At 59.5% G+C, this 56,725-nt stretch carries 54 protein-coding genes, 1 tRNA gene and 1 other RNA gene (1 of these 56 only partly in view); 30 read left to right on the forward strand and 26 right to left on the reverse strand.

Annotation, left to right across the window (positions count from 1 at the left end):
- The first annotated feature begins 821 nt into the window (after nt 1-821).
- Complete coding sequence (locus GSQ93_RS14220) at nt 822-1,700, forward strand: helix-turn-helix domain-containing protein (protein ID WP_158936326.1); 879 nt, start codon at nt 822-824, stop codon at nt 1,698-1,700.
- 63 nt (nt 1,701-1,763) lie between these two features.
- Here the strand turns inward: GSQ93_RS14220 and GSQ93_RS14225 are convergent, their stop codons facing one another.
- Nucleotides 1,764-2,966 (reverse strand): pyridoxal phosphate-dependent aminotransferase, encoded by a 1,203-nt coding sequence (locus GSQ93_RS14225; protein ID WP_158936327.1) that lies wholly within the window; start codon nt 2,964-2,966, stop codon nt 1,764-1,766.
- A 361-nt stretch (nt 2,967-3,327) separates the two neighbouring features.
- On the opposite strand from GSQ93_RS14225, the gene GSQ93_RS14230 reads away from it, so the two are divergent.
- The 7 genes from GSQ93_RS14230 to GSQ93_RS14260 all read left to right on the forward strand — a co-directional run bounded on the left by GSQ93_RS14230 (nt 3,328) and on the right by GSQ93_RS14260 (nt 11,285).
- Nucleotides 3,328-5,013 (forward strand): thiamine pyrophosphate-binding protein, encoded by a 1,686-nt coding sequence (locus GSQ93_RS14230; RefSeq protein ID WP_158936328.1) that lies wholly within the window; start codon nt 3,328-3,330, stop codon nt 5,011-5,013.
- Nucleotides 5,010-5,408, forward strand: a complete 399-nt coding sequence (locus GSQ93_RS14235; RefSeq protein WP_254073876.1) for an NIPSNAP family protein — start codon at nt 5,010-5,012, stop codon at nt 5,406-5,408. Before GSQ93_RS14230 ends, GSQ93_RS14235 begins: the two co-directional genes overlap by 4 nt.
- A gap of 35 nt (nt 5,409-5,443) precedes the next feature.
- Nucleotides 5,444-6,589, forward strand: coding sequence for a branched-chain amino acid ABC transporter substrate-binding protein (locus tag GSQ93_RS14240; RefSeq protein WP_158936329.1), 1,146 nt, complete (start codon nt 5,444-5,446; stop codon nt 6,587-6,589).
- A 1,009-nt stretch (nt 6,590-7,598) separates the two neighbouring features.
- On the forward strand, nt 7,599-8,549 hold the full coding sequence (locus GSQ93_RS14245; protein ID WP_158936330.1) for a branched-chain amino acid ABC transporter permease: 951 nt from the start codon (nt 7,599-7,601) through the stop codon (nt 8,547-8,549).
- Nucleotides 8,550-8,564: 15 nt separating this feature from the next.
- Nucleotides 8,565-9,734 (forward strand): ABC transporter ATP-binding protein, encoded by a 1,170-nt coding sequence (locus GSQ93_RS14250; protein WP_158936331.1) that lies wholly within the window; start codon nt 8,565-8,567, stop codon nt 9,732-9,734.
- A gap of 25 nt (nt 9,735-9,759) precedes the next feature.
- The gene (locus GSQ93_RS14255) at nt 9,760-10,536 is read left to right on the forward strand and encodes an ABC transporter ATP-binding protein (RefSeq protein WP_158936332.1); all 777 of its coding nucleotides are present in this window, start codon (nt 9,760-9,762) and stop codon (nt 10,534-10,536) included.
- A gap of 44 nt (nt 10,537-10,580) precedes the next feature.
- The gene (locus tag GSQ93_RS14260; protein ID WP_158936828.1) at nt 10,581-11,285 is read left to right on the forward strand and encodes an ABC transporter ATP-binding protein; all 705 of its coding nucleotides are present in this window, start codon (nt 10,581-10,583) and stop codon (nt 11,283-11,285) included.
- An 81-nt stretch (nt 11,286-11,366) separates the two neighbouring features.
- Here the strand turns inward: GSQ93_RS14260 and GSQ93_RS14265 are convergent, their stop codons facing one another.
- From GSQ93_RS14265 to GSQ93_RS14275, 3 genes are all read right to left on the reverse strand, one after another.
- The gene (locus tag GSQ93_RS14265; RefSeq protein ID WP_158936333.1) at nt 11,367-11,789 is read right to left on the reverse strand and encodes a GNAT family acetyltransferase; all 423 of its coding nucleotides are present in this window, start codon (nt 11,787-11,789) and stop codon (nt 11,367-11,369) included.
- The gene (locus tag GSQ93_RS14270) at nt 11,786-12,970 is read right to left on the reverse strand and encodes an acetylornithine transaminase (protein ID WP_158936334.1); all 1,185 of its coding nucleotides are present in this window, start codon (nt 12,968-12,970) and stop codon (nt 11,786-11,788) included. The genes GSQ93_RS14265 and GSQ93_RS14270 overlap by 4 nt, the downstream gene beginning before the upstream one ends.
- A 310-nt stretch (nt 12,971-13,280) precedes the next feature.
- Nucleotides 13,281-14,312, reverse strand: a complete 1,032-nt coding sequence (locus tag GSQ93_RS14275) for a CDP-6-deoxy-delta-3,4-glucoseen reductase (protein ID WP_158936335.1) — start codon at nt 14,310-14,312, stop codon at nt 13,281-13,283.
- Between the two features lie 59 nt (nt 14,313-14,371).
- Here GSQ93_RS14275 and GSQ93_RS14280 point away from each other — a divergent pair, with 59 nt between their 5' ends.
- Nucleotides 14,372-15,508, forward strand: a complete 1,137-nt coding sequence (locus GSQ93_RS14280; RefSeq protein ID WP_158936336.1) for an NAD-dependent epimerase/dehydratase family protein — start codon at nt 14,372-14,374, stop codon at nt 15,506-15,508.
- On the opposite strand, the gene GSQ93_RS37615 is transcribed toward GSQ93_RS14280, so the two are convergent.
- The 3 genes from GSQ93_RS37615 to GSQ93_RS14290 form a co-directional block, all read right to left on the reverse strand.
- Nucleotides 15,474-15,650 carry a hypothetical protein gene (locus GSQ93_RS37615; RefSeq protein ID WP_031359874.1) on the reverse strand — a complete coding sequence of 59 codons (177 nt, stop codon included), beginning with the start codon at nt 15,648-15,650 and terminating at the stop codon, nt 15,474-15,476. The genes GSQ93_RS14280 and GSQ93_RS37615 overlap by 35 nt on opposite strands.
- Before the next feature lie 121 nt (nt 15,651-15,771).
- On the reverse strand, nt 15,772-16,653 hold the full coding sequence (locus GSQ93_RS14285) for an alpha/beta hydrolase (RefSeq protein ID WP_158936337.1): 882 nt from the start codon (nt 16,651-16,653) through the stop codon (nt 15,772-15,774).
- 143 nt (nt 16,654-16,796) lie between these two features.
- Nucleotides 16,797-17,510, reverse strand: a complete 714-nt coding sequence (locus tag GSQ93_RS14290) for a pseudouridine synthase (protein ID WP_158936338.1) — start codon at nt 17,508-17,510, stop codon at nt 16,797-16,799.
- Nucleotides 17,511-17,853: 343 nt separating this feature from the next.
- Between GSQ93_RS14290 and poxB the strand changes: the two genes are divergently transcribed.
- Together poxB and GSQ93_RS14300 are read left to right on the forward strand one after the other, a co-directional pair.
- Nucleotides 17,854-19,575, forward strand: coding sequence for a ubiquinone-dependent pyruvate dehydrogenase (poxB, locus tag GSQ93_RS14295; protein ID WP_158936339.1), 1,722 nt, complete (start codon nt 17,854-17,856; stop codon nt 19,573-19,575).
- A gap of 86 nt (nt 19,576-19,661) precedes the next feature.
- Complete coding sequence (locus GSQ93_RS14300; RefSeq protein WP_158936340.1) at nt 19,662-19,949, forward strand: hypothetical protein; 288 nt, start codon at nt 19,662-19,664, stop codon at nt 19,947-19,949.
- Between the two features lie 215 nt (nt 19,950-20,164).
- Here the strand turns inward: GSQ93_RS14300 and GSQ93_RS14305 are convergent, their stop codons facing one another.
- A complete protein-coding gene (locus tag GSQ93_RS14305) occupies nt 20,165-21,064 on the reverse strand; it encodes a LysR family transcriptional regulator (RefSeq protein ID WP_158936341.1) in 900 nt (299 codons plus the stop codon).
- Nucleotides 21,065-21,187: 123 nt separating this feature from the next.
- Here GSQ93_RS14305 and GSQ93_RS14310 point away from each other — a divergent pair, with 123 nt between their 5' ends.
- From GSQ93_RS14310 to GSQ93_RS14320, 3 genes are read left to right on the forward strand one after another with little or no spacing between them, the layout of a single operon-like run.
- Nucleotides 21,188-22,504, forward strand: coding sequence for a CitMHS family transporter (locus GSQ93_RS14310; protein ID WP_158936342.1), 1,317 nt, complete (start codon nt 21,188-21,190; stop codon nt 22,502-22,504).
- Between the two features lie 27 nt (nt 22,505-22,531).
- Nucleotides 22,532-23,902: an acyclic terpene utilization AtuA family protein gene (locus GSQ93_RS14315; RefSeq protein ID WP_158936343.1), complete on the forward strand. Its 1,371-nt coding sequence runs from the start codon at nt 22,532-22,534 to the stop codon at nt 23,900-23,902.
- Between the two features lies 1 nt (nt 23,903).
- Nucleotides 23,904-24,212 carry a hypothetical protein gene (locus tag GSQ93_RS14320; RefSeq protein WP_158936344.1) on the forward strand — a complete coding sequence of 103 codons (309 nt, stop codon included), beginning with the start codon at nt 23,904-23,906 and terminating at the stop codon, nt 24,210-24,212.
- Nucleotides 24,213-24,511: 299 nt separating this feature from the next.
- Here GSQ93_RS14320 and GSQ93_RS14325 read toward each other — a convergent pair whose 3' ends face one another.
- From GSQ93_RS14325 to GSQ93_RS14340, 4 genes are all read right to left on the reverse strand, one after another.
- A complete protein-coding gene (locus tag GSQ93_RS14325) occupies nt 24,512-26,107 on the reverse strand; it encodes an NYN domain-containing protein (protein ID WP_174254626.1) in 1,596 nt (531 codons plus the stop codon).
- Nucleotides 26,108-26,433: 326 nt separating this feature from the next.
- Nucleotides 26,434-26,518: transfer RNA gene (locus tag GSQ93_RS14330), tRNA-Leu, on the reverse strand.
- 147 nt (nt 26,519-26,665) lie between these two features.
- Nucleotides 26,666-27,826, reverse strand: coding sequence for an ABC transporter substrate-binding protein (locus GSQ93_RS14335; protein WP_158936346.1), 1,161 nt, complete (start codon nt 27,824-27,826; stop codon nt 26,666-26,668).
- 123 nt (nt 27,827-27,949) lie between these two features.
- Nucleotides 27,950-28,891 (reverse strand): CysB family HTH-type transcriptional regulator, encoded by a 942-nt coding sequence (locus GSQ93_RS14340; protein ID WP_031359892.1) that lies wholly within the window; start codon nt 28,889-28,891, stop codon nt 27,950-27,952.
- A 220-nt stretch (nt 28,892-29,111) separates the two neighbouring features.
- On the opposite strand from GSQ93_RS14340, the gene GSQ93_RS14345 reads away from it, so the two are divergent.
- The 6 genes from GSQ93_RS14345 to cobA all read left to right on the forward strand — a co-directional run bounded on the left by GSQ93_RS14345 (nt 29,112) and on the right by cobA (nt 35,247).
- Nucleotides 29,112-30,791, forward strand: a complete 1,680-nt coding sequence (locus GSQ93_RS14345; RefSeq protein WP_158936347.1) for a nitrite/sulfite reductase — start codon at nt 29,112-29,114, stop codon at nt 30,789-30,791.
- Nucleotides 30,792-30,824: 33 nt separating this feature from the next.
- On the forward strand, nt 30,825-31,364 hold the full coding sequence (locus tag GSQ93_RS14350; protein WP_158936348.1) for a DUF934 domain-containing protein: 540 nt from the start codon (nt 30,825-30,827) through the stop codon (nt 31,362-31,364).
- The gene (locus GSQ93_RS14355) at nt 31,361-32,092 is read left to right on the forward strand and encodes a phosphoadenylyl-sulfate reductase (protein ID WP_158936349.1); all 732 of its coding nucleotides are present in this window, start codon (nt 31,361-31,363) and stop codon (nt 32,090-32,092) included. The genes GSQ93_RS14350 and GSQ93_RS14355 overlap by 4 nt, the downstream gene beginning before the upstream one ends.
- 67 nt (nt 32,093-32,159) lie before the next feature.
- Nucleotides 32,160-33,122 (forward strand): sulfate adenylyltransferase subunit CysD, encoded by a 963-nt coding sequence (gene cysD / locus GSQ93_RS14360; protein WP_158936350.1) that lies wholly within the window; start codon nt 32,160-32,162, stop codon nt 33,120-33,122.
- A gap of 31 nt (nt 33,123-33,153) precedes the next feature.
- Nucleotides 33,154-34,479: a sulfate adenylyltransferase subunit 1 gene (locus tag GSQ93_RS14365; RefSeq protein ID WP_174254627.1), complete on the forward strand. Its 1,326-nt coding sequence runs from the start codon at nt 33,154-33,156 to the stop codon at nt 34,477-34,479.
- 9 nt (nt 34,480-34,488) lie between these two features.
- The gene (gene cobA / locus GSQ93_RS14370) at nt 34,489-35,247 is read left to right on the forward strand and encodes a uroporphyrinogen-III C-methyltransferase (protein WP_158936352.1); all 759 of its coding nucleotides are present in this window, start codon (nt 34,489-34,491) and stop codon (nt 35,245-35,247) included.
- A gap of 187 nt (nt 35,248-35,434) precedes the next feature.
- Here the strand turns inward: cobA and GSQ93_RS14375 are convergent, their stop codons facing one another.
- The 5 genes from GSQ93_RS14375 to lptF all read right to left on the reverse strand — a co-directional run bounded on the left by GSQ93_RS14375 (nt 35,435) and on the right by lptF (nt 40,099).
- The gene (locus tag GSQ93_RS14375; protein ID WP_158936353.1) at nt 35,435-36,751 is read right to left on the reverse strand and encodes a type II toxin-antitoxin system HipA family toxin; all 1,317 of its coding nucleotides are present in this window, start codon (nt 36,749-36,751) and stop codon (nt 35,435-35,437) included.
- Complete coding sequence (locus GSQ93_RS14380; RefSeq protein WP_158936354.1) at nt 36,741-37,082, reverse strand: helix-turn-helix transcriptional regulator; 342 nt, start codon at nt 37,080-37,082, stop codon at nt 36,741-36,743. The genes GSQ93_RS14375 and GSQ93_RS14380 overlap by 11 nt, the downstream gene beginning before the upstream one ends.
- Before the next feature lie 340 nt (nt 37,083-37,422).
- Entirely contained in the window at nt 37,423-37,794 is a 372-nt protein-coding gene (locus GSQ93_RS14385; protein ID WP_158936355.1) for a sirohydrochlorin chelatase, read from the reverse strand.
- A 54-nt stretch (nt 37,795-37,848) separates the two neighbouring features.
- Nucleotides 37,849-38,997, reverse strand: coding sequence for an LPS export ABC transporter permease LptG (gene lptG / locus GSQ93_RS14390; protein ID WP_158936356.1), 1,149 nt, complete (start codon nt 38,995-38,997; stop codon nt 37,849-37,851).
- Between the two features lie 4 nt (nt 38,998-39,001).
- Entirely contained in the window at nt 39,002-40,099 is a 1,098-nt protein-coding gene (gene lptF / locus GSQ93_RS14395; RefSeq protein WP_158936357.1) for an LPS export ABC transporter permease LptF, read from the reverse strand.
- A gap of 230 nt (nt 40,100-40,329) precedes the next feature.
- Here lptF and GSQ93_RS14400 point away from each other — a divergent pair, with 230 nt between their 5' ends.
- The 3 genes from GSQ93_RS14400 (at nt 40,330) to GSQ93_RS38510 (ending at nt 42,854) form a co-directional block, all read left to right on the forward strand.
- Nucleotides 40,330-41,841 (forward strand): leucyl aminopeptidase, encoded by a 1,512-nt coding sequence (locus GSQ93_RS14400; protein WP_158936358.1) that lies wholly within the window; start codon nt 40,330-40,332, stop codon nt 41,839-41,841.
- Between the two features lie 37 nt (nt 41,842-41,878).
- Complete coding sequence (locus GSQ93_RS14405; protein WP_158936359.1) at nt 41,879-42,304, forward strand: DNA polymerase III subunit chi; 426 nt, start codon at nt 41,879-41,881, stop codon at nt 42,302-42,304.
- A 136-nt stretch (nt 42,305-42,440) separates the two neighbouring features.
- Nucleotides 42,441-42,854, forward strand: coding sequence for a DUF2486 family protein (locus tag GSQ93_RS38510; protein ID WP_301952058.1), 414 nt, complete (start codon nt 42,441-42,443; stop codon nt 42,852-42,854).
- A gap of 134 nt (nt 42,855-42,988) precedes the next feature.
- On the opposite strand, the gene ilvD is transcribed toward GSQ93_RS38510, so the two are convergent.
- On the reverse strand, nt 42,989-44,662 hold the full coding sequence (gene ilvD / locus GSQ93_RS14415) for a dihydroxy-acid dehydratase (RefSeq protein WP_158936360.1): 1,674 nt from the start codon (nt 44,660-44,662) through the stop codon (nt 42,989-42,991).
- A gap of 106 nt (nt 44,663-44,768) precedes the next feature.
- Here ilvD and GSQ93_RS14420 point away from each other — a divergent pair, with 106 nt between their 5' ends.
- Nucleotides 44,769-45,716, forward strand: a complete 948-nt coding sequence (locus tag GSQ93_RS14420; RefSeq protein WP_301952059.1) for a LysR family transcriptional regulator — start codon at nt 44,769-44,771, stop codon at nt 45,714-45,716.
- A gap of 21 nt (nt 45,717-45,737) precedes the next feature.
- Nucleotides 45,738-46,643: a prolipoprotein diacylglyceryl transferase gene (lgt, locus tag GSQ93_RS14425; RefSeq protein ID WP_158936362.1), complete on the forward strand. Its 906-nt coding sequence runs from the start codon at nt 45,738-45,740 to the stop codon at nt 46,641-46,643.
- 83 nt (nt 46,644-46,726) lie between these two features.
- On the opposite strand, the gene GSQ93_RS14430 is transcribed toward lgt, so the two are convergent.
- The 5 genes from GSQ93_RS14430 to GSQ93_RS14450 all read right to left on the reverse strand — a co-directional run bounded on the left by GSQ93_RS14430 (nt 46,727) and on the right by GSQ93_RS14450 (nt 49,266).
- Nucleotides 46,727-47,392 (reverse strand): SIMPL domain-containing protein, encoded by a 666-nt coding sequence (locus tag GSQ93_RS14430; protein ID WP_254073904.1) that lies wholly within the window; start codon nt 47,390-47,392, stop codon nt 46,727-46,729.
- Between the two features lie 156 nt (nt 47,393-47,548).
- Nucleotides 47,549-48,007, reverse strand: a complete 459-nt coding sequence (locus tag GSQ93_RS14435) for an EVE domain-containing protein (RefSeq protein ID WP_158936364.1) — start codon at nt 48,005-48,007, stop codon at nt 47,549-47,551.
- Between the two features lie 163 nt (nt 48,008-48,170).
- Nucleotides 48,171-48,352, reverse strand: a non-coding RNA gene (gene ssrS, locus GSQ93_RS14440) — 6S RNA.
- 219 nt (nt 48,353-48,571) lie between these two features.
- Complete coding sequence (locus GSQ93_RS14445; RefSeq protein ID WP_158936365.1) at nt 48,572-48,886, reverse strand: cell division protein ZapA; 315 nt, start codon at nt 48,884-48,886, stop codon at nt 48,572-48,574.
- Nucleotides 48,883-49,266: an ATPase gene (locus tag GSQ93_RS14450; protein ID WP_158936830.1), complete on the reverse strand. Its 384-nt coding sequence runs from the start codon at nt 49,264-49,266 to the stop codon at nt 48,883-48,885. Before GSQ93_RS14450 ends, GSQ93_RS14445 begins: the two co-directional genes overlap by 4 nt.
- Before the next feature lie 711 nt (nt 49,267-49,977).
- Between GSQ93_RS14450 and GSQ93_RS14455 the strand changes: the two genes are divergently transcribed.
- Genes GSQ93_RS14455 through cobC form a run of 5 tightly spaced genes read left to right on the forward strand, consistent with a single transcriptional unit; the run spans nt 49,978 to nt 54,136 of the window.
- Nucleotides 49,978-50,970, forward strand: coding sequence for an iron ABC transporter permease (locus GSQ93_RS14455; RefSeq protein ID WP_158936366.1), 993 nt, complete (start codon nt 49,978-49,980; stop codon nt 50,968-50,970).
- A complete protein-coding gene (locus GSQ93_RS14460; protein WP_158936367.1) occupies nt 50,967-51,752 on the forward strand; it encodes an ABC transporter ATP-binding protein in 786 nt (261 codons plus the stop codon). The genes GSQ93_RS14455 and GSQ93_RS14460 overlap by 4 nt, the downstream gene beginning before the upstream one ends.
- 8 nt (nt 51,753-51,760) lie before the next feature.
- The gene (gene cobT, locus GSQ93_RS14465) at nt 51,761-52,810 is read left to right on the forward strand and encodes a nicotinate-nucleotide--dimethylbenzimidazole phosphoribosyltransferase (protein ID WP_158936368.1); all 1,050 of its coding nucleotides are present in this window, start codon (nt 51,761-51,763) and stop codon (nt 52,808-52,810) included.
- 7 nt (nt 52,811-52,817) lie between these two features.
- Entirely contained in the window at nt 52,818-53,579 is a 762-nt protein-coding gene (locus GSQ93_RS14470; RefSeq protein WP_158936369.1) for an adenosylcobinamide-GDP ribazoletransferase, read from the forward strand.
- The gene (cobC, locus tag GSQ93_RS14475) at nt 53,564-54,136 is read left to right on the forward strand and encodes an alpha-ribazole phosphatase (protein ID WP_158936370.1); all 573 of its coding nucleotides are present in this window, start codon (nt 53,564-53,566) and stop codon (nt 54,134-54,136) included. The genes GSQ93_RS14470 and cobC overlap by 16 nt, the downstream gene beginning before the upstream one ends.
- 4 nt (nt 54,137-54,140) lie before the next feature.
- Here cobC and GSQ93_RS14480 read toward each other — a convergent pair whose 3' ends face one another.
- The 3 genes from GSQ93_RS14480 to cbiB form a co-directional block, all read right to left on the reverse strand.
- Nucleotides 54,141-55,052, reverse strand: coding sequence for a cobalamin-binding protein (locus GSQ93_RS14480; protein ID WP_158936371.1), 912 nt, complete (start codon nt 55,050-55,052; stop codon nt 54,141-54,143).
- Nucleotides 55,053-55,142: 90 nt separating this feature from the next.
- Nucleotides 55,143-56,150: a threonine-phosphate decarboxylase CobD gene (gene cobD / locus GSQ93_RS14485; RefSeq protein WP_158936372.1), complete on the reverse strand. Its 1,008-nt coding sequence runs from the start codon at nt 56,148-56,150 to the stop codon at nt 55,143-55,145.
- A protein-coding gene (gene cbiB, locus GSQ93_RS14490) for an adenosylcobinamide-phosphate synthase CbiB (protein WP_158936373.1) crosses the window boundary here: on the reverse strand, nt 56,143-56,725 show its 3' portion. Its footprint extends 359 nt past the window's final position; 583 of the gene's 942 nt are visible here — the last part of the coding sequence; its start codon lies beyond the right edge, outside the window; it ends in the stop codon at nt 56,143-56,145. Before cbiB ends, cobD begins: the two co-directional genes overlap by 8 nt.

Below are 56,725 nucleotides of genomic sequence, written 5' to 3' on the forward strand. Positions count from 1 at the left end.
GATGTGAATCGTCGATAAACCTCGTGAGTGTCAACGGGCCAAAGCGGCTGATAGGCCCGGCCAAAAAGGTATGCAGCTGGATGCTCTTTTATACAGTGGGGGCACGCCGTCACAACGCTGCCGGGGAATAGACGGGCGCTAAACGGATAGTCCCGATGCGATAGAAGTGAAGGTCGCATCTGGGGCGACAGGAGCGGGAACGTGGTAAGTCCAATTGTCCGCCCATGCCAGATATTTGGCTACGGCAGGTGAGCCGCGAGGCAAGCTGTTGGGCAAGTGGATATGAGAACGCGGAGAAAGCGAATGGCGGGCGGTAATAGCCCGCACAGGGGTTCAAGATTTGCCTCGACCTGAAAGGGTGCAGACTTCCGCGTGGTGCAGTTGTCGCAGGTCCACTTTTGAGATTCATCGAAGGGAAGCTTGTGAGAGACCGGTATGTCTACGGTTCAGCACCCTTCGTCTCAGCGATGAGGCGAATCAACAATGTGATATTTGCGAAGGGCTTGCGCGGTCTGGCAAGACCGGCGTCTATTCGACGTTTAATACTGTGCTCGAGCCGTATGCGGGGAAAGCTCGCACGTACGGTTCTTCGGGGGCCTCGTTGCCGAGAGGCAATGGGGCTACCCACTAACGAGATGAATTTAACCAGCTACTGTTGGTATCCGAAATCCGAGCCCAACCTCATACGTCGTGCGCAATCGCGCAGTGAACGCGCATACGAGGGAGGACAATGAGTCGAGAAATCCGTACACTAACCCCGAATCTAGTTCCGCTTCTGCAGCGACTTTTATCGCGGCTCAATATTCAACTTCGCTCCTGCCATGCTCAACTCCGACTTCCCAGTGTTTGCTAGTTCACGCTTCAGCGGTGACACAGGTAGCCCTGATTTTGATCTGGTCAGGCTAGAGAATCAACCAGACATTCCGCGTGAATTTCTGCACCGTCACGACTACTACCATTTGCTTTGGATGAGCGAGGTAGCGGGAACGCATCGGGTTGATTTCGAGATCTTCGAGGCACGCTCGAATTCGGTGTTCTTTATCTCTCCGGGCCAGTTACACTCGTGGACCTCAAGCGTCAAACCGCAAGGTTTTATCATTAATTTCAGCGTCGAATTTTTTGTGAAGATGTTCCCGCGCGCAGACGAGATAGCGAAATTCCCGTTTTTCCATATGACTTCCAATGCCCCCGTGCTGTATCTGGATCAGACACAGCATGACACGTTGCTATCTCTCGTGTTTGAAATGGAGCAGGAAATGCTTAGACAGGACGAAGCGCGCCTAGATATTGTTCGTTCGTATCTGCTGATTTTGCTAACGCGCCTGCGCCGCTGTTACCCCGAGCGTTCAACCGATCGCGCATCATCGCAAAACTACACCTTGGTAAGACGCTTCAACCTGCTAATTGAGCAGCAGTATCTCCATTATGGTCATTTGCGCAACTATGCACAGGAGTTGCATGTGACCGAGCGGACGTTAAACGACGCGGTAAAAAGAACGTTGGGCAAGACAGCGAGCGACCTAATTTACGAGCGTCTGGTTCTCGAAGCAAAGAGGCTGTTAAGCAATACAGATATGGCGATCTCTGAAATTGCCTATCAGCTTCATTTTGACGACCACGCCTATTTCAGCCGGTTCTTCAAAAAACGAACCCAGTTCACGCCGGTCGAGTTCAAGAAACGATACGGCCAACCGCGCTAACCGGGGATAGCCAGTGATAATTCTGCTCCGTAAGCAGAGTTGGCGCAACATGCCTTTGCGGAGTCAAGACAGCGAGGCGCAAAACCTGACGATCCGGTCACACCCTTCCTGAAGCGATTCAGTGCTGGCGGCGTAAGACAGTCTGAAATGACCATCGGTGCCGAACGCCGACCCTGGCACAACCGCGACCCCGGTATCCTCGAGTAGCGCGGAGACAAAATCCTTGTCGGTAGCGATCTGCTTGCCGTCGCGCGTGTTTTTGCCCAAGGCGTCATTGCATGAGGGAAAAACATAAAAAGCGCCTGAAGGAACCTGACACATCAGGCCACGTGCCTGGGAAAGGGCCTCTACGACTAGGTCGCGCCTTTTCTGGTAGATTTCACGCCGTGCGGTCAGACCGTCCTGATTTCCGTTCAATGCTTCCACCGCGGCCCATTGTGCGATGGAGCAGGCACCTGATGTCAAATGGCCCTGTACGATATCCATGGCTTTGATCAGTGCCTTGGGGCCCGCTGCGAATCCAATTCGCCAGCCGGTCATTGCGTAAGCCTTAGATACGCCGTTCATCGTCAATGTACGCTCGTAAAGCGCCGGTTCTACTTGGGCCATGGTCGAAAACGCTAGACCGTCGTAGACCAGATGTTCGTAAATGTCGTCGGCCAGAATTAAAACTTGCGGATGTCGCAAAAGCACGGCGGCCAGCGCTCGCAATTCGCTTCGGCTATAGGTGGCCCCGGTAGGATTAGTCGGCGAGTTGAATATTAGCCATTTCGTATTCGGTGTGATTGACGCGTCTAGTACCTCCGGCGTCATTTTGAATCCATTTTCGACTGTAGTGGGCGCAAAGACAGGCTGCGCGCCGCAGAAAGCCACAAGCTCCGGGTAGGAAACCCAGTAAGGCGTGGGGATGATAACTTCGTCACCAGGATTAAGGGTGGCCAATAACGCACTGGAAATGACCTGCTTGCCGCCACTCGACACAATGACCTGCGCCACCTCGTAATTTAATGCATTGTCCCGTTTGAATTTAGCAGCCACTGCCTCTCGTAGAGCGGGAATACCGCTCACTGGAGGGTACTTAGTTTTGCCATCTGCAATAGCTATTGCAGCGGCTCCCTTGATGTTGTCAGGTGTTTCAAAGTCCGGCTCGCCGTCACCCAAAGCGATCACGTCGAGACCAGCCGCGGCGAGTTCCCGAGCTTTTTGAGTGACTGCAATCGTACCAGAAGGTTTGACCCGCGAAAGGGCATGAGAAATAAAATTCACATTTTTCCTTGCAGTTTAAATCAGCGTTGTAGAGAGCCGACCCGGCGGCCTAGAGATGGGCAACCGCCACGCCAGCTTATTGAAGCTTAGTTGATCGGGCAATTCAAGCGGTAGTACGATTGTGAGACAGTCTGGTACTTTTCCGCATCTCAGCGGCTATCCTCCGCATTCCCGTATCTAAACGCGGCCTTGGCGCTGTTCCGCCATTCGTCACTGCGGTACCAGCTTGAACTTAAGGCGTGTCCCTTCCAAAAAGTACCAGCGTCCTTCGCAATCGTCCTACCGTCAGCGATCTTCCGTGAATTACAGTTTCACGATGCACTTCTCTAAGTGATCCTAACGCTGACCAAAAAACCCGCAAATGACCGATTCTCTAAAATTACACACCGGCGGCCAATTAGTCGTCGACGCCTTGCTCAGGCAGGGTACTGACACGATATTTTGCGTCCCCGGCGAAAGCTATCTCGATGTGCTGGATGCCCTCGGCGCCCAGCAAGACCGGGTACGCGTGGTGGCGTGCCGTCACGAAGGTGCTGCGGCATTCATGGCGGAAGCTCACGGCAAATTGACCGGAGAACCTGGGGTATGCATGGTGACCCGGGGACCCGGTGCGACTAACGCGAGCATCGGCGTGCATACCGCATTCCAGGACTCTACACCGATGATCTTATTGATCGGACAGGTAGCGCGCGACATGCTCGAGCGTGACGCATTTCAGGAAATTGACTACAGGCGCATGTTTGGACCGTTCGTCAAATGGGTGGCGCAGATCGACGACGTAGCGCGGATTCCCGAATTCATTGCGCGTGCTTTCTCCGTCGCAATGTCCGGACGGCCGGGGCCGGTGGTGCTCGCCTTACCCGAGGACATGCTGATCGATTCTGCTTTCCCGACACCCGTGCCGCGCGTGGAGGTCCCGGTATCACACCCGGCGCCGGTTGCGCTGGCGCGTCTCCGCGCACTTCTTGTCGCCGCACAACGGCCGCTGTTGTTGCTCGGCGGACCGGGGTGGGGTACCGCGGGCTACAACGCTATCAGGGAGTTTGCTGAAAGAAACGGCTTGCCAGTCGCTTCCGCGTTTCGGCGCCAGGATCTCTTCGACAATCGCCACGCCCAGTATGTCGGTGAAATAGGCATTGGCGTTAATCCTGAGTTGGCCTTAGCTTTACAGGAGGCCGATCTGGTAATCGCGGTAGGTACGCGACTCGGCGAGATCGTCAGCAGTGGCTACACGCTGCTCCAAGTACCGGTGCCGAATCAGCCGTTAATTCACGTTCTGTCCAGCCCTGAGGAACTCGGACGCGTGTACCAGCCGACACTCAAGGTGCTAAGCGGTCTTGATTCATTCGCCGTGGCTGCAGCGGCGCTAACGCCGGTCGATCCCATGCCCTGGTTCTCATGGACCGCCAAATTGCGCGGCAACTACCTTCGCTACATTGCGCCGTCGACGCCCCGTGGTGAGCTCGACCCGGCTCACGTCATTCAAACGTTAAGCGCCGCGCTCGCACCCGATGCGATCCTAACAAACGGTGCCGGTAACTACAGTGCATGGGCCCATCGCTACTATCAGTTTTCCCGCCTTCACACTCAACTCGCACCGACCAGCGGTGCAATGGGTTACGGGGTGCCGGCAGCAATCGCGGCCAAATTGAAACATCCATCACGACAAGTGGTCTGTCTCGCCGGTGACGGCTGTTTTTTGATGACATCACAGGAACTCGCTACAGTTCGGCGTCACGGACTCGCCATTGTGTTTATCGTCTTCAATAATGGCATGTACGGAACAATTCGGATGCACCAGGAAAGTAACTACCCTGGCCGGCCGATCGGAACCGATCTATTCAATCCCGATTTCGTGCTGTATGCCCAATCCTTTGGTCTTCACGCTGAGCGTGTGGAGAAAACCTCGGATTTCCCGCAAGCCTTACAGCGCGCACTTGCTTGGGACGGCTCAGCGCTTATCGAGTTGAAAATTGACCCCGAGATATTGACGCCGCGTACCACGTTGAGTGAAATTCGTGAAAAGGCGGTGCGGAGCTTAGCGTGAATCAGATCTCATCACCTTTTCCATCTCTCCTATTTAGATTTCGAGGTATTCGTACAGTGATCTACGACGTTCGTACTTACACATGTCGCCCCGGCACCCTGAAACGCCATCTGGCGCTTTACGCCGAACATGGCTTCGACACTCAGCGCCGTTATCTGGGCGAACCGCTCGCTTATTTGCAAACTGAAACGGGCAACGTCAATAGCTACACGCATATCTGGGTTTATGCCGACGTTGCTGACCGGGCGGCGAAACGCATGGCGTTACAGCGCGATCCCGCGTGGGTCGAGTATCTTGATAAAAGCTCGAGCGCTGCCTATTTGGTTTCACAGGACACGCGCTTGATGGTGCCTACGCCCTTTTTTAAATCGCCATTGTCTGCAGACATGGTTTGATGGCAATATTTTTTAAAATTGAATTGGAGATTTTAATGAAAATAAAAGCTCGCAGGCTTCTTGCGATCGTCGGTGCTTGCATGCTTGGAGTTGGCTTGACGTCACAGGCTTCGGCTCAGGTCATTGTAAAGATTGGTCACGCAGCGCCGCTGACCGGTGGCGTTGCTAATCTCGGAAAAGATAACGAAAACGGCGCGCGTCTCGCAATCGAGGAAATCAATGCAAAAGGTCTAGTGATCGGCGGCCAGAAAATCACGCTTGAATTGGATGCGGAAGACGACGCGGGCGACCCCCGCCAAGCCACGCAGGTCGCACAGAAATTGGTCGACGACCAAGTCGTGGCAGTCGTCGGGCACCTGAATTCGGGGACGTCCATTCCTGCTTCACAGATCTATAACGGCGCGGGTATCGTTCAAATTTCGCCTTCCGCAACTAATCCAATTTATACACTGCAAGGTTTCAAAACCGCCTACCGTTTGGTCGCGACCGATGCTCAACAAGGTCCGGCGCTGGCCAACTACGCGTCTAAAGCGCTGAAGTCAAGATCGGTAGCGATTGTTGACGACGCAACCGCATACGGTCAGGGTCTAGCAAATGAATTCGAAAAGCAGGCTAAGTCTAATGGCATGATCGTCCTGTCCCATGATGCAACGAACGACAAGGCAGTCGATTTCCGTTCCATTCTGACCAAGATCAAAGGTGAGCGGCCGGATATCATCATGTATGGTGGCGAGGACGCGACAGGTGGTCCTTTTGCTAAGCAGGCTCGGCAATTGGCAATAACGTCGAAGATATTGGGCGGCGACGGCATATGTCGGGACGGGCTGAAGGATCTAGCAGGCGACGCCACCAATCAGATCGTCTGCTCGGTGCCCGGAATGCCACTCGCGATGATGCAGGGCGGCCAAGCATTCGAGACCCGATATGAAAAGCGCTTCGGTCAGCCGACTCGGCTTTATGCCCCTTTTACCTACGATGCCGTAAATATCATCGTAGATGCCATGAAGCGAGCCAACTCGATAAAGCCCGCGATGATCTTGGAAAAAATGCCTACGACGGACTATGCGGGGGTGGTGGGTAGAACAATATTCGATGCACATGGCGACTTAAAGCACGGAGTGATTTCGTTGTATCACTTTGAAGGCGGCAAGAAAATGTTGTCGGAAGTTGAGAATATGTGATCGTCATAAATAGATTGTTGTTGTGCCACAGATAAATTTAACCACGCAATCTTTTAGTCGGCGAGGAAATTTATCTATCGCTTACCTCAGCATTCATAGCGGTCAAATTGAATGGAAGTCTGCTGCTCCGCTACGCCACTTGCGCGGGACACATGGAGCGGCATGTCTAATTAATCCTTCGAACGGCGATTTGATTGAGTCTTATTTGACGGCGCAAGGCTGAATCGCCGTAGCAAGCATCAGGACTTTCATGGCACACAGTCGACTCACTCGGCCGCCACCTTTTCGAACCGCATGCTGCATTTCCCGATATTAGTGCCAGGCAGGCTGGCTTGATAAGCGAAATGCTCGCAGGCTTTCCGATCGTGGATACCAAATTTCCGTGCGCTCGCATGCAAGAGAGCCTTCGTGAGCCATCCGTTGATCGAAAAATAACTACTACAAATGTCATATGGTCGATGGCGAGCGGCCAATGACAATGCACCGCAAGCAGTTGTTTTTCCGCAGGCGTCCCTTGCGAATTGTAGGACGTGCCCCTATTAAAATGTTTTTGGGGAAGATGCGTGCAATTGCTAAAACATGCAGACTACTTAGCAGCGCGCGGTGTATCGGATTCGACAGGTAAGCTTTATGCGAGCCAAGCAGTCACCGGGACCGATTTACGATTTACCAATCGTGCGCCAGCCGCAGCAGTGCGCGACTTGCAATAGACAATTTGCATACTAGAAATCCTCCTTTATTGCCCACAGCCCGGTCAAACTTTAAATACGTTTTATACAATGAGCATTACGTTTGGCTGGCGGCGATGACGTGTGAACGATAGACAAATTTTCTCGTGAAACTATCCAGGCTATCGGCAATCCTAACGACGGTTAAAGAAACGCAAACTAAATGGATATGAATTGCGCGCCGAAAACGATCAGCGCCTTAGCGGATTGTTCCGACAAACGGGACAGTCGATATAACGACGGATGCGGCTGCATTGTGCGGCCAGTTGGGGGACATGAGCATGGACATTTTCATTCAACAGTTTCTAAATGGGCTGGTGCTTGGCAGCGTCTACGCCATCATCGCGTTGGGTTACACGATGGTGTACGGGATTCTCGGCATCATCAACTTCGCTCACGGGGACGTGCTGATGGTCGGCGCCATGGTTGCGTTGTCTGCCATCGGCGTCATGCAGAACCATTTCCCGGGCATGCCGTTATCGTTGGTACTGGTCATCGCGCTACTGGTGGCCGCTGTCGTCTGCGCGTTGGTCGGCTATACCATCGAACGCGTGGCTTACCGGCCCTTGCGTAAGGCGCCGCGTCTGGCTCCGCTGATTACGGCTATCGGCGTATCCATTCTTCTGCAGACGCTGGCCATGATGATCTGGGGCCGCAATCCGCTGGCCTTCCCGCAACTGCTGCCGACCGATCCGATCAACGTGATCACCGCAACCGCCGATCGTCCGGGCGCCGTTATTTCGATGACGGAAATCGTGATCATCGTGGTGGCGTTCCTCGTGATGGGTGGCCTGCTGCTGCTCGTGCACAAGACGAAACTCGGCCGCGCCATGCGCGCCATTGCCGAGAATCCGGGCGTCGCGAGCCTGATGGGGGTCAACCCTAACTTCGTGATCTCCGCGACCTTCATGATCGGCTCCGCGCTCGCGGCGCTCGCCGGTGTGATGATCGCCTCCGAATACGGCAACGCGCACTTCTACATGGGCTTTATCCCCGGGTTGAAGGCGTTCACGGCGGCGGTGCTGGGAGGGATCGGCAACCTGGGCGGTGCGATGGTGGGCGGCGTGCTGCTCGGCCTGATCGAACAGCTCGGTGCCGGGTATATCGGCAATTTGACCGGCGGTGTGTTTGGCAGTAACTACCAGGACGTGTTCGCTTTCATCGTGCTGATCATCGTGCTGGTGTTCCGTCCGTCCGGCCTGCTCGGCGAACGTGTCGCAGATCGCGCTTAAAAGGGAGAGACAAGAATGACTTCAATTCAACCGATCGAGCCGTCGACCACGCTCATCCCTGAAAGAAAAACGGCGAAGAACTACGCTGTCACGGTGCTCGTTACCGTACTCGTGGTGCTCGCACCGATGATAATCGGCGCGGCCGGCGGCAACTACTGGGTCCGCGTGCTCGACTTCGCGATGCTGTACGTGATGCTGGCACTCGGTCTTAACGTGGTGGTGGGTTTTGCCGGCCTGCTGGACTTGGGCTATATCGCGTTCTATGCGGTGGGCGCGTATGTGGCGGCCTTGCTCTCTTCGCCGCAACTGACCACGCAGTTCGAGTGGATAGCGCACTTGTTCCCTGGCGGGCTGCATGCGCCGTTCTGGGTCATCGTGCCGTGCGCGATGGCGCTGGCGGCCACCTTCGGCGTGTTGCTCGGCGCACCGACGCTGCGTCTGCGCGGCGACTACCTCGCTATCGTGACCTTGGGCTTCGGGGAAATCGTCCGGATCTTCATGAACAACCTGGATCGTCCGATCAACATCACGAACGGGCCGAAGGGGATTACGGGCGTTGATCCGGTGTCGCTGTTTGGTTTCGATTTATCGAAGTCCCATTCGTTGTTCGGGTTCAACTTTCCCTCGGTCTACAACTATTACTACCTGTTCGTGCTGTGTTCGCTGTTCGTGATCTTCGTGTGCGTACGCTTGCAGCATTCGCGTATTGGCCGCGCGTGGGCCGCGATCCGCGAAGACGAAATCGCCGCCAAGGCGATGGGCATCAACACCCGTAACGTGAAACTGCTGGCCTTCGCGATGGGCGCGTCGTTCGGCGGTTTGTCGGGTGCGATGTTCGGTACGTTCCAGGGCTTCGTGTCGCCGGAATCGTTCACGTTCTGGGAGTCCATCGTCGTGCTGGCCTGCGTGGTGCTCGGCGGGATGGGCCACATTCCGGGCGTGATCCTGGGCGCGGTGCTGCTCGCCGTGTTCCCCGAATTCCTGCGCTCGACCATGGGTCCGCTGCAGAACTTCGTCTTCGGTCATCAGATCGTGGACACCGAAGTTATCCGCCAGTTGCTCTACGGTCTCGCGATGGTGCTGATCATGCTGTATCGCTCGGAAGGCCTGTGGCCGTCGCCGAAACACGAAGACAAGATCGCGAAGATTGCGAAGCGCGCTGGCAAGAAGCCGGTACGCGCCTGAGCCCCGAGAGAGCGGAGAAAAAACAATGAGCGATAAACCCATTCGACTGTCCGTGAAGGGCGTGAACAAGCGCTTCGGCGGCTTGCAGGCATTGAACGAAGTTGGCCTGGAAATCAGGGAGGGCGAGATCTATGGTTTGATCGGCCCGAATGGCGCAGGCAAGACCACGTTCTTCAACGTGATCACGGGCCTGTACACGCCGGATTCGGGCTCGTTCGTGCTCGACGGTACGCCGTACACGCCGACCGCCGTGCATCAGGTGGCCAAGGCAGGCATCGCGCGTACCTTCCAGAACATTCGTCTGTTCGGCGGCATGACGGCGCTCGAGAACGTGATGGTCGGACGCCACGTGCGCACGAAGCATGGCTTGATCGGCGCGGTGTTGCAGACGCCGTCCGAGCGCCGTGAAGAGAAGGAAATCAAGGAGCGCGCGCTGGAGTTGCTGGAGTATGTGGGCGTGCTGCAATACGCGGACTACACGTCGCGCAACCTGTCGTACGGGCACCAGCGCCGCCTGGAAATTGCACGTGCGCTCGCCACTGATCCGAAGCTGCTCGCACTCGATGAACCCGCCGCCGGCATGAACGCGACGGAGAAGGTCGAACTCACGCGCCTGCTCGACAAGATTCGGGGCGACGGCCGCACGATCCTCTTGATCGAACACGATGTGAAACTGGTGATGGGATTGTGCAACCGGATGACGGTGCTCGATTACGGCAAGGTGATCGCCGAGGGTCTGCCGCAGGACGTGCAGAAGGATCCGAAGGTGATCGAGGCTTATCTCGGGGCAGGGGTTCACTGATGGCTACGATGAATGGTGCGAACGCGAATGGTGCGAACGGCGCAATGCTGAAGATCAAGGGCCTGCAGGTCAGCTATGGCGGCATTCACGCCGTCAAGGGCGTGGACCTGGAAGTTGGCCAAGGCGAACTCGTGACGCTGATCGGTGCGAACGGCGCGGGCAAGACGACTACGATGAAAGCCATCACCGGTCTGAAGGCGTATTCGGCGGGCGAGATTGAATACATGGGCCAGTCGATCAAGGGCGTGCCCTCGCATGAATTGCTCAAGCGCGGCCTCGCGATGGTGCCGGAAGGGCGGGGCATTTTTGCGCGCATGTCGATTCTTGAAAACATGCAGATGGGCGCGTACTTGCGTAACGACAAGGACGAAATCGATAAAGACACCGACCGCATGTTCGGCTTCTTTCCGCGGCTGAAAGAGCGGGCGGCGCAGTATGCGGGCACGTTGTCGGGTGGTGAACAGCAGATGCTGGCGATGGCGCGTGCGCTGTTGTCGAGGCCGAAGCTGTTGCTGCTCGACGAACCGTCGATGGGTCTCTCGCCGATCATGGTCGAGAAGATCTTTGAGGTCGTGCGCGAGATTTCTTCTGAAGGCCTGACCGTGTTGCTGGTCGAGCAGAACGCACGGCTCGCGTTGCAGGCGGCGAATCGTGGCTACGTGATGGATTCGGGTCTGGTCACCATGTCGGGTGACGCGAAGACCATGCTGGATGATCCGAAGGTCCGGGCAGCTTATCTGGGCGAATGAGTGGACGAGTGATCGGAGTTCGATGAAAGAAAAAGCCGCATGCCTTTGAAGGGCGTGCGGCTTTTTCAATTTATTGCTCGTTTAAAGCCGCTTGCCGAAACTGACGACCTCATCCATCTGATAACCGAGCTTTGCGTAAAACGCCTGCGTCTCAGGCTTGTTCGCCATGATCTGCAAATTCAGCTTCGGACATCCGATAGCGGCTAGCGCGCGCTCTGCGTGCTGAACCAGCGCGCGGGCGTAACCATTCCCGCGTTGATCCTCGGCTACCGCGAGCGAATACATCCATCCGCGATGCCCGTCGTAGCCCACCATCACCGTTCCGATCAGACGCTCTGCCAGCAAGCCGACGAAGAAAAACTCCGGCTGCATGGCGAGCTTGTTTCGAATCGATAAACGCGGATCGCGCTGCGGTTTGCCCGGCGTAGCGTATTCCGGAAACGCCTGCGCCCAGAGCGCGAGCACGTCCTGCGTGTCGCGCTCATCGAAGATCCGGATGATCACAGCGCGTCCAGGATGGACCGCAGCATTGACATCATCTGGTCGATCTCGTCCTTCGTCACGTTCAGCGCCGGCATGAAGCGCAGCAGGTTCGGCCGCGCTGCATTGAGCAGCAAACCATCCGGTCCCATGTCGCGTGCCATTTCGACAATCTTCGGACCGTTGTCGTTGTTGAGCAGCAACGCGCGCAGCAAACCTTCGCCACGTTCGCCGTTAAAGCCGCGTTCTTCCGACAGATGCAACAACTGCGCCTTCAGATACTCGCCGCGCTCACGCACGCCTTCGAGGAAACCCGGCGCCGTCAGTTGCGAAATCACCGAAAAGCCCGCGGCCGTCATCAGCGGATTGCCGTTGTACGTGCCACCCTGGTCACCAGGTTCGAAGCACGCCACTTCCTTGGTCGAGAGCAGCGCGGCCAGCGGCACACCGCCGCCAATGCCTTTGCCCAGGGTCATGATGTCCGGCTCCACGCCCGACAATTCATACGCGAACAAGGTGCCGGCCCGGCCGCAACCACTTTGCACTTCATCGACGATCATCAGCAATCCATGTTTCTTCGTCAGCGCGCGCAGAGCCTGCATGAACTCGCGCGTGGCCGGGATCACACCGCCTTCGCCCTGGATAGGTTCAAGCATGACGCCGACGGTTTTATCAGTGATGAGTTTTTCCACCGACGCGATGTCGTTCAGGTCAGCCTTCGGAAAGCCCGGCACTTGCGGTGCATAAATGGTGTCCCAGCCCGGCTTGCCGCTCGCCGACATGGTTGCCAAGGTCCGGCCGTGGAAGCTGTGATCGAAGGTGATGATCTCGTACGCGCCGCCCTTGAACTTCTTGCCCCACTTGCGCGCGAGCTTGATCGCGCCTTCGTTGGCTTCGGCGCCGCTGTTGGCGAAGAACACTTTGTCGAAGCAGCTATTTGCGGTCAGCAAGCCGGCGAGCTGGGCCATCGGCGCGTTGTAGAACGCTGGCGACGGGTTGATGAGCGTGCGAGCCTGTTTGTCCATGGCTTCGATCATGCCGTCGTTGCAATGACCCAGACTATTCACCGCCCAGCCCTGGATGAAGTCGAGGTATCGCTTCTCGTTGTTGTCGTAGAGCCAGGAACCCTTGCCGTGCGTGAACACGATCTCAGGACGGTTCGTGATGAACATCAGCGATTCGACGGGATACTCTTGGAAATTCATGACGGCGGGCTCCACGAAAACATCAGGTAAAAGGTGGCGAGATAAAAAACCGAACCAACAATGCAAAAAGCCACGGAATTCCGTGGCTTCATAGTGGCGAAGTGTGCGCTGGTTCGAAAACTCAAGCGCCAATCCGTGACGAGCCAGCGGCATCCCTATGGGAGCGGCGAGCGGCGACGTCGAAGAGTGGCGTAAATTTTGAGCATTCGCGAAGAATACGATACGAAGTTCCTGCGTGTAAACCATGGCGGCCCGATTTTTTTGTCGAGCCGCCACACTCGCACGCAGTAGTGCGCCTAAACCGGCGTTCTTAAACCGGATTGGCGAGATCCGCCGCGCTGGTGAACGAGTCGGCGTAGAACTCGTCCTCCGGCAAGCGGTGGTGACTCGTGAAATCGCGTTGCGCGGATTCCACCATCACCGGCGCGCCACAGGCGTACACCTGATACGCGCTCAAGTCTGGCAGATCTTCAATGACAGCACGATGAACAAAACCCGTGCGGCCGGTCCAGGCGTCGCTTGCATCGGGTTCCGACAGCACCGGCACGAACGAGAAGTTCGGCACGTCCTTCGCCCATTGTTCCGCCATGTCCATCATGTAAAGGTCTTGCTTGCGGCGGCCGCCCCAATAAAGTGTCATGGGCCGGTTCAGGTTCTTGAACACCGCATGTTCGATAATCGCCTTGATCGGCGCGAAGCCCGTGCCGGAAGCGAGCAGCACGATGGGCTTCTCGGAATCTTCACGCAGGAAGAACGTCCCAAGCGGGCCTTCGAAGCGCAAGATGTCGCGCTCTTTCATGGGTCCGAACACGTGGTCCGTGAACGTGCCGCCCGGCATGTGGCGAACGTGCAGTTCGATCGGGCCTTCGTGGTGCGGCGGGCTCGCCATCGAATAGCTGCGACGCTTGCCGTCTTTCAGGATGAATTCGATGTATTGGCCGGCGAGGTACTGCAGCCGTTCGTTGGCCGGCAATTGCAGCTTGAGTTCAATGACGTCGGTCGCCTTGCGTTCCAGCGCGTTCACGCGGCAAGGCAGCTTCTTGACCTGGATGTCGCCTACACCGGCCACTTCGCGTACGTCGACCGTCAGGTCGCCCTTGGCGGTCGCGCAACAGAGCAGGGCCATGCCGCGGGTTTTTTCGTCGTTGGACAACGCTGACGACGAATGCGGCGCCTGCTCGACCTCACCGGAGACGATCGTGCCTTTACATGAGCCGCAGGCTCCGTTCTTGCAGCCGTAGGGAAGACCGATGCCCTGACGCAGGGCGGCGAGCAGCACCGCTTCGTCGGGTTCTACCTGAAACTGCCGGCCGCTTTGCCGGAGCGTAACGTTGAAAGCCATAGATCCTGGATGCGTTGGATGGAACAAATGCAAAAGCTGTCGCGGCTACAATCGACAGCATGATCGCCACTCGAAAACTACGCCGCGCGCGTGTGCTAATTGCCGGTTGCGGCGATGTCGGCCTGCGTTGCGTGCCGCTTCTTGCTCACCGAGCCGCCGCGCCTCGCGTGATCGCACTCTCAAGTCAACCCGCTCGCACGGCAGAATTGCGTGCCGCCGGCACAACACCACTCATTGCCAACCTGGACGAGCGCCGCAGTCTGCGGCGGCTGGCCGGTCTCGCATCCACGGTGCTGCATCTTGCGCCGCCCCAGAAAACCGGCGACGACGACAGCAGGACCCGTGCGCTGATTGCTGCGTTGACTGCGCCGCGGCGTTCCGTTGCGCGCATGGCGATCAGCGCTGTGGCCCGTCAGCGAGCGTGGCGCGGATGGTTTCGCGCGTCCTTCAAGAACAGCGTGCCAGCGGCCGTCAGATTGGGCGTCGGGATCAGCGTCAAAACACACGCCAAAGCCATAAAACGAGCATCTATTGTACCCGACCGGGTTTCGAGCGCCGCCGCGCGACGGCCGCCAATCCGCCTGATCTATGCGAGCACGTCGGGCGTTTATGGCGACTGTGGCGGGGCGTGGATTGATGAGACGCGCCCGGTCAGGCCGGACAACGCGCGTGCGAAACGACGGGTATCGGCGGAAACGCAATTGCGGCGCGCTACGCGGCGGGGCGCGCTGAGTGCATCGATTGTGCGGATTCCCGGTATCTACGCCGGCAACCGCCTGCCGCTGGCTCGCCTGCATAAGGGAACGCCGGCGCTCGCGCCGGCCGACGATGTGTACACCAACCATATCCACGCCGATGACCTCGCCGCTATTCTCGTGCTCGCGATCCGGCGGGCGCGGCCGCAGCGCGTCGTGCATGCATCGGATGACAGCGACTTGCGCATGGGGGATTATTTCGACCTGATTGCCGATGCGTTCGGCTTGCCGCGCGCGCCCCGTGTTTCGCGCGAGCAGGCCGAGGCGCAACTCGAGCCGATGATGCTCTCGTTCATGCGCGAATCGCGACGTCTGCAGAACACCCGGCTGCGAGACGAAATGCGTTACGCGCTGCGTTACCCGAGCATCGACGACTTTCTGCGCCAGGCTAACGTTCATCCAGCCGTCACATCAGAACCGGTAGCGTCTCCAGCAGGATGAAGCACAGCAAGGCCCCGATCAGCGCGCCAATCAGGTTGGGTTGATAGCGATGGCGCAGATGCATCGTCACCAGCAATCCGACGATAAACAACACGCTGATCGCCACGAACGCAATCATTGCAATGGTCATGTGAGCGGCCATGGTGGCCCTCCTGCTTCTTTTAATAGTCGTGTAAGAAGTATAGATTTACGTCGTAAGAAAGGCATGCTGCAGTGCGGCGTCAGCGTGCTGTGTTAACACCTATTGAATTGCCTCGGCGCCGTTACGCTCCGCTTAAATGCGAGTCGATGAACGCCGATACATCGGCAAGCACCGTTGAGCGTCCGCGCAACGGCAACGCCAGCGCCGAAACAATGCGGATATGGCTGAAGCCGTCGTAATGCTTTACCTCCACCGAGTCGCCGTGTTTGCGCAGCATGGCCGCCAGACGGTCGGTGTTGCCGGGATCGACGACGGTGTCGTCCGTGCCGGCCGCGAGGAACATGGGCGGCTCGTGGCCGGTGACGTAGTTGATCGGCTGGCTCTCGGCACGCGTGCCTGCCGGAAAGACGTCGAGTAGCGTGCGGTCCTTGATTGGCAGGAAATCGTAAGGTCCGGCCAGACCGATCACCCCGCGCAAGTCGGCCTTCGACATCGATTGCGAAGCGAGATAACGCGGATCGGTCGCGATCAGCGCGGCAAGATGAGCGCCCGCTGAATGGCCCATTACAAAAAGCCGCGACGGATCGCCGCCGAATTCATGCGCATGATCGCGGGTCCAGCGAGCGGCGGCCGCCGCATCATTCACAAAGCCCGGGAACGCCGTTTCCGGATACGTGCGGTAGTCCGGCAGCACGGCCACATAACCGCGCGACGTTAACGCCTGTGCGACAAACAAATAATTGCCACGATCGCCGTTCTGCCAGCTTCCGCCGTAGAAAAAGACGACAACCGGGCGCGGCCCGATACTCGCCGCGGCGGCGGGCACGTAGACATCGAGTACCTGGCGCGGATCGCTTCCATACGCGATATCTGACGTTTTCCGGTAACCACCCGACGGGATGGTGGCGTTCAAAAGTTTGACGGGACTACAGGCGGCGAGCGCCGCAGCGCCAAGACTGGCAAGACCGAATGTCACGATGCGGCGTTTTTGTTGTGCGGGCATAAATGTCCAAAAGCAGGGGATGCCACTTCTACGCTCGGAGCGCCCGGATGGATGCAGCGCGCCGCGTTGGCCTGATGGAGACGTTAAACCCGCCGTGACCGCGACTTAGCGCGCTGTCGCACGAATAGGGCGCAAGAGGCGCGTCAGCAATGCCTGAGCAGGGCGAGGTCTGCTACATCCAGCCAGCGCCATTGGCCTTCGGCTAGCTCATCGGGCAGAGCAAACCCGCCAATACGCTCCCGATGCAATTTCTCGACGCGGTTTCCCGCTGCTGCGACCATCCGCTTCACCTGGTGATACTTGCCTTCGAGCACCGAAAGCTCGAGTTGCCTTTCGTCGCGTTGTTCAGCGCTAACGGCCGCGATTGGCTGCGACTCGCCATGCAGCAAGACGCCGTCACGCAATGCCGAGAGTTGCGCATCGTCCAGTGGATGGCGGGTGGTCGCGAGATATACCTTCGGTACCTTGCGTTTCGGTGAGGTGAACGCATGCACGAACGCGCCGTCATCGGAGAGGAGCAGAAGACCGGTCGTGTCCTGATCCAGACGTCCTACGCATTGCACGCCGCGCTCCGTCAACTGCGGCGGCAATAGGTGAAAGACGCTCAGGTGATGCTGCGGATCGCGTGAGCATTCGTAGCCCGGTGGCTTGTTCAACGCCAGATACGCTTTTTCCCGATACCGCCATGTCGCGCCATCGACTTGAAACTCGAACGAGGCAAGCGCGTCGGACGCGATGTCGAGCGCGGCATCGGCACACGGCGAGCCCGCGATGGACACGCGGCCATCGGCTATAAGCGCGCGGCATTGGCGGCGCGAGCCGAAACCCTGCGTGAAGAGAATGCGTTCGAGATCCATCAGGGCGGTTCTTGGCTCAGGCAGAAAGAAGGGACGCACATTCTAGCAACCGGCGTGCTTCGATCCCTCGCGACGATTGCCAGAACGAGGGCGGTGCGGATTCCCATGGGTTCGTGCCGCTTCGCGCAGTTTCCTTGTACGCTCACGCAATCACCGTCTGCATACATCGCCGGCCATTCGTAAAACGCGCCGATTAAGGTTTTTTCATAATTGATCCCCTGCATGACGTTTATGCTTTCGCTTTGAGCCGTTTCGACCTGTCGCACGCGTATGACGATTGCATGCCGACGACTCGGCATGCAATCGACCACTCCGATCTCTCTTTTCACCCAAGGAGCAGGACATGGCAAGAAACACGGTTGCGGAATTTTTGGCGAGGACGCTGGCGGCAGCAGGCGTCGAACGTATCTGGGGCGTGACGGGTGACAGCCTGAACGGGCTCGCCTATAGCCTGGAGCAGCTCGGCTCCATTCGATGGATGCACACTCGGCACGAAGAGGTAGCCGCGTTCGCAGCAGGCGCCGACGCCGCATCCACAGGCAAGCTTGCCGTGTGCGCCGGCAGTTGCGGCCCGGGCAACCTGCACCTGATCAATGGCTTGTATGACTGCCACCGTAATCAGCAGCCGGTGCTGGCGATTGCCGCGCATATTCCATCGACGGAAATCGGATTGGGCTACTTCCAGGAAACGCATCCGACCGCGCTGTTCAAGGAATGCAGCCATTACGTGGAGCTTGTGTCGAGCGCCGCCCAGTTCCCCCGGGTGCTCGCCCGCGCGATGCGCACGGCGATCGAAGAGCGGGGCGTCGCGGTGATCGTGCTGCCCGGCGATGTCGCGTTGAGCGACGCGCCCGCGGAAAAGCCGGGCTGGTCCGCAACGGGGCCGTCGACCATCCTGCCGTCGGACATCGATATCGACCGGCTCGCGGCCATGCTGAACGACTCGGAAGCGGTGACGCTAATGTGCGGCAGCGGCACCGCGGGCGCGCACGACGAAGTGGTCGCGCTCGCGGACATGCTGGGCGCACCGGTCGTCCACGCAATGCGCGGCAAGCAGTTCATCGAATGGGACAACCCGTATGACGTCGGCATGACGGGGCTGATCGGCTTCAGCTCCGGCTATCACGCGATGATGTCGTGCGACACGCTGCTCCTGCTCGGCTGCGATTTCCCCTACCGGCCGTTCTATCCCACCGACGCCAAGATCATCCAGGTCGATTGGCGCGGCTCGAAGCTCGGCGCGCGCGCACCGCTCGCGCTTGGGCTGGTAGGCACGGTCAAGGAGACGGTCGCGGCGGTCCTGCCGAAGCTCACGCGCAAGTCCGACCGCAAGTTCATCGATACCGCCCGCAAGCATTATGCGGAGGCGCGCAAAGGGCTCGACGAACTCGCCACGCCGTCTGGCCCCGGCAAGGCGATCCACCCGCAATACCTGACGAAGCTCATTGACGAAGCCGCCGCCGAGGACGCCATCTTCACCGCCGATGTCGGCACGCCGACCGTCTGGGCTGCGCGTTACCTCACGATGAACGGCAAACGTCAGCTTCACGGCTCGTTCAACCACGGCTCCATGGCAAACGCGATGCCCCAGGCGCTCGGCGCACAGGGCGCGAATCCGGGGCGTCAGGTGATTTCGCTCTCAGGCGACGGCGGGTTATCGATGCTCCTGGGCGACTTGCTCAGCGCCCGCCAACTCAACCTGCCGATCAAAGTGGTGGTTTATAACAACAGTTTGCTCGGCTTCGTTTCAATGGAGCTCAAGGCCGCCGGATACCTCGATACCAACGTCGATCTGGCCAAAACGGACTTCGCGGCTATCGCCCAGGGTGCAGGCATTTTCAGCATCCGGGTGGAGGAGTCCGAGGACATCGCAGAGGCGCTGCAGAAGGCTTTCGCTTATCCGGGGCCGGCGCTCGTGGACGTGGTGACGTCAAAGCATGAGCTGGCGATGCCGCCGAAAGTGGAGCTGGCGCAGGCGAAAGGCTTCAGCCTCTACATGCTGCGAGCGATCCTGAACGGTCGCGGCGACGAGATCGTGGAACTTGCCAAGACCAATTTTCGATAGGAATATTCTGAATTCGTTGAAATTCCATGCATTTCGAACAACAATGCGGTGCTGCAATCGATTCATAACTCCAGGGAGATTTAGCAATGACGAAGTTCTCGCAAATTGCAATGGTTGGTGCGCTCGCATTCGCGTTCGCAGGCACGGCAATGGCACAATCGGGTGGTGGCGGTTCGAAGACGGACGAAAGCAAGCCTGCTGTCAGTCCCAAAGAACCCAAACCGCACCTGCCGCACTTCAAGCATAAGAAAGCAGCATCGGGCGTAGGCGGTACGACGTTGCATCAGCAAGACAAGGCATCGCACCTGAAGGGCGCATCGGCTGCCGCAGCTGCTTCGGCCATGGGTACCAACGACAAGGGCCAACCGCAGTAAGCGGCAAGGCCTGGAAGCGAGCGCTTGGGACGGCATGTTTCAAAGCGCACCATACGGCGGCACGCGTGAGCGTGCCGCCGTGTTGTTTTTGTTTTTGGGTGAAGCAAATCACCCCGGCATTTTCATACCATTTGCTCGCGCCCGCATTGCAATGCTCAGTTGACCCGGCCACGAGTCGCTTATTTGCGTTGAATCGATAGCGGCGCCTTTTAGTTTTACTCGCCGCGTTGGCCGAGCCCCTTGACGATCACGCCAACAAACGCCTCCGTCACCGGCGGCAGGGTACGTCCGCGTTTCTTGACGAGCGCGATAGGACGCACGAAACCCGGTTCATCGATAACCCGCGCCACCAGCATCGGTTCCGCTCGCACCTCGCGCGCCGAGCGGGGCAGGATGGTCACGCCGAGCCCTGCCCGGACCATCGCCACCGCCGTCATCATGTAGGTCGGCTCGCAGGTGGGTACGGGTGCGCAGCCGGCGTGCTCGAACGCCGCATCCACCACTGCCCGCACGCTCGTACCCGCTGCCGTCAACACCAGCGGATATCGCACGATCTCCTCCAGCCCGAGCCGCTTCCCAGCCGTCAACGGATGCCCGTCCGGGCACACGACGCACAGCCGGTCCTCACCCGCGTGCAGCACTTCCAGCGAGGCGTCGGTGACCTCGCCGCCGGTCAGGCCCACGTCCACATCCTCGTTACGCACCAACGTATTGACGACGCTCGCCACAACGTCGCGGATTTGAAACGACACGTGCGGCAACTCGCGTCTCAAATCCTGGATCAGGTCGGGCAGCAAACTCGCGGCGAACGACGGCAGGCACGCGAGCCGCACTGTACCGGCGGAACCGTCGCTGAGCGCGCGGGCGTCGTGGAGAACCTGCTCCATGTCGCCGAGCGACTTTTGCAGGACGGGCAGCAAATCCCGACCGACCGGTGTCAACGCGACGCTGCGGCTATTGCGGTCGAACAGCCGCGCGCCGAGCGTTTCTTCGAGGCGGCGAATCTGCACGGTCAACGCGGGCTGCGACAGATGCAGCCGCCCCGCGGCGCGCGTGAAACTGCCCGCCTGCGCCACGGCAATGAATGCACGGATATCGCGGAGATTCAGGTCCATGACTTTCGATCATTACAAAACGTGATTGCTGTCATCAAATCATTTCAATTGTTTTATCGACGCTCCGAAATTACGCTTGGTTGATTCGTAAAACAATCGATTAAAAAAGATCGGAGACAAACCTTGCTGCCCTTACTTGGCCTGGCCACTATCGTCGTCCTGCTCGGGGCGATCCTTTCAAAACGGATGTCGCCGCTGGTGGCGCTGATCATCGTGCCGATAGCGGCGTCGCTGATCGGCGGCTTCGGCTTGCAGACGAGCAAGTTTGTCATCGACGGGCTGAAGAGCCTTGCGCCCGTCGTCGGCATGTTCGTCTTCGCGATCCTGTACTTCGGCACCATTACCGACGCGGGCACGCTCGATCCGATCATCGACCGGATTTTGCGCACGGTCGGCACGCGGCCGACGCGCATTGTGATGGGCACGACGCTGCTCGCGCTGTTGATCCACCTCGACGGTTCGGGCGCCGTTTGCTTTCTCGTCACCATCCCCGCAATGCTGCCGCTTTACGACCGTCTCAAGATGGATCGGCGCGTGTTGGCCGCGGCGGCGTCGATGGCGGCGGGGATCAATTTCCTGCCCTGGACCGGGCCGATGATCCGCGCGTCGGCGTCGCTGCATCTGCCTATATCGGCGTTATTCAATCCGTTGATTCCGGTGCAGATCGTGGGCCTTATATTTGTATTCGGCATGGCGTGGTGGCTTGGCCGGCGCGAAGAGAAGCGCTTGGGATACACAGGCGCTGACGGCGCAATCTCAATGCCTGGACACGTGCGAGCGCGCGAGCTCACCGACGAACAGAAAGCGCTGCGCCGACCGAAAAATTTCTGGTTCAACATCGTGCTGACGCTGGTCGTACTTGGCACGATGGTGGTGATGGGCGAGAAGATTCCACCGGCGATCATGTTCATGGTCGGGCTATGCGTCGCGTTGCTCGTCAACTATCCGAACGTGGATATGCAGCGCCAGCGCATTGATGCCCACGCACGCGCCGCGCTGATGATGGCCGGCATCCTGCTCGCAGCCGGCGTGTTCACCGGCGTGATGCAAGGCAGCGGCATGCTCAAGGCGATGGCGCAAGCCGCCGTTGGGTTTGTGCCGCCATCGATGGCAACGCACATTCCCGTTGCGCTCGGTTTCTTATCGATGCCGCTCAGCATGCTCTTCGATCCCGACTCGTTCTACTTCGGTGTGCTGCCTGTGATCGCGGAAGTGGCGGGGCAGCTCGGCGTGCCAGCCGTGCATGTCGGCCAGGCAGCATTGCTTGGTCAGATGACGACGGGGTTCCCGGTCAGCCCGCTCACGCCCGCGACATTCCTGGTCGTCGGACTGACCGGCATCGATCTCGCCGACCATCAGAAATTCACCTTTCCGCTGTTGTTCGGCGCATCGATCGTGATGACGATCGCGTGTGTCGTGCTGGGCATCTTTCCTCTTTGAGCGCGTTTTTCAACGCAAGGAATGGGTATGACTGCTGCACTCAACGCTGTGACCCAAGCCACCCGTGTGCGGATTGGCGCGGGCGCGGGTTACTCGGGCGACCGCATCGAGCCCGCGGTCGAACTGGCTGAACACGGAGCGCTCGACTATCTCGTGTTCGAATGTTTGGCAGAGCGAACTATTGCGCTTGCGCAGCAGGCACGGCGAGCGAATCCGGAGCTGGGTTACGACCCGTTGCTCGAAGCCCGGATGCGCGCGGTGTTGCCGGCTGCCGTGCGCAATGGTGTGAGGATTATCTCGAACATGGGCGCGGCAAACCCGTTGGCGGCGGCGCGCAAGACGGCATCGATTGCGCATGAGTTGGGCTTGAGCAGATTGAAAATCGCGGCTGTCAGTGGCGATGATGTACTCGATGTCGTGAGGCAAGGAACATATGTGTTCGAGGAATCGGGCGACAGCGTGGCCGACTACGACAGCAGGCTTGTTTCGGCGAATGCGTATCTGGGCGCGGAGCCGATTGTCGATGCGTTGAAGGCCGGCGCCGATATCGTGCTCACCGGCCGCGCGGCCGATCCGTCCTTGTTCACGGCACCGTTGATCCATGCATTCGGCTGGGCGATGGACGATTGGAACACGCTCGGTCAGGCGACGGTGGTCGGGCATTTGCTCGAATGCGCGGGGCAGATCACGGGCGGTTATTTCGCTGACCCCGGCTTCAAGGACGTGCCGATGCTCGCGCGCCTCGGCTTCCCGATAGGCGAGGTCGACGCCGACGGCGCCGTCACGATCACCAAGGTCGCGCACGCCGGCGGCCGTGTGACGGAGGCCACGTGCAAGGAGCAACTGCTGTACGAGATCCACGATCCTCGCCGGTATCTGCAGCCCGATGTGGTCGCCGACTTCACGCAGGTTCGCGTGGTGGAGGAAGCGCCGGATCGAGTACGCGTGAGCGGCGGCCGTGGCACGTCAAGGACCGGGACGTTGAAGGTGACCGTGGCTTACGTCGATGGGTTTATCGGCGAAGGGCAGATTTCCTATGGCGGTCCGGGCGCGGTCGCACGGGCAAAACTGGCGCTTGAGATTGTGCGTGAACGGTTGGAGATAACGGGCGTCGCGACGAGTGAACTGCGCTTTGATTTGATCGGTATCGACTCGTTACACGGCGCGACGCTGGGTGAACGTAACGCGGAACCGTATGAAGTTCGGGTACGTGTCTCTGGGCGCACGGATTCGATGGGGGAGGCCGTTCGTATCGGCAATGAAGTCGAGACGCTCTATACCAATGGTCCGGCAGGCGGCGGCGGAGTGACGAAGACGGCGCGTGAAGTGATCGCGGTGCAGTCGGTTTTAATGCCACGAGAACGCGTGCGACCATCGTTCGAGATGGTGGAGACTTGAGATGAAACTACGCCAACTGGCTCATTCCCGAACCGGCGATAAGGGCAATACGCTGAATGTATCGGTGATCTGTTACGACGTGCGGCACTACGATCATCTGCTCGCGCATGTCACGCCGGAGCGTGTGAAGGCGCATCTGATCGATGTAGTGAAGGGCGATGTGACACGCTTCGAATTGCTGGAAATATCGGCGATGAATTTCGTGCTCGGACGCGCGCTGGGCGGCGGCGTGACGCGTTCACTCGCGTTGGATGCGCATGGGAAATCGCTAAGCTCGGCGCTGATGGATCTGGAGATTCCGGAGCCTTAAGGCGTTGCGTTGTTGGGTTAAGCGCAGTGGCGAATGAGGCCAGCTGTGGCAAGCCGGGCTTACTTTGTGTGCGCCCGGCAGGGGTTAGCGGAACGGCAAGGGTGTCGCGGCGACTGCGAATTTTAAGAAAGCTGAAGCCGAATACAAAGCAGGGATACGGGCAGCTTCGTTCCCTACTCAATTGGCTTTCAATGCCCTAGCTGCCGCCGCGGCGTTCCCGCCGTTTAGCCACAAGCAATTTCCAAGTGACCGACATCGCCATGAAAACCACGCCATGGCGATGACCTGTCTTTAACCCTTCACTCTTCGCTCGTTGCGGCGGCGGTCTTTCGCGGACGCCGGCTAGCTGGAGCTGTTTTACGCGGGGTCTTTTTCGCTGCCGTTTTCTTTGCCGCGGGCTTGTCCGTGCTCTCGACAGTTTTGGTCGCAGCGGCGCTCTCAATTGGCGTTTCCGGCTGCGTCTTTGTCACGACTTTCTTCGCCGCTGCTTGACGTCCACGTCGCGCCACGCCGGGCTTCGGTGACGGCGCTTCACTTACTTCGCGGGATTGCGCAGGTGTTTCTTCCGTGCGTTCCACGAACACGAATTCTTCCTTAGCTTTCACCGGTAGCGTGAAGAATGGTCGCTCGTCTGCGGCTTGCGCGTGAGTTTCCACATGAGCTTCGGGTAGCCGTTCCGGTGCTGCATCGAACAGCGGTTCGTGAACCTGCGGCCTTGGGTTCCGGTTATTCCGGCGATTGCGGTCGCGGCCCTGTCTCGGTCGCGCATCTACTTGCGGTTCAGGTTGCTGCGCGATTTGCGGCTCGTCGAAGAGCGGTTCCGCGACCTGCGATCGTGCGTCTGGTCCGTCCCTGCGATCATGCTCGCTACCCGATTCGGCTTGCGCTTCTGAACGCGTTCCCGGTTGCGCCTCGCGCGGTTCATCGAAGAGGGGTTCTGAAACTTGCGGACGCGGGTTACGGCCTTTCCTCCGATTCCGGTCGTTACCCGAGTTACCCGTCTGCCGGTTTTCCTTCGGCACGATGGGCGCCTCGATGTCCCTCACGGGTTCCGTGACGGCCACCGATTGCGTGCGAAACACAAACGAACCCGATTTTTCATCCCGCCCAACTTCGAGCAGACCACGCACCTGCGCTTCCTCCAGCAGATTGCCAAATGCGCGAAATCCGTAGTACGACTCGTTGAAATCGGGCTTGCGCCGCTTGATTGCGCTCTTGAGCACCGATGCCCAGATCTTCCCGCTTTCGCCACGCTCGGAGGCGAGGTCATCGAACGTTTCCACAGCAATCGCAATGGCCTTGGCCTTGCGTGCTTCGAGTTCCTGCTTGGGCTGGCCGTCGTCAGGCGAACGCTTCGCTGACGATGATGCCGCTGCGTTCGCATCCCGTGCGTCACGTGCTTCACGAGCCTCGCGCGCTTCACGTTTAGCGATGCTGCGTTGCTGCTCGCGTACGAGGTCATCGTAGAAAATGAATTCATCGCAGTTCGCGACGAGCAGGTCGGAGGTCGAGTTTTTCACGCCCACACCGATCACTTTCTTCGCGTTCTCGCGCAGCTTCGACACCAGCGGCGAGAAGTCCGAATCGCCGCTGATGATGACGAACGTATCTACGTGGGACTTCGTGTAGCAGAGATCGAGCGCGTCGACGACGAGCCGGATGTCCGCTGAATTCTTGCCCGACTGACGCACGTGCGGAATTTCGATCAGCTCGAAACTCGCTTCGTGCATGGCCGCTTTAAAACCTTTGTAGCGATCCCAGTCGCAATAAGCCTTTTTCACCACGATGCTGCCTTTGAGCAGCAGCCGTTCGAGCACCGGCATGATGTCGAACTTGTCGTACTTTGCGTCGCGCACGCCGAGGGCGACGTTTTCGAAGTCGCAAAACAACGCCATGCTGACGCTATCAGGGGATGAGGCCATAGAAACTCCAGCAGGAATGCCGGGTAAGCACGGCAGGTATTAACGAGCGCACATGATATCTGTTTGTGCGGTGAGGTTTGAGAGGAAGGAAACAATCGTGGCGGGAAGGGGCACTTTTGGTCGCGTGCCGCGAGGCGCGTATATCGAAGGAACAGACGTGTTCGGATCGTGGGTTCCGTGAAGTCCAGCTAAGCCATTTGCACGCGAATTGACGGTGGTTTGAATTCCGCCAAATCGATCTAGCCAAGGCCCAATGCGAAAAAGCCGTCTCTGCATACGCAGAAACGGCTTTTCGGAAATGGTGCCCGGGGCCGGAATCGAACCGGCACGCCTTGCGGCGGGGGATTTTGAGTCCCCTGCGTCTACCAATTTCACCACCCGGGCAAACAGCATTTGAACCTGCCGACTGGGAGCGGAAAAATCCCGACGCCAACCGGCAAGTCAGCGATTATGCCGAAAATCGTTTCCGCGGGCAAGCCCTCGGATGCCCGCAGCGGACAACCGCGGTCACTGGTCCACTTATCGGTCCACTCACTGGCTCAAATACGTGAACTGGCCGTTCTTGATGATGCCCATCACGCTGGCCCGTTGATCCAACCCGACGTGATCGGTCGCGCTGGTGTTAACCACGCCGTTCGGCACGACCAACTCATGCGCGTGTTCCAGCTCCGAGCGCAACGCCACACGAAACGCCACCGTCCCAGGCTGCCCGGCCTTGAGTGCACGCGCAACCGCGTCCTCCAGCCGCGGATAGACCCCGGCCGCATCGCCGGCAAACTGCGTGACCGAACCCTTGCCGTATTTCGCCTCATACGCGTCAACAAAAGCCAGCGCCGCTTTCTTCGACGGATGGTCAGCCGGCAATGTCCGCGCGACCACCACCGGCTGCGTCGGGAACAGCGTGCCCTCCACGTCCTTGCCGCCGAGCTTGATGAACTCCGGCGTCGCAATGCCGTGTGTCTGGTAAATCGCACCCTTGTACCCGCGCTCGATCAACGTGCGTTCCGGCAACACCGTCGGCGTACCCGCGCCCGCGATCAGCACCGCATCCGGTTTCGCGGACATCAGCTTGAGGATCTGCCCGGTCACGCTCGCGTCCGTGCGATTGAAACGCTCGCTCGCGACCACCTTGATATGCCGCAACTCGGCGAACTTCGAAAACTCGTTGAACCAGCTATCGCCGTAACTATCGGCGAAACCGATGAAACCGACCGTCTTCACATTCCGGTTGACCATCGTGCGGGTCATCACGTCGGCCATGGCGCGGTCGGTCTGGGCCATCTTGAACGCCCACACCTTCTTGCCTTCCTGAGGCTCCACAACCGATGCCGAGCCGATCAGCGTGATCATCGGCGTCTGGTATTCAGCCACCGGATCGAGCGCCGCGAGCGCTGCCGGCGTGATGTTCGGCCCGACGATCACATCGACCTTGTCTTCTGTAATCAGCTTGCGGATATTGCGCACGGCAGCGCCCGGATCGGAGCCATCGTCGAGAATGATGTATTCCGCTTGTTGACCCGCGATCGTCTTCGGCCACATCAGCATGGCGTTCTTGCTCGTGATGCCGATGGCGGCCGCCGGACCCGTGCTCGACAAATCGATACCGACTTTCAGCTGCGCACTGGCAGCGGCACTGAAAAACGCGAGCGCGCTGAACATCAGCGCCGGGCGCATGAACTTCGACAACTTCATTGGATGGTCTCCGCAACGAGGGTGTGGTTTAAAAATGCTGAAGTGTGAGGCTGACAAAAATCGCGCGGCGCGAGTTTCGACGCGAGCGTTGCCCGCGTCGTACGTCGTCTCGAACCCGGTGAATCAAAGCTCGTAGGTTTCGTGCTCGCCCGACAGCGCTTGCTCGATCAGCTTGCGGTTCATCGAAGGCGAGAGCAGTTCGACCAGCGTGTACACATAGCTGCGTAAATACGCGCCTTGTTTTAAAGCGAGCCGCGTGACGTTCGTGCCGAACAGATGGCCAACGGGCATCGCGCGAAGATGTTTATCGCGTTCCGGGTTAAACGCGATATCCGCGAGAATGCCCACGCCCAGGCCTAGCTCGACGTAGGTCTTGATCACGTCGGCATCAATCGCTTCCAGCACGATATCGGGCGTCAGGTGGCGCAGCGCGAACGCCTGGTTGATTTTCGAGCGGCCGGCGAACGCGTTGTCGTAGGTGATGATCGGGTATTGCGCGAGGTCGTCGAGCGTCAGCAGCTTGCGCTCGAGCAGCGGATGATCCGGCTGCACCACAGCTACGTGATGCCACTGAAAGCAGGGCAGCGACACCAGTTCCTTATAGTTGGCGATCGCTTCCGTGGCGATGGCGATATCCGCCTGGTCATGGATGACCATTTCGGCGACCTGCGTCGGGCTGCCTTGCAAAATGGAAAGGTGCACCTTCGGGAAGCGCTTCTTGAACTCCGCGATGGCGTTCGGCAGCGAATAACGCGCCTGCGTATGGGTGGCCGCGATCACAAGATTGCCCTGATCCTGCGCCGCGTAATCTTTACCGACGCGCTTCAGGCTTTCGACTTCCTGCAGGATTTTTTCCACCGATGCCAGGATAATTCGCCCCGGTTCCGTCAGCGAACGAACCCGTTTGCCGTGACGCGTGAAGATCTCGACGCCGAGTTCATCCTCCAGCTCGATGATCGCCTTCGATACCCCCGGCTGCGACGTGAACAGCGCTTTAGCGGCTTCGGTGAGGTTGTAGTTCTGGCGGACGGCCTCGCGCACGAAGCGGAACTGGTGCAGATTCATATATAACCCACCGGCATATCAAAGTAATTTATCAGTCGTTTGCAATATATAGGAAGTTTATTACTATCGAGCCAATTTTTCCAATATCGATATCTGTATTTGTCATAAGCAAATGAACGCATTGTCCGAACGGCGTTCCAGGCAATGACTCTACCAATAGCGATGTGCGGCGTGGCTAGGACGCCGTACTGACGGAACTACTGAAAACTGGGGCCCCCGAATGTATCAATACGATCAGATCGACCAGAAAATCGTCGACGAACGCGTCGCTCAATACAGCGACCAAGTGCGCCGCCGCTTGTCCGGCGAGTTGAGCGAAGAAGAATTCCGGCCGCTGCGCCTGCAGAACGGTCTGTATTTGCAGCGCCACGCGTACATGCACCGCATCGCGATTCCATACGGCAACTTGCGCAGCGACCAGATGCGCATGCTTGGCACGATCGCGCGTGAACACGACCGCAGCTACGGCCACTTTTCGACGCGCACCAACATCCAGTTCAACTGGATTCAGCTCGAAGAAACGCCTGAGATTTTGCGCAAGCTGGCATCGGTGCAAATGCACGGCATTCAAACGTCAGGCAATTGCATCCGCAATATCACTGCTGATCAATTCGCTGGTGTTGCGCCCGATGAAATCGTCGACCCGCGTCCGTGGGCCGAAATTCTCCGCCAATGGTCGACGTTTCACCCCGAGTTCGCATGGCTTCCGCGCAAGTTCAAGATCGCGGTGAATGGCTCGGTGGAAGATCGCGCAGCCGTGCAAGTGCACGATCTGGGCGTGTATCTGAAGAAGAACGCTGACGGCGAAGTGGTCGCGAGCATTCTGGCGGGCGGCGGCTTGGGTCGTACGCCGATCGTTGGCGCGATCATCAAGGAAGATCTGCCCTGGCAGCATCTGCTGACGTATTGCGAAGCGGTGTTGCGTGTGTATAACCGCTACGGCCGTCGCGACAATATGTATAAGGCGCGGATCAAGATTCTCGTGAAGGCGCTGAGCCCCGCAAAATTCGCGCAGCAAGTGGAAGAAGAATGGGCGCATTTGAAGGACGGTCCTTCCACGCTCACGCAAGAAGAACTCGACCGTGTGTCGCATTTCTTCGCGCCGCCCGCGTATGAAAAGCTGCCGGATACGGATGCATCGTATGAAAAGCATCTCATCGATAGCAAGCCGTTCGCGCGCTGGATCGAACGCAACGTGCGGCCGCACAAGGTGCCGGGCTACGCGTCGGTGACGTTGTCGTTGAAGCCCACGGGCATTGCGCCGGGCGACGCAACGGACGTGCAGATGGAAGCCGTCGCCGATCTCGCCGATGAATTCTCGTTCAGTGAAATCCGCGTCTCGCACGAGCAGAACCTGATCCTCGCGAACGTGAAGAAGCGTGATCTGTACACGGTGTGGGAACACGCGAAGGCGCTGGGTTTCGCGACATCGAATATTGGTTTGCTGACCGACATCATTGCGTGCCCGGGCGGCGATTTCTGCTCGCTCGCGAATGCGAAGTCGATCCCGATTGCGCAAGCTATCCAAGAGCGTTTCAGCGATCTCGACTACGTGTATGACTTGGGCGACCTGACGCTGAACATCTCGGGTTGCATCAACGCGTGCGGTCATCATCACATTGGCAACATCGGCGTGCTCGGTGTCGATAAAGACGGCTCCGAGTGGTATCAGGTCACGCTTGGCGGCGAGCAAAGCTCGGGCGCAACGGGCGCGCATCTTGGCCGCGTGATCGGCCCGTCGTTCTCGGCGGAAGAGATGCCCGACGTGGTCTCGCAAGTGATCGATACGTTCGTTGAGAACCGCATTGAAGGTGAGCGGTTCATCGAGACGTATGGCCGTATCGGCATCGCACCGTTCAAGGAACGCGTGTACGCGTCGCGCCAGCCGGCGCATGCCTGATTGCTACGTTGAGTCGCTCAAGGAATAAAACACATGGCTTTGATTATCAAGAATCGCGAAGTGGTTGAAGACGACTGGCACGTGGTGCGCGCGGCTGAAGACGGCACGCTGCCCGCAGTCGATGCATTGTTGCCCGGCAAAGTTATCGTGCCGTTCACGTGGTGGAAAGAGCACAAGAACGCGTTGACCGCGGCACACAAGGAAGAACCGATCGGCGTGTGGCTCGCTCCGGACGATGAACCCGCGGAACTGGTCGAGGACTTTGACAAGATCGCGCTGATCGCTGTCGATTTCCCCAAGTTCAGCGATGGCCGTGGTTTCAGCATCGGCCGTTTGCTGCGCGAGCGTTATCACTGGGCCGGTGAGTTGCGGGCTATCGGCGACGTATTGCGCGATCAGTTGCGCTTCCACGAACGTTGCGGCTTTGACGCGTTCGCCGTTCGCGCCGACAAGGACATTCACGACGCGCTGAATGCGTTCGGTGAACTGAGCATTCCATATCAAGGCGCTGTCGACAATCCGGAACCGCTGTTTCGCCGCCGCGAAAAAGCAGCCGCCGGAGCGTCTGCATGAATGCCGAACTGCAAGCCAAAGTCGAACGTCTGGACAGGTTGCTCGATTCCATCGCGCAACGTCATGCGAACGTCAAGCTAGCCAGCAGTCTCGCCGCCGAAGACATGTTGCTCACGCACGCCATTCTTTCGCGCGACGTGAAGATCGGCATCTTCTCGCTGAACACCGGTCGTCTGCACGCTGAAACGCTGGGCATGATCGATCGCGTGAAAGAGCGGTATGGCTACGACATCGAACAGTTTCATCCGCAGCCGGAAGCGGTTGAGGAGTACGTTCGGGATCATGGTCTGAACGCGTTCTACGAGAGCGTCGATTTGCGTAAAAGCTGTTGCGGTATTCGCAAGGTCGAGCCGCTGAATCGTGCGCTGAGCAATGTCAGCGCATGGGTCACGGGCCAACGTCGCGAACAGTCGGTAACACGTGTTGAGCTGCATGAAGAAGAGCACGACGCGCCGCGTGATATCGCGAAGTTCAATCCGCTCGCGGACTGGACTGAAGCGGATGTCTGGGCTTATTTAGAAGCCCTCGATGTTCCCGTCAACCCGCTGCATGCGCGCGGTTATCCGAGCATCGGCTGTGAGCCGTGCACGCGTGCAATCCGTCCGGGCGAAGATAGCCGGGCAGGACGCTGGTGGTGGGAATCGCAGGATACAAAGGAATGCGGCTTGCACATCACGAACATCAAGATTGTGGAAGATCGTAGCGAAGCGCCAAGTTCGGCACTCTAAACGCATTGATATTGATGCATGACGCCACAAGTTGAGTGTCATGCAAAGCAACCAAGGAATGACGCATATGAGCAGCACGCTCGATTCAACAGTCAACGCTCCGATCGCGAATCGCGAGACCCGCATGGACCATCTCGACTGGCTCGAAGCCGAGTCCATTCATATCCTGCGCGAACTCGTCGCCGAGTGCAGCAAGCCTGCGCTGTTGTTCTCCGGCGGCAAGGATTCGGTCGTCGTGCTGCATCTTGCGTTGAAGGCGTTTGGTTTGGGCTCGGGTCGCAAGACCGTGCTGCCGTTCCCGCTGGTTCATATCGATACCGGTCATAACTTTAGCGAAGTCATCGACTTCCGCGATCGTCGCGCCGCTGAAATTGGGGCGGAGCTTGTGGTCGGTCATGTCGAAGATTCGATCAAGAAAGGCACCGTTCGTCTGCGTCGCGAAACGGATTCGCGTAACGCTGCGCAAGCAGTGACGTTGCTCGAAACCATCGAGGAATACGGTTATACGGCGTTGATCGGCGGCGCGCGTCGCGATGAAGAAAAGGCCCGCGCGAAGGAGCGCATCTTCTCTTTCCGCGATGAGTTCGGTCAGTGGGATCCGAAAGCGCAACGCCCGGAATTGTGGAGCATTTATAACGCGCGTTTGCATAACGGCGAACACTTGCGCGTGTTCCCGATTTCGAACTGGACCGAACTGGATATCTGGCAATACATCGGGCGCGAGAAGCTTGAATTGCCTTCGATTTACTACGCGCATGATCGCGAGATCATTCGACGCAACGGCTTGCTCGTGCCGCTGACGCCGATCACACCGCTGCTGGAAGGCGAAGTATCGGAAGTCGCGCAAGTGCGGTTTCGTACCGTTGGCGACATCAGTTGCACGTGCCCCGTTGCCAGCGACGCCGATGACGTCGAGAAGATCATCGCGGAAACGGCCGTGACGGAAATCACGGAACGCGGCGCCACGCGCATGGACGATCAAGCGTCCGAAGCCGCGATGGAAACCCGCAAGAAACAAGGTTATTTCTAAGCATCACGCCGCAAACAAGGAACAGGGAAACATCATGAGCATTCATCAACCCGAAGACCTCGGCGTGTTGCGTTTCATCACGGCAGGCAGCGTTGACGACGGCAAGAGCACGCTGATCGGCCGCCTGCTGTTCGATAGCAAGGCGGTGTTGTCGGATCAGTTGTCGGCGTTGTCGCGGGCGAAGAATAAGCGCACCGTTGGCGATGAAATCGATTTGTCGCTGCTGACCGATGGTCTTGAAGCCGAGCGTGAGCAGGGCATTACCATCGACGTGGCGTACCGTTATTTTGCAACGGCGAAGCGCAAGTTCATCATCGCCGATACCCCCGGTCACGAGCAGTACACGCGCAACATGGTGACGGGTGCATCGACCGCGCACGCTGCGATCATTCTCGTCGATGCCACGCGTGTCACGTTGCAGGACGGCGTTGCGCAATTGCTGCCGCAGACCGTGCGCCACAGCGCGATCGTGAAGTTGCTTGGGCTGCAGCATGTGATCGTCGCGATCAACAAGATGGATTTGATTGAGTTCAGCGAGACGCGCTTCAACGAGATCCGCGACGCTTACGTTGAACTCGCGCGCAGGCTTGGAATTGCCGATGTGCGCTTCGTGCCGGTGTCGGCGTTGAAGGGCGACAACATTGTGACTGCCAGCGAGCGCATGCCCTGGTATGCGGGCGAGCCGCTGCTCGATCTGCTCGAAGCACTGCCGGTTGCGCAGCCTGTTGATCAGGCGCTGCGTTTCCCGGTGCAATGGGTCGCGCGTCAGGACGGCAGTCAGGCCGACGATTTCCGCGGCTACATGGGCCGGGTGGAATCGGGCGAAGTGAAACTGGGCGACACGATCACCGTGCTGCCGGCCAATCGTGATGCAACCGTTGCCGAGATCATCGCGCCGGTTCCGGGCGGCGTGGCGCAAGTGGATCGCGCGTTCGCGGGCCAGACGGTGACCATTCGCCTGGCGGAAGATGTCGACGTCTCGCGTGGCGATACGTTCGTGCCGCGCAACACGAGCGGCGTCAAGATCGAGCCGGCGAAGAAGCTGGACGCTGACCTGTGCTGGTTCGACGAAGAGCCGCTCTCGCCGCGGCGCAAGTACTTGCTGAAGCAGACCACGAACACGGTGTTCGCGCGGATTGGTGCGATCAAGGAAGTGCTCGACGTGCATACGCTGCTGCACGCGGTGGACCGCCATGACCTGACGATGAACGACATCGGCCGCGTGGCGCTGACGCTTCAAAAGCCGATCGTCTGCGATGCCTACGACACGCATCAGGGCACGGGCGCGTTTGTTCTTATCGATGAAGCGACGCATCACACGGTTGCGGCCGGGATGATTCGCTCGTATTCAGCCTGAGTATTGACTATGGGTAAGGTGTATCTGATCGGCGCGGGGCCCGGTGCGGCGGATCTGATTACGGTTCGCGGCGCCCGGTTGTTGAGCCAGGCACAGGTTGTTTTGCATGACGCGCTGATCGAGCCGGCCATGCTCGACTACGCGTTAGATGCGCGCAAGATCGCGGTTGGAAAGCGTTGCGGACAGCGCTCGACAGCGCAGCATTTCATCAACAAGCAGATCGTCGATGCCGCTCGTGAACATGACGTTGTCGTGCGCTTGAAAGGCGGCGACCCCATGCTTTTCGGTCGCGCCGACGAAGAAATGCGTGCGCTCGAAGCGGCGGGTATCGAGTATGAAGTAGTGCCGGGGATCACGGCCGCGTTGGCAAGCGCCGCGACGCTGAAGCGCTCGCTGACCTTGCGCGGGGTATCGCGGAGTGTTGCTCTGGCGACGTATAGCCGTGCTCCTGACAGCGATGAAATCCGCGAGCAGGCAAGCGCCGATTCGCTCGTGTTCTACATGGGGCGCGACAGCGCGCCGGAGATTGCGCAACAGCTGATCGAGGCAGGGCGGCCGGCGTCTACACCGGTTGCTATCGTCGAGGCTTGCAGTACGCCGCGCGAGCGTTCGTTGACGCTGACGCTGGGTGAAATGGCGATTGGTGAAGCGCAGGATTGGCTTGACGCGTCGCAGCCGAGTTTGCTGATGATCGGCGAGGCGTTTGCGGAGCGGTCGATTTGTGTACCGGTCCAAAGCCTGGAAGCGGCGTTGCAGGCTGCAGCCTGATTGAGACTGATGGCGACGCTGTGAAACCGTGCCGTCCGCGCGAGTTCTTTAGATTAACGCCGCGTGTGATTCATCGTTTGAAAAACCCCGTGGGTCATTGGCCCACGGGGTTTTTTTACACCTGTGTCGTTTCCTGATGCCTGCGCAATTGCGTTCTCCAACGGCCCGTTCCGCAAGCGTTGAAGAACTACACCTTCTCCACCGCTTTTTCCACTTCTCGCAGCCCAATGGCCTGCGGCTTGCGAAACGCCGAGGCGATTTTGTCGCACTCGCTCTTGGGAACGCCGAACTCCTCGAAGTAAGTCCGCCACTCCCTCACAACCGCCGATAGTTGCTGGATGATTTCGACGGCTGCGTGTTTGAGCAGACCGAATCGGCCCGCCGCGGAGAGGGCGTTGTCGAGCGTCGCCAGCCGGCCCATCGCCGGCCCTACTCCGAGTACGAGGAAGCGCTCGGTGCCGACCTGCGGCTTCGGCACGACGTCGTAAAGGTCGCTCAGGCGCCAGCCTTTGTTTGCGCCGTCCCACACGAATGCATGATTGCGAAGATGGTCATCGTCGTTCGTCACGAGGATGTTGAAGACCATTCGCTTGAACAACTCGACCTTGTCGGCCGCAACATAACCCGTGGCGCCGCGTTCACCGAGCAGGTCCGCCAAGTCCGTGTAATTGGCCGACGCGGTATCGCTTTCATGCATCCTGAGCATGGTCAGTGCGCTTACAACGTGCCGTTTGCCGAACGAACCGCCGGACAACGGCACCCGGTCAAACCGTTCGATCAGCATGACGTCCCGCCCGTCGGCCAAGTGAATGGGCTTGGTCGCAGGAACGCGCATACCGCACTTGCGGGCGAGTTCAAGCGTTGCGCGCTCCACGACAGGAACGTTGAAACCGTCCCGGGCGACGGGGAATTTGGCGACCCATTGCCGTCCATCGTCCAGCAGCACAGCTTTGGGTCGAGCGCCGCCGAACGTCGCGCCGACGCTAAAGAGTAACTGAAGCTTTTTGGGTACCGGCTTGCCGTCCTGGATCATGGCGGCTGCGTCGAGCAAATAGGAGAGCTCTTTTGCATCCGGCAACTTGCCGGGTTCTGCCGGTGCGGTGGGGGAGTTCCTGAAATCCAGCGCGCCCGTCCGATGCGGGCCGGCATGAGCCAGATATTCGGTCTCGGGCAAACCGTCGGGTGCCGCCCTCAACATATTCTCAATCACGCGCCGGCCCCAGGAATCCGGGGCCGCGTCACGAATTGCGCCAAACAGCGCCAGTCCTGCAGGTGGCTGAAAGACCGTTTCTTTGGACTTCTTCGCCTCGTCCAGAGGCATGCTGACCGGATCCACGGCAGTGGCGTTTGCGCGCTGCAGATATTTGTTGCCATAGACGAAGGTCGACCCGACGGGCTTGATACCTTCTTCGAGTAGTTCGAGCTTACCGGCAGGGACCGCCTCGGCTGCGCCTTCGAGGGCGATGAAGACGTATTTGCTCCACGTCGTTGTATTAAAAATCATACTCGCCTGCCTTCGAAGCGGTCTTGCGTGGACGCACACGAGATTCCGTCTTGCGCCGCGCTTCGCCGACCACGTCGTTTTGTGGATTCGCGAGCGGCTGGAGCAATCCGAGGAGGCCGGCACGTTCGAACGCATGCAGCCACGACGAGAAACTGACCGAAACGTCGCCATTTTCTATGCGTATCAGCGTGCTGGGGCTGATGTTGGCGCGTTCGGAAAAATCCTTTCGTGTCATGTTGCGTGCGATCCGGGCGGCGGCGACCGCACGTCCCAGCCCAGTGGCTTGAAGTCCGAGTTCTGGGGAAGAAAAATCCTTGTTGTTGCGCTTCATTTTGTCGTATCTGACATATAAACCCACTTAATTGGTCAGTATAGACAAAATGCGGCAATCGTCAATATTTGATTTCAACGAAATTAGTCATATCTGATCAAATAAGTAACTTAATTGATCAGATATGACTAATTTTTCCTAATTGGAAGGTGTCTGATTGATCGTCTGCCCGCACCGGCGTTTGCCGAAGTTCACCCAGGGCTCCGTCTTCGGGTGCAGACGCAGTGGCGTTAGCCAAGAAAATCCTTCGAACAAAACAATGCCCCGGAAGTCCATGACTCGCGGGGCATTGTGGAAAACGGTCGTGCTTTCATCAGCGCGTTAGTGAGGGACGATAAATCTACCCAATCTGCCGAACGCAATATTCGGCGACCGCATTGAGTACCGCGTCGTCTTCACCGACCGCGGTTGCGCATTGGATGGTCAGCGATGGAAACATCACGCGGCATCGATCGAGCAATTCAGGCAGGTCGCGCCGTATATGGCCCCCCTGACCGAAGAACACGGGCACGACGGTGAGTGCGTCACACCCATCCGCCGCCAGGCGTTCGATAGCCGTCGGTAAATCGGGGGTCATCAGTTCAAGAAACGCCAGCGATACGGGCTCGCTGCGCATTGCGCGCAGCTTCGTGGCGAGCCGTTCAAAAGGCTCGGCCCAGCGTGGATCGCGTGCGCCGTGGCCAAACAAGATCATGCCGTGCCTGCTGCTCATCGCGTCCTCCGCAGTCTTAAAGCGCCGATACCCAAAGCCCTGACGCCCAAAGCCCTAATGCCGGTCCACCCACCGCAACCCGATCAAGCCGACGATCAGATATGCCAGCGCCGGCGCTGCGGCCGTTAATGGCGCGGGCCAAGTGTTCAGCGTACCGATGTGTGAAAACAGCGTGTTGACCAGCTGGAAGCTCATGCCGATCATGATGCCGCCGAACACCTTTACACCAACCACGCCGGCGCGCGTATGCAGGTACGCGAATGGCAGCGACAGCACCAACATTACGAGCACTGCGAGGGGATACAAGATCTTGCGCCAGAACGCGATCTGATACCGCTGAGTGTCCTGATGATTCTCCGTCAAATGCTGAATGTAGCTGAACAGGTTGAACATCGACATCCGGTCCGGCGACACCAGCAGCACCGACAAAATCTGCGGCGTGAGTTCAGAGCGCAGCGAATATTCGGGCAGGGTGATCTGTTTCGCGCGATACACCGGATTAAGCGCGTCGCCGGGATTCACAGCTTGCGGCGGTGCGTCGATGAGCTCGGTGTCCGTTACGTCGGTGAGCTTCCAGTGACCTGGTGGCTGGAACACGCCGCTTTTAGCGATCCGCACGTTCGTCAGCCGGAACAGCGAATCGAATTCGTAGATGCGCACGTTCGCAATGGTCGTATCCGGATTCAGCGTGCCCACGTTCACAAAGCGCGTGACCTGTTCGCCGTCCGCGCGCGCGGTCAGCGTGTCTTTCACCCAGACGCCTGATTCGAAGTTCATGGACACCGACGATCCCAGCGCCTCGAGCCGCACTTTCTCGGAGAGCTGGTCGGAGTAGGGGCCGACCACTTCGCCGATTACATACGTGAGCAATACCATGGGTATGCCGATCTTGAGCAGCGAGCGCAGCGCCTTGCCGGTGGACAATCCGGACACGCGGAAAATGGTGAACTCTGACGCGGCGGCCATTTGCGCGAACACGTAGATGGCCGCGATCAGCGCGGCAACCGGGATGATTTCGTAGAAGCGCGACGGTGTCTGCAAGGCTACGCGCAGCACGGCGAGCCCGAACTTATAGTTGCCGTGCCCGACGGTGTTCAGTTCATTGATCAGGTCAAAGAAGAAGAACAGGCCCGAGAACGCAAACAAGATGAAGATGAACGCGAGATAGATCTGACGCGCGAAATACCGTTCGTAAATGCGCATTGCGTCAGGCCCCCTTCGAGCGCATGAACGCCGACAGCTTGAAGAGCGGGCGATTGCGTATGCGCAGCCAGAAGATGAACGCGACCATGACCGAGACGATTATGTGCAGCCCCACCAGCCCGACAACAAACGACACCCGGCCTTGCTCGATCCACGACTGAACCACGTTCAGCAGGTTGGAATACGTCAGATAGATCAGCACTGCCATCACGAGATTGATTGTGCGACTGCGTCGCGGATTCTGGTAAGAGAGCGGAATGGCAAGCAGCATCAGGTTGATCGCGATCAGCGGCAAACCCGCGCGCCACGCAATTTCGGCAAGGTTGTCGCGAGTGGGATCGGCCAGCAATTCATTCGTGTACATGCCGGTCGTGGTCGGCGTGTTCACGAACTGCTGGCTTTGGATTTTCACGCCGTAGCGCTCGAATTCCATGATCCGGAAGTTCGGCTGGCCCGGAATGCCGTCATAGCGACGGCCGTTTTCCAGCACCACGAAACGGTCTCCATTGGCGTGCGTTTCCGTGTGCCCGTTCTTCGATACCACCACGTTGACCTTGCCGCCTTCCGTGCTCGTCACGAACACGTTCTGCACGTGTCCCTGATCCGGCGACATTTTTTCGATAAAAAACACGCGGTGGCTGGTCTGCGATTCACGGAACTGCCCCGGCGCGAGCAGCGAGACTTCGTCGCGTTGCTGGAACCGTGCCTTGATCAGCTTGCTTTGCAAATTCGACCAAGGCCAGACCACGAATGCAAAAAATACGATGGCGATGATGATCGGCGTGGAGAAGAGCGCGACCGGTTTGATCAGCGCCGTTTGACTGACGCCCGACGCGAGCCACACGACCATCTCCGAGTCGCGGTACCAGCGCGTCAGCACGAAGAGGATGGACACGAACAGGGTCACGATCATGATCACGGCAAGATAGCCGATGACGGTAAGGCCGATCAGCACGACGACGTCGCGCGGATCGACTTGCCCCGATGCTGCAAAGCCGACGATGCGGATCATCATCGTGGTCAGCATGATCGTGAGCAGAACCATGAATACGGCACCGGCCGTATACGCGAGTTCACGCTGAAGGGAGCGTTCGAAGATCATTGATTGTCAGGTGGAAACCGGCGGCGACGAGGCGGTTGGATTATGTGCGGTCCGCGGTTGGATCCACGCTTGGACCACACGCCATGACAAACGTGCCGATTGAACGAGTCGAACGAGTCATGAGCGAGACATTCAATCCGGGTATCGCTGCCCGCGACCGCCTCGGAAAAAAATAGCGGATAATTGCGGCTTTCATCCTTCAGCCCAGATTTTATCCGAGGATAAGCGCGATGGACTTTAGCATAAAAGCCTGTGATTGGAGCAAAGGCTCGGCAAATGGTTTCCTTAACGGAAAGGCCGATGTAGTGGTGCTCGGAGTGTTCGAAGCGCAGACGTTGACGGGTGCAGCCCGCGAGATGGATTTGGCCACCAAGGGACTGCTCACGCGCACGGTGAAAGCCGGCGACATGAGCGGCAAGGCTGGTTCCACGCTGATGTTGACCGAAGTGACGGGGATTGGCGCGTCACGGATTTTGCTGGTCGGCCTTGGCAAGCAGGACGCTTTCAATCAGAAGGCCTACACGGAAGCCGCACGTGCCGCATGGCGCGCGCTGCTTGCCACGAAGATCGCGAACGTGGCGTTCACGCTCGCCCAACTGCCGGTGCCCGAGCGCACCAGCGACTGGGGTGTGCGCTGCGCCATCCTTGCACTGCGCGAGTTGACCTACAAGTTCACGCAGATGAAAAGCAAGCCGGAAAACGGCGATCGCGCGTTGAAGAAAGTGGTGTTCAGCACTGATGCCGTCGACGAAAAAGCCGCGAAGCTCGCGGTGAAACACGCCACGGCGCTCGCCAACGGCATGGACCTGACACGCGATCTTGGCAACTTGCCGCCGAACGTCTGCACGCCCACGTATCTCGGCCACACCGCGAAAAAGCTGGGCAAGGAATTCAAGCTGAAGGTCGAAGTGCTCGGCCAGAAGCAGATCGAAGCGCTGGGCATGGGTTCGTTCTTGTCGATCGCGAAAGGCTCAATCGAACCGCCTGCGTTCATCGTGATGCATCACCAGGGCGCGGGTGCGAAGGCCGCTCCGGTCGTGCTGGTCGGCAAGGGCATCACGTTCGACACCGGTGGTATCTCCATCAAGCCGGGCGAAGGCATGGACGAGATGAAGTACGACATGCTCGGCGCCGGCTCGGTGTTCGGCACCATGCGCGCAATCGCGGAAATGGGGCTGAAGCTCAACGTGATCGGTGTGGTTCCGACCTGCGAGAACATGCCGGCCGGCAACGCGGTGAAGCCGGGTGACATTGTCACGTCCATGTCCGGCACGACTATCGAAGTGTTGAATACGGATGCGGAAGGCCGCCTGATTCTCTGCGACGCGCTGACTTACGTGGAACGCTTCAAACCCGCGGCGGTGATCGATATCGCCACGCTCACGGGCGCGTGCGTCGTGGCGCTTGGTCATCACAACACGGCTTTGTTCTCGAAGGACGACGCGTTGGCGGGCGAGTTGCTGGACGCATCGAAGGAAGCTATCGATCCGACTTGGCGCATGCCGCTCGACGACGAATATCAGGACCTGCTGAAGTCGAATTTCGCCGATGTCGCGAACATTGGCGGGCGGCCGGGCGGCGCGATTACCGCGGCGTGTTTCCTGTCGCGATTCGCGCAGAACTATCCGTGGGCTCACCTCGACATCGCGGGGACGGCATGGAAAAGCGGTGCGGCAAAGGGCGCAACCGGTCGTCCGGTGGCCTTGCTCACGCAGTTCCTCGTCGATCGCGCGGGCCAATGAGCGTGATTGGACGAAGCGCAAGCGTGGAGGCGTGGGCATGACGCGTATCGATTTCCATTCGAATGTGGGGGATTCGATCGCGTATGCCTGCCGCCTCGTGCGCAAGGCTTACCTGAGCGGCCAGCCGTTGATCGTGCTGGCCGAACCCGAGCGGCTGAAGCAGTTCGACGAGCAATTGTGGACGTTCAAGCCGCTCGAGTTCGTGCCGCATTGCATGGCGGACAGCGCGCTGGCGGCTGACACGCCGGTGTTGCTGACTGCGTCGCTGGAAGCGCTGGAGCAGAATCTGCAACACCAGATCCTGCTGAACCTTGGCGCAACCGTGCCGCCGCAGTTCGCGCGGTTTGAACGCTTGCTGGAAGTGGTTGGCAACGAGGAGCAGGAACTCGTGGCTGGGCGCGACCGGTATAGGTTCTATCGTGATCGGGGCTATGTGCTCAACAACTACAAGCAGGGCAGCTGAGCGCACCGCGCAGTCGCAGTGTGCGGCGGCCACGCGGTATGATCCCAAAAACGCCCGCCGTTAGCCCGCAGTCGGCCTGCCATCAGGTTGCCATCAGGGTTACCAACAGCCTGCCATCAAGAGACGGAGTCCACTCGTGCCCATCACCACCGCGCCCGATACGGCTGAAACACCCGAAAACTTCGATTCCTCCATTCCCGTGCTGACTGATGTCATCGCGCCGGGCCGGCCGGATCGCGCCCGTGTTGCGCCGCGTGCGCCGGAGCCGGTGTTGTCGCCGGCGGCTGTACCATCGCGCGAAGAGCTTGCACACGGCACGGATCGCGACGCCGATGTGATCGCAGACAGGCTGCGCGGGCGCTTTACGCACTTCTTGACAGGCGATGGCCGCGCGTTGATCGAGGAACGTTGCAGGGAGTCGTTGCAGGAGCATTCCACTTGGCTGGTCAGCCAGATTACGCGGGAGGTTGCATTGGCGCTGGAAACCGAGTTGACGCAATGGGTGCGCGAGGCGGTGGCGGACGAGTTGGAACGGCGAGCGCGTCAGTAAGAAGGGGTTTTCTAGCGGCCGGCGCCGAGCCCGGCCCGGCGCAGCGGCAATCCGGCATTAAATCCGGCATCAATCCTGCCGGTGCAGCAGGACCTGAAACGGTCCTGCTGCACCAAGCGAAAAACAGCTAACAATTAACCCGTTACCGCGCCTTTATTCGCCGGCAACGCGAGCGCAGCATACTTGGCCAGCACGCCACGCGTATAACGTGGCGCAGGCTGCGTCCACTCTCCGCGACGGCGCTCGATCTCGGCGTCATCCACGTTCAGTTGCAACAGCAGCTTGTGGGCGTCGATGGTGATCGAATCCCCTTCCTTGATGAACGCGATCGTGCCGCCCATATAGGCTTCCGGGGCCACGTGACCCACCACCATGCCCCACGTGCCGCCGGAGAAGCGGCCATCGGTAATCAGGCCCACCGATTCACCCAGCCCCTGGCCGATGATCGCTGAAGTAGGCGCCAGCATTTCCGGCATGCCCGGACCGCCCTTCGGACCGAGATAACGCAACACGACAATATCGCCGGCCTTGATCTGACCCGCCACGATCGCGGTCATGGCGCTTTGCTCGTCCTCGAACACGCGTGCCGGGCCGGTGATGACCGGATTCTTCAGGCCGGTGATCTTCGCCACGGCGCCGTCCGGTGCCAGGTTGCCCTTCAGGATGGCGAGGTGGCCTTCGTCGTACAGCGCTTTGTTGATCGGGAAAATCACGTCTTGGTCAGCGCGTGGCTTCGAAGGCACGTCCTTCAATTCTTCCGCGATGGTCTTGCCCGTGATCGTGATGCAATCGCCGTGCAGCATGCCCGCGTCGAGCAAGATCTTCAGCACTTGCGGAATCCCGCCGGCCTTGTGCAGATCGGTCGCCACGTACTGGCCCGACGGCTTCAGGTTGCAGATCACCGGCACTTTCTTGCGCATGCGCTCGAAGTCGTCAATGCTCCATTCCACTTCCGCCGCGTGGGCGATAGCCAGGTAGTGCAGCACGGCATTGGTCGAGCCGCCGGTCGCCATGATCAGCGCGACCGCGTTTTCAATCGACTTCTTCGTGATGATGTCGCGCGGCTTGAGGTCGGCCTTGACCGCTTCGACCAGCACACGCGCCGATTCCGCCGCGGAGGTGACCTTTTCTTCGTCGGGGTTCGCCATCGTCGATGAATACATCAGCGACATGCCGAGCGCCTCGAACGATGAGCTCATGGTGTTGGCCGTGTACATGCCGCCGCACGAACCGCTCGACGGGCAGGCGTTTTTCTCGATGCCGTCGAAATCTTCCTTCGACATGCGTCCAGCCGAGAATTCGCCCACGGCTTCGAACGAAGACACGATGGTCAGGTCCACGCCCTTCCAGTTGCCCGGACGGATCGTGCCGCCGTACACGTAGATGCCCGGCACGTTCATGCGCGCGAGGCCGATCATGCCGCCGGGCATGTTCTTGTCGCAGCCGCCGATCACGACCACGCCGTCCATCCACTGGCCTTGCACGGCCGTTTCAATACAGTCGGCGATCACTTCGCGTGACACGAGCGAGTACTTCATGCCTTCGGTGCCCATCGACATGCCGTCCGAGATGGTCGGCGTGCCGAAAATCTGCGGATTCGCGTCCGATTTACGGATCGATTCGATAGCGGCATCGGCGAGCTTTTGCAGGCCCGAGTTGCACGGCGTGATGGTGGAATGACCGTTGGCGATGCCGATCATCGGCTTGTCGAAATCTTCTTCCTTGTAGCCAAGGGCGTAATACATCGAGCGATTCGGGGAACGCGCGATGCCCTGCGTGATGTTTTTCGAGCGGCGATTGAAGGCCATGTGGGGGCTCCTTGAGGATATTTTTGTCTGGTTGCGAAAGGATGAAGCTTGCGCGAACGCGTGTCCAATATATTATTCAGGGTCTACTAAGTCGCGGAACATATCAGTGGAAACGCGGAACATCGATCTCAGATTGTTGCGGTATTTTGTGACGGTTGCCGAGGAAATGCACTTCGGACGGGCCGCAGGGCGGCTCGCGATGACCCAGCCGCCGTTGTCGCAGGCCATCCGGGCGCTGGAGGACATGCTCGGCGTGGCGCTGTTTGTACGGACGAAGCGCTCCGTCGAGCTGACGCCCGTGGGGAAGGACTTGCTGCCGGAGGTGCGGCGCCTGCTCGGGGCTGCGGATGCGTTGAGACCGCTCGCCCAGTCGCTTGCGCGGGGCGAGGCGGGGGTTCTGTCTCTTGCGTTCGTTTCCACCGCCGATTACGGCCTCTTGCCGCTGCTGCTGCGCGATTTCGGCGCCCGTTATCCTGGGGTCCGGCTGCAACTCGTGGAAGCGACCAGCGACGTCCAGGTGGAGGAACTGGTGGCAGGCCGCATCGATGCCGGGCTCGTCATTCCCCCGCTGCCGCCGCGCCACGCCGTCGCGCTGTCGTATTTGCCGATCGCGCGCGAGCCGTTGGTCATCGCCATGTCGAGCGACGCCGCGGCGGAGCTCGGGCAGGGCGCCGAAGAGTGGTCGGAGACGCCTGTCAGCCTTCACCAACTCGCCGATGCCCCGCTCGTCGTCTTTCCACGGCGTCTCGCGCCCGATTTCTATGACATGATCATGGGTTGCTACGGCGCGGCTGGCCTGATGCCACGTATCGGCCAGGAGGCCATCCAGATGCAGACCATTGTCAGTTTGGTGTCGGCTGGCATGGGTGTCGCGCTCGTGCCGCAGTCGCTGCGTCATCTGCGCAGGACCGGAGTGGTGTATCGTCCGTTGCTCGAATCGGGGCCGGTGGTTGAGACCGGACTCGTGTGGCGCGCGGCGGAGGTCAGCCCGGTGCTCGCCGGTTTTATCGATATAGTGCGCACTCATGCGGCCACCGTGCCAGCGTTGCCGTGACCCCAACACGTAAATAGAAACATGCTCATTCACCCCAATTTCGATCCCATCGCGCTTCATCTCGGTCCGCTCGCTGTGCGCTGGTATGGCCTCATGTATCTGCTGGCGTTTATCCAGTGCATTGTGATTGGCCGTTTGCGGCTGCGCTTGCCGTACGTCGCGGCGCAAGGGTGGACGACGAAAGACATAGACGACATCCTGTTCTACGGGGTGCTCGGCACAATTCTCGGCGGCCGGCTTGGCTATGTGCTGTTCTACAAGTCGAGTTTCTACTTCGCGAACCCGCTCGATATCTTCAAGGTCTGGGAAGGCGGCATGTCCTTCCATGGCGGCATGATCGGCGTGACGCTCGCCATGGTGATCTTCGCGTGGCAAAGAAAGCGGACCTGGCTGCAAGTCACTGACTTTGTCGCGCCGCTGGTCCCGCTCGGGCTGGCCGCCGGGCGCTTCGGCAACTTCATCAACGGCGAGTTGTGGGGCCGTGTGACCAATCCGAACGCGCCGTGGGCCATGCTGTTCCAGAACGCATCCCCCGATGACGCCATCTGGCTGCGCAACCATCCGCAGCAGGCTGCGCAGTGGCATTTGAATGAGATCTTCGAGCGGTATCAGATGCTGCCGCGGCATCCGTCGCAGTTGTACGAGATTGCGCTGGAAGGGTTCGCGCTGTTTATCGTGATGTGGCTGATGTCGCGCAAGCAGCGGCCGGTGGGCGCGATTTCGGCGGTGTTTTTGATCGGTTATGGCCTCGCGCGCTTCACGGTTGAGTTCGCGCGTGAACCCGATGATTATCTCGGTCTGCTGGCCATGAATCTGTCGATGGGCCAATGGCTTTCACTGCCCATGATCATTGGCGGAATCGGCCTGCTGATCTGGTCGTATCGACGTGGTCGCGCGGTGCCTTCAGAGTCCGCGAAGCTTTCCTGAACGAGAGCTCAGTCTTTGCATGGCACAAAAAAGCCTCGCACGCAGCGAGGCTTTTTTTGTATCGCGAGCCCTGAACTGAGCGCTTAACGGTTCATCTGTACCGAACCGGACACGTTCACGGTCACCGTCGAGGTGCCTCCTTCCAGCGCCATGGGTGCCGACATCTTTGCGTCCGCGCCCATGTTGCGTGCAGCCATCATCATGACCGGACGCGGCGACGACCCGTTATGACCGATATTCACTTCGCGGATCGCATAACCGCTATAGCCGAACGCCTGGGCTGAACTCTGTGCCTGCTGCTTGAACGAAGCAATAGCCTGCGTCGACAGTTTCTGTTCCGCTGCGCGCTGCGCTTCCGGCGAGAGCGAGAACGTCACGCTGCCCACTTGCATCGAATCGCTCATCTTGCCTGCCAGCTTGGACGCGGCGGCGAAGTCCTTGGACTCCAGCACGACTTCCGTGCGGCCGCGCCATGCAGAGATGCGGCCATCGCGGTCCGTGGACGGATAAACGGTGAACGAACCACTGTGCGCCGTGACGTTATCGACACCCTTCGCCTGGCGCAGCGCGGCGTCCGCGCGTTGATTGAGCACCGACGTCAGCGAGGCCGGATCTTGCGCTTCCTGCTCATAGAACAGCGTGATGTCGACCACGTCCTGGGGCACGTCGGCGCTCGCTTGTGCCGCAAGCGACAACACGCCCGACGGCTGTGCCTGAATGATGTTTTGCGCAAAGGCGCCCGGTGCCATCGCAACGCCTGCAAGCAGCACAAGGGCTGCTAGTGTGGAAGTGGTGTTTTTCTTTGTCATCGTCTAACTCCGTAAGCATGAGTGCACGTCATGTGACGCGAAGCTTAGGCGCTTCTCATGCACGCGAAGTTCCCTTCAACGAGGTTACAGGCGGTGTTACAAGAGGTGTTCGGTGATAAAGCGCCATTGCGCTTCGGTGACCGGCGTGATCGACAGCCGATTGCCTCTTGCAAGTATTTGCATATCGGCGAGTTCAGCATGATCGCGCAACGTGGCGAGGGGAATAAGCGGCGTCTTTCTCACGAAGTGGACGTCGACAAGTACCCAGCGCGGCTTTTCCGCCGATGACTTGGGATCGTAGTAGTGGCTGGTGGAATCGAATTGAGTGGGGTCGGGATAAGCGGCCGACGACACCTTCGCAATGCCTGCGATTCCCGGTTGCGGACAGCTCGAGTGATAGAACAGCACGCCGTCGCCAATCTGCATGCCGTCGCGCATGAAATTGCGTGCCTGATAATTCCGCACGCCGGTCCAGGGGAGGGTTTTTTTCGGAGCGTGGGCGAGATGGTCGATGCTCGCTTCGTTCGGTTCCGACTTCATCAGCCAGTAGTGCATGAATGTCTTCCATGGAGAAAGGTGCTGTGCAAAGAAGCATGCACGATGCAGGATTCACAATGCAAAAGAAAACGGCGCCGGAGAAACTCCAGCGCCGCTAGTCCATTCAGTCAACTCAACCGCTTGCAAGCATGCGTACACACAAACACGCATACCGCTAAAAAAGGTCCCCGCCCAAGCCGCTAGGCCGGCATCCTGAACCTGGGTTCAAGATTGGTCGCAGTAAGCAGCACCTTGGGCTCATCAGACAGAGTGACGCGCTCGCCAGTGCTACAAGGTCCCACAACCGTGCACAATGGCATTGGTTCAAGGAATATATGACCTTGGCAAACCAGGCAGGGAGCAGTCACTTTACACCAATCGACGAGACGATGCAGCACTGATCCAGGAAAACTTCATGGTGATCGATGAATTTGTTAAATGCTGCAAGACATGGCGTTAAACACGGAATCGTGCCAACGCTCCGGCAACAAAATAACACCCGCACATTAGCTCGCGCGTCAAGCATTTAAAGCAAATTCCAGCCACTGCACACAGTTACCAACGCAGCAAAAATGCGGGGAACTACTGCGCTTCGTATTGTGAAATCACGACGCCCAATTGCTCGTTCATTTGATGCATGGTGCGGCGGATTTCTTCGGCCGGAAAGGCTTCGCCGTGACGCACGCTGTTTTGCAGCTTGAGCAATTCCGACGCAAGCGACAACGCCGCCATTACCGCGATCCGATCCGTGCCGCGCACGCTGCTTGCGCTTCGCACTTTCGACATTTCCGCATCTACGCGCGCTACCGCTTCACGTAACGCGCCTTCAGTTTCCGGCGAACACGCGAGCCGGTACGGCGCACCGAGAATGGATACTTCGATCTGTTTCGTCGTCATGCCTTTTCTCCGTGATGGTGTGATTCTTCATGCAACGCACCGTGCGCCGAGTCGGCGGTATCCGGTTCGATGCCGCCATCGGGAGGCAAAAGGGCAAGCTGGTTATCCGGCTCCGGTGCAGCTTTCGCACGCGGCAATTTTTCGAGAATCGCGTTGAGGCGAATCTGCGCGTCGTCGATCTTGGCCGACAGCGAGTCACGCTCCGCCACCAGTGCGTCGCGTTCTTCGCGCATGGCCGCAAGTTCGCCCTGCGTGTTGACATGGTCGGCGCGCAACTGTTCGAGTTGCTGGGCCAACGCATCATGAGCTTGATGATGGCGTTCGCTGATCTTGATCAGCCGGCCGATATTCAGTGACAGTGATTCGAGTTCGTTGAGCATGTGCTGCGTCCTCTTAAGACCTCGCATTTTAGCGCGCTTCTCCGGCGCTTCAGAAATTTGGTTCGTTTCCAGACGTAACAGCAATTGGTCTTCAAAGCATGGGCGCGGCCCTTTATTTGTAGGGGGAAACGTCTTACACGGATTCGTTCTCCCGTTCATTCAGGCGTGCGAGCGTTCTTCGGAATATCGCGCGGGAGCCTATAAAACAGGGGTAAATCGAATAATCGAACCACGCCACGGATGGTCTGTACGGCCGCCTTGTCCTGCTTTCTTGACGGGTCATTGTGCCGCTCTTAAACTGCCGCCACCTTGGTGCTCGGGCGTGAATGCCAGCGCGCAGCCAAGCGAGGAGCTGGGCGCCGCGTCAACCCGGACGAGCCAGCCTGCGCTGCCCCCGCAACGGTAAGCGACTCCCACGCAAGTTGCAAGCTGGTCCTGGCACGCGTCGTCCGACAGATTTCACCACTCGAAATGGCGTCCGGCCGCAACCGCAGCGGTCATCCGCCGTGCTTCAACCTTCGACGGTCTGTACTATCCGTTCAGCGGCAATCCGTTGGTCGCCCCAAGCGTTGCCGTTCCGTGGGCCGGCGCGCTTATCCATAACCTCGACAACCTTTTCAACAAGGACCCGTAGCTTGCGCACTCGTACAACACGCCGCGTCGCGACGCCTCCATCACGCCTGGCCCACACCCGCAGTGAACGTTAAGCGCATGAACGCCCAGCGCGCTTTCATGGTCTGGACCGGGCTTGCTCTGGCCGCGCTTGCTGTGTTCGTGGCGTCGCTGGCGCTGGGGAGTATTGCCGTGTCACCGCTGCGGGTAATGCAGGCGCTTGCGTCCCGGTCGACTGAGGTGATCGATGAAATCGTGCTCAGTCTGCGCCTGCCGCGCGCGCTCGGCGGCTTTGCTGCGGGTGCCTTGCTTGGCATGGCGGGCGCATTGCTGCAGGTCCTGCTGCGCAATCCTTTGGCCGAACCGTATGTGCTCGGCGTATCGGGTGGCGCAGCCGCGTTCGCGCTCGCCGCGATGTTGTTCTCCCTGTCGTGGTGGAGCGTCGACGTTGCCGCTTTCGCGGGCGCGTTCTTATCGATACTGCTTGTGCTCGGCCTCGCCCGGCGCGAGTTGTGGCGTGGGGAACCGCAGGACACATCGCCGAGATTACTGCTCACCGGCGCGGTGATCGCGGCGGCGTGGGGCGCGTTGATCACGCTCATGCTCGCTGTCGCGCCCGAGAACCGCTTGCGCGGCATGGTGTTCTGGCTGACCGGCGACCTGAATGGCGTCGCTATGCCGTGGACCGCTTTGATCGCGCTGGCGATTGCGGTGATCGCGATCGTGCCGGCCGCGCCCCAGCTCAACGTCTTGCTGCGTGGCGACGTAGCAGCCGAGGCGCTCGGCGTGCGCGTCGTGCAGTTGAGACTACGTATATATCTGGTGGCGTCGCTGGCGGCAGCCGCTGCGGTGACGACGGCCGGGACCATCGGCTTTATCGGGCTCGTGGTGCCGCATGTGTTGCGGCTCGCATTCGGCAACGATCAACGCATGCTGCTGCCTGCATCGGCGCTGGCTGGCGGCCTGGCTGTGATGGGAGCGGACCTGATCGCGCGCACGGTGATCGCGCCGGCGCAGTTGCCGGTGGGCGTTATCACCGCGCTGATCGGCGTGCCGGTGTTCTTGTGGATGCTCCTCAGGCGCGCGCCATGAACGGTCTTCAGATCACTCAACTTACGCTGCGGGTAGGAAAACGCGTGTTGATCAGCGACCTCACGCAGACCTTCGCGCCCGGCGAAATGTGGTGCATTGCCGGGCCGAACGGCGCGGGCAAGACGACGCTGATTGCAGCGATGGCGGGAATGTCGAAGACGGCATCGAATGCGATTTCACTCGATGGAAAAGCGTTAAACGCCTGGGGCGCGACAGAGCTAGCCCGCCGCCGCGCGTTGATGCCGCAAGCCACGCACGATGCATTCAGCGCCGCCGTACTCGACACCGTCATGCTCAACCGCTTTCCGCATCTCACCGGCTGGGGTTGGGAAAGCGACGCGGACCGCGCGGCTGCGAACGCGGCGCTGGATATGCTCGGCCTCGCTGAGTTCGCTTCACGCGATGTCTTGTCACTCTCAGGCGGCGAACGTCAACGCGTGGCGCTGGCCGCGACCTTGTGCCAGGATGCGCCGCTATTATTGCTCGATGAACCGCTCGCGCATCTCGACGTGCATCATCAGATCGATTGCCTTGAAGCGTTGAGCCGCTGGGTGAGTTCGAAACAACGCAGCGTGATTTTCTCGTGTCACGATCTGAACCTTGCCCGGCGTTTCGCCACGCACGCTTTACTGCTCGACGGCGCCGGCCACACGCATGCCGGTCCTGTCCGCGATGTCCTCACGCCCGAGCGTGCCGGCGCCGCGTTCGGTTATCCGCTTACCCTGATCCAGCAGGACGGTCACGAGGCGCTCGTGCCCGTGATGCGTTCAAAACAACCATGAACAACACTATGAACGACACACTTCCCCGTCCTGAACCGCTCGATCGATCGATGGCGGCCGAACTGCAACATGTGATCGATACGAAGACAAAACCGCCAGGCAGTCTTGGCCGGCTCGAATCGCTTGGGCTGCAAATCGGGCTGATCCAGCGGACTTTGAAGCCATGTATCGAGCGGCCGGCGATCATTGTTTTTGCGGGCGATCACGGTATTGCGGCCGAAGGCGTGAGTCCGTTCCCGCAGGAAGTGACGGTGCAGATGGTCGCGAATTTCATCGCGGGCGGGGCGGCGATCAATGCGTTGTCGAAGGCTGCGGGCATGACGCTCGAAGTGGTGGACGCGGGTGTGGCGAGCGCGTCGCCAGCGGCGGCAGGGTTCGTCGATGCAGCGATCCGGCGCGGCGGTACGCGCAACTTCGCGCACGAACCGGCGATGACCCACGACGAAGTGTTGCAAGCCATCGAGCGTGGGGCTGCGCGCGTGCGTTGTCACGCGGCGCTCGGAACCAACGTGATTGGCTTCGGCGAGATGGGGATAGCGAATACATCGGCGGCGGCCTGCCTGATGAGCCGGCTCTGCAATGTCGAGATCGACGCGTGCGTGGGACGTGGCACCGGACTCGATGACGCCGGCTTGAACCACAAGCGCGATGTGCTCGCTGCGGCTTTAAAGAAACACGCTGCATCGACTGATCCGATCGAGACACTGGCCATCTTCGGCGGCTTTGAAATCGCGATGATCGTAGGCGCTTTCCTCGCGGCGGCGGAAGCGCGCATGACGATTCTCGTCGATGGTTTTATCGTGACGTCGGCGTTGCTTGTGGCTCACGCACTTAATCCGGCGGTCCTTGATTACTGCGTGTTCGCGCATGCATCGGACGAAACAGGGCACCGGCGCATGCTGGAGCATCTCAACGCGGCGCCGTTGCTGCAGCTTGGATTGCGTCTCGGCGAAGGGACCGGCGCCGCGCTCGCATTACCGTTGTTGCGCGCGGCGGTGGCGTTTATCAATGAAATGGCGAGCTTCGAATCCGCTGGTGTGTCCGACAAGGCCGTGTGATCTTGTCATGAACCGGCCATCGCAGGAACTCCGCTATTTCTTCACTGCGCTCGGGTATTTCACTCGCGTGCCGGTACCGCGTTGGGTCGGTTTCGAAGCGCATTATCTGAATGCGGCGGCGCGTTATTTTCCGTTGATCGGCGCGCTGGTTGGCGGGCTTGGCGCGGTCGTTTATCTCGCTGCAATTCAAGTGTTTCCGGCAGGCGTGGCCGTGTTGTTGTCGATGGCCGCAACGCTGCTTGTGACCGGCGCATTCCACGAAGATGGCCTCGCCGATTGCGCCGATGCCTTCGGCGGCGGGTACACCCGCGAGGATGTCCTGCGCATCATGCACGACTCGCGGATCGGCGCATTCGGGGCGATTGCGTTGATCGTTGCGCTCGCGCTGAAGTGGCAGACATTGGGCTCGATGCTGCCGTTGCGCGCAGCGTGGATGATCGTCGCGGCGCATGCGGCAAGCCGCACGTTCGCCATCAGCTATCTTTGCACGCTCGACTATGTACGCGCCGAAGGCAAGGCGAAACCGGTCGCGCAGAAGATGAGCGCGAGCGCGTTTCTGTTAGCTGCCTTGTTTGGATTGCCGTGGCTTTTCTGGCCCGACTGGCGGCTTGGATGCGTGATGATCGTGGCGCTCGGCGTGTTGCGTTTTGCCATGGGGCGATACTTCGTCAAGCGTATCGGCGGTTATACCGGCGACTGCCTGGGCTTTGCGCAGCAGATTTTTGAACTGGCAATCTACCTGATTGGACTCGGATGGATCTCGTCCTGATTCGGCATCCGGCTGTGGGTATTGACGCCGGGATTTGTTATGGCCGCACTGATGTCCCGCTGCTCTGCGATGCAGTCGATTCGGCGCGTTCGCTGGAGGAGCGTTTGCGGCTGCTAAAAGTGCCGGCGGTTGAAGGTGTCTGGCACACAAGTCCGTTGAGCCGATGCCACCTTTTGGCCGAAGCACTCGGCACCATTCAAGCAGATCCACGATTGCAGGAACTCGATTTCGGCGCATGGGAAGGGCAGCGATGGGACGGCCTTGATCGCGCGATGCTCGATGCCTGGGCAAAGGATCTTGAACACGCCCGCGAGCATGGCGGCGAGAGTGTCGCGCAGTTCGCCGAGCGGGTAGTGGGTTGGGCCGATTCGGTTTTTGCAGCCGATACCACCGGCCCGATTCATGCCGTGACGCACGCCGGCGTCATACGCGTATTGACGGCTCATTTACTCGGCGTTTCGCGCGCGAACGCGATTCAATGGCCGCTGGATTTCGGCGCGATCGTCTGGTTGAAACGCGTGCGTGATGAGTGGCTGCTCGTCCGCTGGAACGCCTGAAGCTTTACTTCGGACGCCGCGTTCGGGCTGCTTCCAGGTCTTCACACAACGTAGCCGCTCCGAGCGCAAGACGCGGTGTTGGCCGGTTAATCAGATCGCCGTCGATACCAAACAGATTGCCGCGCGCAACCGCCTTTATCGACGGCCATTTGCGCCACGCATCCAGCGACGTCAACGCATGTTCCGAACTCGTCGCACCCGGCGTCGCTGTCACGATGGCTTCGGGATCGGCGGCGAGCACGGCTTCGGTCGAGATGGTGGGCACCAGCGGTTTAAGATCGGTGAACACGTTGTGGCCGCCGCATAAATCGATCACTTCGCTGATGATGTGCGTCCCGTTGAGCGTCATCAGCGGGTCGTCCCAGACCTGATAAAACACGCTCACTGGCGGCCGGTTCGAATAACGCGTCCGCAAACCGGCGATATCTTGACGGAACGCGTTCGACGCCTTGTTCGCCTCAGCCGATGTCCCGAGCAGGACGCCGAGTTTATCGATGGTGAGAGGGATATCGTCCAGCCTGTGAGGCTCGCTGAAAAACAGCGGCACATGCAGCTCGCGCAATCGGTCGATTTGCCGCATCGCATTGCCGTGACGCCAGACGACGATCAGGTCGGGTTTCATCGCGACGATGCGTTCGAGGTCCAGCGATTTGTTATCGCCCACGCGAGGGATGGCTTTGGCTTGCGGCGGGTAGTCGCTATAGCTGACCGCACCGACCACGCCCGCACCGCCGCCCGCGGCGAACAGGAGTTCGGTGACGTGCGGCGCAAGACTCACGATGCGCTGTGCGGGGGCGGCGAGGGTGACGGTGGCGCCAGTGTCGTCGGTGACAGTGAGGGTTTCGGCGCGGGCTGGGGCCGATGCGAAAATCGCAGCAGCGATAAAGCTCAGCGTGAGGAAGTGGCGCAGGGTCATGAGGTGTGTCGGTTCGGGTGCTACGATCTAAGCACGACTACGCGCGTTTTTTTGGGGATCGTGGTGGGTGAATCGCCTTAAAAGAAAGGCTCAGCGGATCGCATTGACGGCGGCGTTAAACGCCTCCGCAAACCGCGCCCATTCCTCTTCCGATCCTGTCAAACCAATTCGCAAACTTGGCGACGCGCCGTGCTCGAAGAGCCGTGTCCAGATTCCGCGCGTGGCCAAAGCATGCTGCAGTGCCTTCGCTTTGTCGGTCTCGAACCATACAAAAAGCGGTGTTGCATGGGGATCGAAACCTTGTTTGCGGATTAACGCTGCGAGCCTTGCACTGTGGCGAGTTAACGTAGCGCGAGTATCTGCTTGCCATGAAAGATCATTGAATGCGGCCTGCACCGCGTGTCGTGCCGGACCGTTCACCGTCCACGCACCGAGTGCTTCCGAAAGCGCATCGCGCAGGGGTGCCGCCGCGAGCACAAACCCCGCGCGAATCCCGGCCAGCCCATAAAACTTGCCGACCGAGCGCAGCACGACCAACCCTGCGCGCTCACTCTCCGATGCCAACGAGAAAGCCGCATCGCCGTAGGCATCGGCGAACGCTTCGTCGACGATCAACGTGCCACCGCGCGCGGCCAGTTGCTCGTGCCACCGCAGCAGCACTTCGCGCCCGATACGTTCGGTCGTCGGATTGTTAGGATTCGCAACGATCACATGATCAACGCCATTCTCTAAATCGCCCGATGCAACATCAAGACCGACGATCCGATGCCCCGCCCGCTCAAACGCCGGACCGTACTCACCGTAGGTCAACGGCGCAACGGCCGCGACGCCGCGCTTCAACACGCCCGGAAGCGCACGAATCGCAGCCTGACTGCCCGCAACCGGCAGCGCCCCCGGCGCGCCATAGTGCCGCGCTGCAAGCTCGGCCAGGCCATCGGCGTCTTCGGGCAAGCGGCGCCATGCGTCCATTGGCACGGGCGGGACGGGATACGCCCGCGGATTGATCCCCGTCGATAAATCCAGCCAGTCGCCCAGCGCGATTCCGTATCGATGCGCAGCTTCCCGTAGATTCCCGCCATGCCGGATGGGATCAACCATGAAACCCCACACCCGTGAAAGCCAGCACCAGCAGCACCGCGAGCCAGAGCATCGTCGTACGTTCGACCAGCCGCAGCGCCGCCACCACGTGCCGCGGCGAGGCGGTCATTCCAAACCCGAGCACGGGCCGCGTTTCCAGCGTCCCGTTATAGATCGCCGGGCCGCCGAGCAGCACGTTCAGGCTTCCCGCGCCCGCCGCCATCACGGGCCCCGCGTTCGGACTGTCCCACAGCGGTGCCTGCGTGCGCCAGCAGCGCCACGCCGTGCGGGTGTCGCCCATCAGGGCGTAGCTCGCGGCCGTGAGCCGCGCGGGCACGAAGTTCAGGACATCGTCGAAACGGGCGGCGGCCCAGCCGAAGCGCAAATAGCGCGGCGTCCGGTAACCCCACATCGCGTCGAGGGTGTTGGCGAGGCGGAACATCAGCGCCCCCGGTCCGCCCGCGATGACGAACCAGAACAGCGCGCCGAAAATTGCGTCGTTGCCGTTTTCCAGTGCGGATTCCACGGCGGCGCGGGACAGCGCGGCTTCATCGGCGTTGCTGGTGTCGCGCGATACGATCCGCGCCGTGAGCTTT

Origin of the sequence: Burkholderia sp. S171 (genome assembly GCF_009766085.1) — a bacterium.
GTDB lineage: Bacteria > Pseudomonadota > Gammaproteobacteria > Burkholderiales > Burkholderiaceae > Caballeronia.

Coding starts and splice junctions, on each gene's coding strand:
- GSQ93_RS14220 (WP_158936326.1), top strand. CDS start 822: ATGCTCAACTCCGACTTCCCAGTGTTTGCTAGTTCACGCTTCAGCGGT.
- GSQ93_RS14230 (WP_158936328.1), top strand. CDS start 3,328: ATGACCGATTCTCTAAAATTACACACCGGCGGCCAATTAGTCGTCGAC.
- GSQ93_RS14240 (WP_158936329.1), top strand. CDS start 5,444: ATGAAAATAAAAGCTCGCAGGCTTCTTGCGATCGTCGGTGCTTGCATG.
- GSQ93_RS14245 (WP_158936330.1), top strand. CDS start 7,599: ATGGACATTTTCATTCAACAGTTTCTAAATGGGCTGGTGCTTGGCAGC.
- GSQ93_RS14250 (WP_158936331.1), top strand. CDS start 8,565: ATGACTTCAATTCAACCGATCGAGCCGTCGACCACGCTCATCCCTGAA.
- GSQ93_RS14255 (WP_158936332.1), top strand. CDS start 9,760: ATGAGCGATAAACCCATTCGACTGTCCGTGAAGGGCGTGAACAAGCGC.
- GSQ93_RS14260 (WP_158936828.1), top strand. CDS start 10,581: ATGCTGAAGATCAAGGGCCTGCAGGTCAGCTATGGCGGCATTCACGCC.
- GSQ93_RS14270 (WP_158936334.1), bottom strand. CDS start 12,970: ATGAATTTCCAAGAGTATCCCGTCGAATCGCTGATGTTCATCACGAAC.
- GSQ93_RS14275 (WP_158936335.1), bottom strand. CDS start 14,312: ATGGCTTTCAACGTTACGCTCCGGCAAAGCGGCCGGCAGTTTCAGGTA.
- GSQ93_RS14280 (WP_158936336.1), top strand. CDS start 14,372: ATGATCGCCACTCGAAAACTACGCCGCGCGCGTGTGCTAATTGCCGGT.
- GSQ93_RS37615 (WP_031359874.1), bottom strand. CDS start 15,650: ATGGCCGCTCACATGACCATTGCAATGATTGCGTTCGTGGCGATCAGC.
- GSQ93_RS14285 (WP_158936337.1), bottom strand. CDS start 16,653: ATGCCCGCACAACAAAAACGCCGCATCGTGACATTCGGTCTTGCCAGT.
- GSQ93_RS14290 (WP_158936338.1), bottom strand. CDS start 17,510: ATGGATCTCGAACGCATTCTCTTCACGCAGGGTTTCGGCTCGCGCCGC.
- poxB (WP_158936339.1), top strand. CDS start 17,854: ATGGCAAGAAACACGGTTGCGGAATTTTTGGCGAGGACGCTGGCGGCA.
- GSQ93_RS14300 (WP_158936340.1), top strand. CDS start 19,662: ATGACGAAGTTCTCGCAAATTGCAATGGTTGGTGCGCTCGCATTCGCG.
- GSQ93_RS14305 (WP_158936341.1), bottom strand. CDS start 21,064: ATGGACCTGAATCTCCGCGATATCCGTGCATTCATTGCCGTGGCGCAG.
- GSQ93_RS14315 (WP_158936343.1), top strand. CDS start 22,532: ATGACTGCTGCACTCAACGCTGTGACCCAAGCCACCCGTGTGCGGATT.
- GSQ93_RS14320 (WP_158936344.1), top strand. CDS start 23,904: ATGAAACTACGCCAACTGGCTCATTCCCGAACCGGCGATAAGGGCAAT.
- GSQ93_RS14325 (WP_174254626.1), bottom strand. CDS start 26,107: ATGGCGTTGTTTTGCGACTTCGAAAACGTCGCCCTCGGCGTGCGCGAC.
- GSQ93_RS14335 (WP_158936346.1), bottom strand. CDS start 27,826: ATGAAGTTGTCGAAGTTCATGCGCCCGGCGCTGATGTTCAGCGCGCTC.
- GSQ93_RS14340 (WP_031359892.1), bottom strand. CDS start 28,891: ATGAATCTGCACCAGTTCCGCTTCGTGCGCGAGGCCGTCCGCCAGAAC.
- GSQ93_RS14345 (WP_158936347.1), top strand. CDS start 29,112: ATGTATCAATACGATCAGATCGACCAGAAAATCGTCGACGAACGCGTC.
- GSQ93_RS14350 (WP_158936348.1), top strand. CDS start 30,825: ATGGCTTTGATTATCAAGAATCGCGAAGTGGTTGAAGACGACTGGCAC.
- GSQ93_RS14355 (WP_158936349.1), top strand. CDS start 31,361: ATGAATGCCGAACTGCAAGCCAAAGTCGAACGTCTGGACAGGTTGCTC.
- cysD (WP_158936350.1), top strand. CDS start 32,160: ATGAGCAGCACGCTCGATTCAACAGTCAACGCTCCGATCGCGAATCGC.
- cobA (WP_158936352.1), top strand. CDS start 34,489: ATGGGTAAGGTGTATCTGATCGGCGCGGGGCCCGGTGCGGCGGATCTG.
- GSQ93_RS14375 (WP_158936353.1), bottom strand. CDS start 36,751: ATGATTTTTAATACAACGACGTGGAGCAAATACGTCTTCATCGCCCTC.
- GSQ93_RS14380 (WP_158936354.1), bottom strand. CDS start 37,082: ATGAAGCGCAACAACAAGGATTTTTCTTCCCCAGAACTCGGACTTCAA.
- GSQ93_RS14385 (WP_158936355.1), bottom strand. CDS start 37,794: ATGAGCAGCAGGCACGGCATGATCTTGTTTGGCCACGGCGCACGCGAT.
- lptG (WP_158936356.1), bottom strand. CDS start 38,997: ATGCGCATTTACGAACGGTATTTCGCGCGTCAGATCTATCTCGCGTTC.
- lptF (WP_158936357.1), bottom strand. CDS start 40,099: ATGATCTTCGAACGCTCCCTTCAGCGTGAACTCGCGTATACGGCCGGT.
- GSQ93_RS14400 (WP_158936358.1), top strand. CDS start 40,330: ATGGACTTTAGCATAAAAGCCTGTGATTGGAGCAAAGGCTCGGCAAAT.
- GSQ93_RS14405 (WP_158936359.1), top strand. CDS start 41,879: ATGACGCGTATCGATTTCCATTCGAATGTGGGGGATTCGATCGCGTAT.
- ilvD (WP_158936360.1), bottom strand. CDS start 44,662: ATGGCCTTCAATCGCCGCTCGAAAAACATCACGCAGGGCATCGCGCGT.
- lgt (WP_158936362.1), top strand. CDS start 45,738: ATGCTCATTCACCCCAATTTCGATCCCATCGCGCTTCATCTCGGTCCG.
- GSQ93_RS14430 (WP_254073904.1), bottom strand. CDS start 47,392: ATGGCACCGGGCGCCTTTGCGCAAAACATCATTCAGGCACAGCCGTCG.
- GSQ93_RS14435 (WP_158936364.1), bottom strand. CDS start 48,007: ATGCACTACTGGCTGATGAAGTCGGAACCGAACGAAGCGAGCATCGAC.
- GSQ93_RS14445 (WP_158936365.1), bottom strand. CDS start 48,886: ATGACGACGAAACAGATCGAAGTATCCATTCTCGGTGCGCCGTACCGG.
- GSQ93_RS14450 (WP_158936830.1), bottom strand. CDS start 49,266: ATGCTCAACGAACTCGAATCACTGTCACTGAATATCGGCCGGCTGATC.
- GSQ93_RS14455 (WP_158936366.1), top strand. CDS start 49,978: ATGAACGCCCAGCGCGCTTTCATGGTCTGGACCGGGCTTGCTCTGGCC.
- GSQ93_RS14460 (WP_158936367.1), top strand. CDS start 50,967: ATGAACGGTCTTCAGATCACTCAACTTACGCTGCGGGTAGGAAAACGC.
- cobT (WP_158936368.1), top strand. CDS start 51,761: ATGAACGACACACTTCCCCGTCCTGAACCGCTCGATCGATCGATGGCG.
- GSQ93_RS14470 (WP_158936369.1), top strand. CDS start 52,818: ATGAACCGGCCATCGCAGGAACTCCGCTATTTCTTCACTGCGCTCGGG.
- cobC (WP_158936370.1), top strand. CDS start 53,564: ATGGATCTCGTCCTGATTCGGCATCCGGCTGTGGGTATTGACGCCGGG.
- GSQ93_RS14480 (WP_158936371.1), bottom strand. CDS start 55,052: ATGACCCTGCGCCACTTCCTCACGCTGAGCTTTATCGCTGCTGCGATT.
- cobD (WP_158936372.1), bottom strand. CDS start 56,150: ATGGTTGATCCCATCCGGCATGGCGGGAATCTACGGGAAGCTGCGCAT.